The sequence below is a fragment of the Nocardioides humilatus genome (genome assembly GCF_008373755.1).
GTDB lineage: Bacteria > Actinomycetota > Actinomycetes > Propionibacteriales > Nocardioidaceae > Nocardioides > Nocardioides humilatus.
Genome location: NZ_VUJV01000004.1, coordinates 1 through 57,671, shown reverse-complemented (window position 1 = coordinate 57,671; position 57,671 = coordinate 1). Strand labels below are relative to the sequence as shown.

Genomic DNA, 57,671 nt, shown 5'->3' with positions numbered 1-57,671 from the left:
CCGACATCAAGGGCTTCTACGACTACGACCAGACGACGAGCCAGGTGATGTCCTACGTCGGCATGGTCTTCGTCGCCCTGGTCGTCTTCTTCGGCGCTGCCGTCCGCCACGCGCTCCGGCAGAGCCGAGCCACCTGGCTCGCCGACGTCTCCTTCTTCGGCTTCGGCGCCCTCGCGGCGACCTTCGCATCGTGGGTCGTCACGGACTCGGCGCTGTGGCGAGCCGTCGACTACGGCGACGAGTCCTCGATCCGGAGCCTCGCGGCGATCAGCGACGCCGGCTTCCTGCCGCTGATGGCGAGCATGATCGCGGTCTACGTCGGCACCGGCCTGGTCGGCCTGACCACCGGAGCGATCCCGAAGTGGCTGGCCGTCACCTCGGTAGGGATCGGGGTGGTCGCCCCGATGAGCATCCTCGGCTTCATCGGTGCCAGCCTCCTGCCGCTGTGGGTCCTCGCGCTCGCGATCACCGTGCGCCTGGAGCCGTCCGCCTGACGTCGGCGGCGACGGATCGAGGGGCGTGCGACCGTAGAATCGGCGCATGTCCCTCATCCGTCGCATCGACCTGCGCGACGTCGTCGACACTGGCGCCGAGCCGGTCGACTACCGCGCAGCCGTGCCCCGCGCCGACTTCGACATCGAAGCCGCGGTGCCGGCGGTGCATGCGATCTGCGAGGACGTCCGCACCCGTGGGATCGAGGCCATCCAGGAGCTGGGCGAACGTTTCGACGGCGTCCGGGTCGAGGACATCCGGGTCTCCCCGGAGGCGCTGAAGACCGCGCTCGACGAGCTCGACCCCGCGATCCGCGCGGGTCTGGAGGAGTCGATCCGTCGCCTGCGGGCGACGTGCGCCAACGAGCTCGAGGCCGACGCGGTCACCGACCTGGGCCCGGGCGCACGGGTCACGCACCGCAAGGTCCCGGTCGGCCGGGTCGGGCTCTACGTGCCCGGCGGTCTGGCGCCGCTGGTGTCGAGCGTGCTGATGAACGTCGTGCCCGCACAGATCGCGGGGGTCACCTCGATCGCGCTGGCCAGCCCGCCGCAGAAGGAGTTCGGCGGTGCGGTGCACCCCACGATCCTCGCGGCGTGCGCCCTGCTCGGTGTCGAGGAGGTCTACGCGGTCGGCGGTGCCCAGGCGATCGCGATGTTCGCCTACGGCGTCGGCCCCTGCCGGAAGGTCGATCTGGTCACCGGTCCGGGCAACATCTACGTCGTCACCGCGAAGCGGCTCCTCAAGGGTCAGATCGGCATCGACTCCGAGGCGGGCCCGACGGAGATCGCGATCCTCGCCGACGAGACCGCCGACGCGGCCTACGTCGCCGCCGACCTGATCAGCCAGGCCGAGCACGACCCGCTCGCGGCCGCTGTCCTCGTGACGACGTCCGAGGCGCTCGCCGACGACGTCGACGCCGAGCTCGACAAGCAGGTCTCCGCGACCAAGCACGTGGAGCGGATCCGCACGTCGTTGAGCGGGCAGCAGTCGGGCATCGTCTTCGTGCGCGACGTCGAGCAGGGCCTCGCGGTCGTCGACGCCTACGCGGCCGAGCACCTCGAGATCCACACGGCCGACGCGTCGGCCGTCGCCGCGCGGGTGCGCAACGCCGGCGCGATCTTCGTCGGCCCCTACGCGCCGGTCAGCCTGGGCGACTACTGCGCGGGGTCCAACCACGTGCTGCCCACGGCGGGCTGCGCGTGCCACTCCTCGGGCCTCTCGGTGCGCGCCTTCACGAAGTCGATCCACGTCGTCGACTACTCGCGCGACGGGCTCGAGGCGGTGGCCGACCACGTCGTCACGCTCGCTCACGCCGAGGACCTGCCCGGTCACGGCGCTGCGGTGTCGGTGCGGTTCTCCGCGGACGAGTCGGCGCCGTGAGCTTCCCGCCGATCCGTCCCGAGCTCGCCGGGATCGAGCCCTACGGCGCGCCCCAGCTCCCCATCGACCGGGTCCCGGTCCAGCTCAACGTCAACGAGAACCCCTACGGACCGTCCGAGGAGTGCATCGCCGACATCGCGGCCGCCGCTGCTGATGCCGCCCGCACGCTCAACCGCTACCCCGACCGGGAGTTCGTGGCGCTGCGCACCGCGCTGGCGTCGTACCTGTCCCGCGACGTCGCGGGGGAGATCACGCCCGACCAGGTGTGGGCGGCGAACGGCTCCAACGAGGTCATGCTCCAGCTGCTGCAGGCCTTCGGCGGGCCGGGCCGTACGGCGCTCAGCTTCGCGCCGACCTACTCGATGTATCCGGAGTACGCCCGCGACACCCACACCCGTTGGGTCGCCGGTCGACGTGAGGACGACTTCTCGCTCGACCTCGACGTCGCGCGCGACCTGGTCAAGACCGAGCAGCCGGGCGTGATCCTGCTGCCCAGCCCCAACAACCCGACCGGCACCGCGCTCCCGCCCGACGCGATCGGCGTGCTGTGCGAGGCGGCCGGTGACGGGCTCGTGGTGGTTGACGAGGCCTACGGCGAGTTCCGCCGCGCGGGCGTGCCGAGCGCGCTCGAGCTGCTGCCGACCTACCGCAACCTGGTCGTCACGCGCACGATGAGCAAGGCGTTCGCAGGCGCTGGGCTGCGGCTCGGCTACCTCGCCGCCGATCCGGCGATCTGCGACGCCATCCGCGTCGTCCGGCTGCCCTACCACCTCTCGGCCGTGACCCAGGCGGTCGCTCTGGCGGCCCTCGGCCACGCCCCGGAGCTGCTCTCCAAGGTCGACGAGCTGCGGGCCGAACGCGACGCGTTGGTGGACTGGCTGCGGTCCGAGTCCTACGACATCGCCGACTCCGACGCGAATTTCGTGTTGTTCGGGAGATTCGCCGACCGTCATGCTGTCTGGCAGGGTCTCCTCGACAGGGGAGTCCTCATCCGGGAGACCGGGCCGGACGGTTGGCTCCGGGTCTCGGTCGGCACCCCCGACGAGATGGCGGCCTTCCGAGCAGCACTGATCGAAGTGACACAGTCCGATGTGAACGGAGAACGAGCATGAGCCGCACGGCCCGCATCGAGCGACAGACCAGCGAGTCGAAGGTCGTCGTCGAGGTCAACCTCGACGGCAGCGGCCGGCACGACATCTCCACCGGCGTCGGCTTCTACGACCACATGCTCACCGCCTTCGCTCGGCACGCGCTCGTCGACCTCACCGTCCAGACCTCCGGCGACACCCACATCGACGCCCACCACACGGTGGAGGACACCGCGATCGTGCTCGGCCAGGCGCTGCGGGAGGCCCTCGGCGACAAGGTCGGCATCCGTCGCTTCGGCGATGCGACAGTCCCGCTCGACGAGGCGCTGGTGCAGGCCGTGGTCGACGTGTCCGGGCGCCCCTACTGCGTGCAGACCGGCGAGCCTGAGGGCCAGCAATACGTCGCGCTCGGCGGCTCGGGCGTTTCCTACCTCGGTTCGCTGACCCGCCACGTCTTCGAGACGATCGCGTTCCACGGCCACTTCGCCCTGCACGTGCGGGTGCTCGCCGGCCGCGAGCCGCACCACATCGTCGAGACGCAGTTCAAGGCGTTCGCCCGGGCGTTCCGCGACGCGATCGCGATCGACCCCCGCGAGACGGGCATCCCCTCGACCAAGGGCGCCCTCTAGTGGCCCCACCCTCGGTGGTTGTCCTCGACTACGGGTCGGGCAACCTCCGCTCCGCAGTGCGCGCGGTGGAGCGGGCGGGTGCTGACGTGACGCTCACGAGCGACCTCGACGCGGCGATGGATGCCGACGGCCTGCTCGTCCCCGGCGTCGGCGCCTACGCCGCGTGCATGCAGGGGTTGCGCGCCATCCGGGGCGAGCGGGTGATCGCGCGACGCCTGTCCGGCGGTCGCCCGGTCCTCGGCATCTGCGTGGGCATGCAGATCCTCTTCGAGCGCGGCATCGAGCACGGGGTCGAGACCGACGGCTGCGGTGAATGGCCCGGCGTCGTCGAACGGCTGCAGGCACCGATCGTCCCGCACATGGGGTGGAACACCGTCGAGGTCCCCGAGGGGTCGCGGCTCTTCGCCGGCGTCGAGGACGAGCGGTTCTACTTCGTGCACTCCTACGGGGTGCGTGACTGGAAGCTGGTCACCAACGACCGCACGCCCGCATCGCACCAGCCGCGGGTGATCTGGGCCGAGCACGGTGGCGACCGGTTCGTCGCCGCGGTGGAGAACGGTCCGCTCTGGGCCACGCAGTTCCACCCCGAGAAGTCCGGCGACGCCGGCGCACAACTGTTGAAGAATTGGGTGACCTCACTTGTCTGACTACCTCGAGCTCCTTCCCGCCGTCGACATCAAGGGCGGTCAGGCCGTCCAGCTGGTGCAGGGAGTCGACGGGTCCGAGAAGGTCTTCGGCGACCCGATCGAGGCCGCGCTGCGCTGGCAGGAGGCCGGCGCCGAGTGGCTCCACCTGGTCGACCTCGACGCGGCGTTCGGCGTCGGTCAGAATCGCGCCCTCCAGGCCGAGATCGTCGGCAAGCTCGACATCAAGGTCGAGATGAGTGGTGGCATCCGTGACGACGAGTCGCTCGAGGCCGCCATGGCGACCGGCTGCCGCCGCGTCAACATCGGCACCGCCGCGCTCGAGCAACCCGAGTGGTGCGCGAAGGCGATCGCCTCCTACGGCGACCGGGTCGCTGTCGGTCTCGACGTTCGCGGCCGCACGCTGGCGGCTCGCGGGTGGACCCAGGAGGGCGGCGACCTCTACGAGACGCTCGCCCGCCTCGACGCCGAGGGCTGCGCGCGCTACGTCGTCACCGACGTCAACAAGGACGGCATGCTCCAGGGTCCCAACCTGCAGCTCCTCCGCGACGTCTGCGAGGCGACCGACCGCCCGATCGTGGCCTCCGGTGGCGTCACCACGCTCGACGACATCCGTGCCCTCATGGAGCTGGTCCCGATCGGCGTCGAGGGCGCGATCGCCGGCACTGCCCTCTACACCGGGCAGTTCACCCTCGAGGACGCGCTGGCACTCACCCTGCCGGCCCGCGCATGAAGACGGCGCGATGAGCCTCGCCGTCCGGGTGATCCCGTGCCTCGACGTCGACGCGGGCCGGGTCGTCAAGGGCATCAACTTCAAGGAGCTCCGCGACGCCGGTGACCCCGTGGAGTTGGCGCGGACCTATGACGCCGAGGGCGCCGACGAGCTGACCTTCCTCGACATCTCCGCCTCCCACGAGGGCCGCGCGACGACGCTCGAGATGGTGTCGGCCACCGCCGAGCAGGTCTTCATCCCGCTGACCGTCGGCGGCGGGATCCGCACCGTCGACGACGTCGACACGATGCTGCGCGCAGGCGCCGACAAGATCGCCGTCAACACCGCCGCCATCCACCGTCCTGAGCTGGTCGCCGAGATCGCCGACCGGTTCGGCAACCAGGTGCTGGTGCTCTCGGTCGACGCACGCCGCGCCGCCGGCACCGACTCCGGCTTCGAGGTCACCACCCACGGCGGCCGCAAGTCGGCCGGGTTGGACGCGATCGCGTGGGCGGTGCAGGCCGCCGAGCTCGGCGCGGGGGAGATCCTCCTCAACGCGATGGACGCCGACGGCACCACCTCGGGTTTCGACCTCGAGCTGATCCGGGCCGTCCGCCGCGAGGTGTCGATCCCCGTCATCGCCTCCGGTGGCGCAGGCGCCGTCGAGCACTTCCCGCCCGCCGTCGAGGCGGGCGCGGACGCCGTACTCGCTGCGACGGTCTTCCACTTCGGCACCTTGCGGATCGGCGACGTGAAGCAGGGGTTGGGCGACGCGGGCTATCCCGTGCGCTGAAATCGGTTGACGCTCCGTCGCCGACCACGAGACCTTCGGGCATGAGTTGGCGGATCGAGATAGGCCCCGACGTTGGCCGCGAGGACGAGACGACCGAGCGCCTCGTGGAGCACAACCAGGCAGCATCGGAGGCGATCCGCCGACGGTTCGAGCCGGACAACCTCCCGTCGAAACCGGTCGCGGCCTACGCGGTCGACGACGGCGGCGGTCTGCTCGGCGGCTGTGTCGGCAACACCGTCGACGTGTGGCAGTGGTTGACGATCGACATGATGTGGGTGGACCCGAGCCGCCGCGGTGAGGGACTCGGCCGCGCGCTTCTCACCGCCGTCGAGGCCGAGGCCCGGACGCGCGGAGCCCGCTGGTCCAAGCTCAACACTTGGGACTTCCAGGCGCCCGACTTCTACGCGCGGTGCGGCTACGTCACCTACGGCCTCGAGGTGGACTTCCCGCCGGGCCACACCAACCACCTGATGCGCAAAGACCTGTAGCCCCGGGTGAGTCGGTGTCGTGGAAGACCGGTGGTGGAGGTCGATCCCGCGTAGCCTCAGGGCCTGCTCCCCCAGGAGGTTGTGATGGCTCGCCTGCGGTTCCTTCTTGTGGCACTGGTCCCGATGGTCGGCGTGCAGGCTCTCGCCGCGACGCCGGGGGAGTCGGCTGCACCGCCGAGGCCGGCCGTCGCGGAGACGGCGGCGGCCGCACTACGGCTGCCCGACGGCTTCACCGACTCGGAGGTCGCCGCTGTGCCGCAACCGACGGCGCTGACCTGGACGCCCGACGGGCGGATGCTGGTGACCAGCAAGCCTGGTCGCCTGTTCGTCGTGGACGACACGGGCATGCGAACGACTGCCCTCGACCTGTCGGAGCAGGTCTGCGACGACAAGGAACGGGGACTGGTCGGCGTCGCGGTCGACCCCCACTTCGAGGACAGCGGATATGTCTACCTCTACTGGACCCGGGAGGTCCGCGGCTCCTGCGGCGGGGCCACCGGTCCGAACCCCGCCAACCGGGTGAGCCGGTTCGTCCTCGGTGAGGACGGCACGATCGCGCTCAGCAGCGAGAAGGTCCTCGTGGACCACATCATCTCGCCCGAGGGCCACCACATCGCGGGTGACCTCGAGTTCGGGGAGGACGGACTGCTCTACATCACGGTTGGCGACGGCGTGTGCTCGATCGCGGAGCGTCCGCAGTGCGGTCCGGTCAACGACAACTCCCAGCGGTTGCGACTGCCCCACGGCAAGATCCTGCGCATCACCCGCTCCGGACAGCCGGCGGCGGCCAACCCCTACGTCGACGTCAGGGGCGCGCGTCACTGCACCCGGCCCGGACCCGTACCGCCGGGGCCGGGGCCCTGCAAGGAGATCTTCGCCTCCGGCTTCCGCAACCCCTTCAGGTTCGCCCGGAAGCCCGGGACGAACACCTTCTACGTCAACGACGTCGGCCTCAACACCTGGGAGGAGGTCGACCTGCTCCGCAAGGGGCGCAACTACGGGTGGAACGTCCGTGAGGGCCACTGCCGGCGGGAATCCACGACCGATTGTGGGACCGTCCGCGGCTTTACCAACCCGATCCACGACTACCGGCACACCACCTGTCGCTCGATCACGGGGGGAGCGTTCGTCCCCGACGGCGTGTGGCCGCGGTGGCGGGGCTCCTACCTCTACTCCGACTTCAGTTGCGGCACGATTTTCCGGCTAGCGCCGACCTCTACCGGGGGCTTCCGGCGCAGCACTTTCGCCTCCGGCCTCGGGGGTCCGGTCCACCTGCGCTTCGGTCCGCACGGTGAGGAGACCGCCCTTTACTACCTGAGCTTCTTCACCGACTCGGTTCGTCGGATCGCCCGAGTCGGCTCCAACACCCCGCCGGTCGCTGACTTCGCGTCGCGTCCCGATGGTCTGACCGTGTCGTTCACGGGGGCGACCAGCCACGACGACGACGCGGGTGACACGGTGGTCAGCTGGGCATGGGACTTCGGCGACGGCGACACAACGGTGACGTCGCAACCGACGACCGCTCACACCTACGCGACAGCGGGCCCGGTCGTGGCCACGTTGACCGTGACCGACTCGCACGGCGCGACGGGTACGACGACCCGGACCGTGCTGCCCGGCGAGCACCCGCCTGCACTGGAGATCACCCGGCCGGGCGCGGCGAAGCGGTTCGCGGTGGGTGACCCCGTGGCCCTGGTGGCTCAAGCCTCCGACCCCGAGGACGGCCCCCTTCCCGGCTCGGCGATCAGCTGGACCGTTCGGCTGCGCCACGCCAACCACTTCCACCCCTACCTCGGGCCGGTCACCGGCGCGTCGGTCGGGACCACCTACCCGGCGCCGGAGGACATCGTCGCCGCCGGCACCAGCAACCTGGTCGCCATCGTGACCGCCACCGACTCCGCCGGTCTGACGACGACGGTGCGGCGTTCACTGCTCCCGCGGGTCGTCGACCTGGTCTTCCGCACCTCGCCCGCGGGTGGTCGTCTGGTGATCCAGGGAGAGCCTCGAGCGACGCCGTTCAAGGTGCGGTCCTGGGTCGGCTACGTGTTCGGGGTCCGAGCGCCCGACCAGCCGCTCGACGGCCGGCGCTACGTCTTCACTCAGTGGTCCGACGGGGAAGCCCGGCAGCACGAGGTGACGACCCCGGCCGAGGCGACCACCTATGTCGCGCGCTACCGCCTGCGCTGAGCGGGTTCGACGGGCCGGTCGCCCTCAGATCCCGAGCTTCGCGTCGCGCAGCTTCTCCACGCGGTCCTCGGGGCCGTCGTAGGTGATGCCTTGGGTCTGACGCCGGCCGTAGATGAAGAGGACGAGCTCCGCCGGCAGCCCGCTCACCACGACGGGGTCGCTGCCGGGGCGGAGGACGGTCTTGGCGCCGGTGTCGGTACGGCGCGCGACGACCGGGACGCCCGCGGGACGCACCAGGCCCTTGCCGGAGACCCGGACGATGCGCCACAGCGCGTCCTGCTCGGACTCGCTGAGGACCCGCGGCTTCCAGCCGGGCGCGGCACGGCGTACGTCCTCGTGGTGGACGAAGAACTCGGCGGTGTTGAGCGCCGAGTCGACACCGGGCAGCGCCATCGGGCTGATCGGCTTCCGGACGCGGCCGACGAGGTCGGCGAAGGAGCGCTTCTCCGCCTTCCGCGCGGTCGCACGGTCGGTCACGCCGGCGAGCGGTGGCACGACGATGCCGGCCGACAGGGGGCTGTGCTCCCGGATGACGAGGTGAGCCATCAGGTCGCGTACGGTCCACTCGCCGCACAGGGTGGGGGCGTCGGGGCCGGTCTCGAGCGCGAGATCGCACAGGCGGGACCGTTCGGCCTTGGCGAAGGACGTCATGACGGCAGGATGGCATGGCGGGGAATACGCCCCGCCGCCACCCGGTTGGCTGGGGGACGAAGAGGAGCAGGACCGAAGTGACGGACGAGCGGGTGAGCGGCGCCGGGAGCACCGGGGCCGGGTTCGCCGTCCTCTGGGTCGCCATCAAGCGCGAGCCGGCGGTCTTCACCATCTCGACGATCGGCAGCCTCCTCTTCGGTGCGCTGACCGTCGCCGACGCCTGGGTCCTCGGCTGGTCCACGGACCACGTGGTGCTGCCGGCGTTCCGCGACGGCGAGATCGGCGGCGGCCTGTTGTGGGCCGTGCTCGGCCTCTTCCTCGGCGTCGCGATCCTGCGCGCGGTCGGCATCGTCGCGCGCCGCTTGGGCGCGGGCGTCATGCAATACCGCATGCAGGCCCGCAGCCGCCGCGCCGTGACACGGCAGTACCTCTCCCTCCCGATGGAGTGGCACCAGAAGCACCCCACCGGTGAGCTGTTGTCCAACGCCAACTCCGACGTCGAGGCCGCCTGGGGGCCGATCGCTCCGCTGCCCATGGCCGTCGGCACGGTGGCGATGATGGTCATCGCGGTCGTCCAGATGCTCTTCGCCGACCTCGTGCTCGCCGTCGTCGGGCTGCTCGTCTTCCCGCTCGTCATCGCGACCAACGTCATCTACCAGCGCCTCGCCCAGGGCTGGGCCACCCGGGCGCAGCAGCTGCGCGGCGAACTCAGCGAGATCGCCCACGAGTCTTTCGACGGCGCGATGGTCGTCAAGACGCTCGGTCGTGAGCCGGAGGAGACAGCGCGGTTCCGCGCCAAGGCCGAGGAGCTGCGCGAGACCAACATCAGGGTCGGCCGCATCCGCGCCGCCTTCGACCCGACCCTGGCCGCGCTGCCCAACATCGCCGTCCTCATCGTGCTCGTCCTCGGCGTGCACCGCGTCCTCTCGGGCGCCACCGTCGCAGGTGACGTCGTGACGGTCACCTACCTGCTGACGGTCGTCTCCTTCCCGATCCGGTCGATCGGCTGGCTCCTCGGGGAGTTCCCCCGCAGCGTCGTCGGCTACCGACGCGTCGACGCGGTCCTGCGCGCCTCCGGCGCGATGCCGTACGGCGAAGCGACGGCCCCGGTGTCCGGCGACGGTGCGCGCCTCGACGTGTCCGGTCTGGCCTACGGCTACCACGCGGACCGGCCGCTGCTCCGCGACCTCAGCTTCACGGTCGAGCCCGGCCGCACGGTGGCCCTGGTCGGGGCGACCGCGTCGGGCAAGAGCACCCTGACCAACCTCCTCACCCGCCTGGTCGACGTCGACGCGGGCGCGATCCGGGTCGACGGGCTCGATGTCCGCGAGCTCGCGCGCGGTGAGCTGGCGCGCGTGCTGTCGGTCGTGCCGCAGACGGCGTTCCTCTTCGACGACACGGTGCGCGGCAACATCACCCTCGGTGCCGATGTGCCCGACGAGGAGGTCTGGGAGGCGCTGCGCACGGCGCAGGCCGACGGCTTCGTGGCGGCGCTGTCCGACGGGCTCGACACCCGCCTGGGCGAGCGGGGCACCTCGCTGTCGGGTGGCCAACGCCAGCGGATCTCGCTGGCCCGCGCGCTTGTCCGCCGGCCCCGTCTGCTGGTGCTCGACGACGCCACGTCGGCGGTCGATCCCGAGGTCGAGGCCCGGATCCTCGCGGGTCTGCGGAGCGAGGACCGCGATGCGACCCTGGTCGTCGTCGCCTACCGCAAGGCGACGATCGGCCTGGCCGACGAGGTGCTGTTCCTCTCCGACGGCGCGATCGTCGACCGCGGACCCCACGACGAGCTCGTGGGCCGCAACGACGACTACGCGCGCCTGGTCAACGCCTACGAGGCGGAACACGAGGGGGTGACGTCATGACGATGATGGACACCGGCGAGGACATCGGGGGATGGGAGACCATCCGCCGGGGCATCAGCCACTCGCCCGAGCTCAAAGAGGGCATCCGCACGACGCTCGCGCTGGCGGTGCTCGCCTCGGCGGGCCAGGTCGTCGTACCGATCGCCGTCCAGCAGACCGTCGACCGCGGTCTGCGCGGTTCGGGCGGTCCCGATGCGACGTTCACGACGTGGCTCGCCCTCGCGGCAGCGGCCGCGATCGTCCTGACGAGCTGGGCGTCCTATGCCATGACCGCGCGGCTCTTCTCCACCTCCGAGCGCGGCCTGGCAACGCTGCGGGTGAAGGCCTTCCGCCACGTCCACGACCTGCCGTTGCTCACCCAGAACACCGAGCGGCGGGGCGCGCTGGTCGCCCGGGTGACCAGCGACGTCGATCAGGTCAGCCAGTTCCTCGTCTTCGGCGGCCTGCTGTTCGTCGTCAGTATCGGCCAGATCCTGGTCGCGACGGTGCTGATGATCGTCTACAGCTGGCAGCTCGCCCTGGTCGTCTGGATCTGTTTCGCGCCGCTCTTCTTGAGCCTGCGCTACTTCCAGCGCAAGCTGTCCATCGCCTACGCGACCGTACGACGCCAGGTCGGCATCCTCCTGTCCGCGATCTCCGAGCCCGTGGTCGGCGCGGCGGTCGTGCGGTCCTACGCGGTCGAGGCGCGAACCCAGGAGCGCATCGACGCGGCCGTCCTCGCCCACCAGGCGGCGTCGACGCGCGCGCAGGGCTTCACCGCCTTCTCCTTCTCCCTCGGCGGCATCTCGGCCGGCCTGGCCAACGCCGGCGTGCTGATCGTCGGGATCTGGCTCGGTCAGGGCCGGCTGTGGTCCGACGACATCAGCGCCGGTGAGGTCCTCGCCTTCGCGTTCATCGTGACCCTCTTCGTCGGTCCGGTGCAGTTCGGCACCCAGGTCCTCACCGACGCCCAGAACGCCATCGCGGGCTGGCGTCGGGTCATCGGGATCCTCGACACGCCGGCGGACCTGGTCGACCCGGGTCCATCCGGCCAGACGCTGCCCGCGGGTGCGCTCGACGTGGCGTTCGAGGGCGTCGGCTTCGCCTACCCCGGCGGTCCGCCGGTCCTGCGTGACATCGACCTGACCATCCCCGCCGGACGTCGGGTAGCGGTCGTCGGCGAGACGGGATCGGGCAAGTCGACGCTCGCCAAGCTGCTGACCCGCCTGATGGACCCGACCGACGGTCGGGTGCTCCTCGACGGCGTCGACCTGCGCGAGGTCGCGGAGACGTCGCTGCGCTCCAGCGTCGTCCTGGTGCCGCAGGAGGGCTTCCTCTTCGACGACACCTTGGCCGCCAACGCACGTTACGGCCGGCTCGGTGCCACCGACGACGAGATCCTCGCCGCCGCTGCCGACCTCGGCCTCGGCGACTGGCTCGCCGGACTTCCCGACGGGCTGGCCACCCGGGTCGGCCAGCGCGGCGAGTCGCTGTCGGCGGGGGAGCGGCAGCTGGTCGCTCTCCTCCGCGCCCAGCTCGCCGACCCTGATCTGCTCGTGCTCGACGAGGCGACCAGCGCGGTCGACCCCGAGCTCGAGACCCGCATCGGCCGGGCTCTCGAACGATTGATGAGCGGGCGCACCTCGGTGACCATCGCCCACCGGCTCTCGACCGCCGAGGCGGCCGACGAGGTCGTCGTCGTCGACCATGGGCGGATCGTGCAGCGCGGACCGCACGCCGCGCTGGTCCAGGAGGACGGCTCCGTCTACGCGGGCCTCCATGCGTCATGGGTGGCCCAGCGCGGCTGAGGTCCTCCGCTCAGCGGTAGAACCCCTGCAGGTCCAAGATCACGTCGGTCGGCGTCGTGCAGGTCACGGCGACCTTGAGGTCCGCCGACACGGCGGTCGTGCGGTTGTTGCTCTGGTTGCCGCCCGCACGGAAGTTGAGCGATGGCAGCGAGGTCGCCAGGCCGTCGCGGAAGACCCGGACGATGCCGCCCACTGCGGGCGCGACCGCCGTCACGTTGAGAAGAACCGCGTTGGTGCCGGGCGGGACGAACGCGCTCAGATCGACCGAGACCGCGGTGGTGTCGACCGGTCCGGGGCTGGTGAAGACGCGCACGTCCTTCGCGTGGAAGGCCCCGGCGGAAGCCGGGCCGGCCAGCATCCGCCATTGACCGGGGGAGCCCTCCTCGACGCAGACCCACGACTCGCCGCCGCGGGTGATCAGGTCGCCCGCCTTGAAATCGCCGGACGTCGGCGGTGCGGCGGTCGCGAACGCCCTGCGCCGGATCAGGCCCGAGCCGTTGGCGTGGAGATCGACGGTCGTGCCCCGCGCCTCGACCGCGACACTGCCCGGCGACCCCGTCGCCAGCGCGAAGAGGGCGCGGCCGACCCCCAGGTTGGCGACCGCGGTGACCGCCGTGGTCGGCGCCCCGATCGTCCCGAAGTCGGTCGTCTCCGCCTCGACGACGCCGGACGGTGCCGAGACCCGAATGCCGCCGCCGGTGCCGGTGTTCGTCACGACGACCGCGTTGGTCGTGCTGTGGGCGTTCGCGATGATCGCCCGGCCGCTCCCGGCGAAGACCTCCGCGCGCAGTGCCACTCCGACCTCGGAGGATGCCCGGACGCCGTCACCGCCGTCGGACTTGGCGTCGACCCCGATGCCGTTGGTGCTGCGCGCGCGGAGGCCGATGCTGTCGAGGCCTGTTCCTCCGCGAGCATCGACGCCGATCGCTGGCGACGCGACGGTCCCCGCTTTGTCGGAGAACGCGACCAACCCGGTGCCGTTGACACTCTGGGCGATCAGTCCTTCCCCGGAGCCCTTGTTGCGGGCGAAGAGGCTCGCGCCGTTGTTGGTCGTCGAGGTGCGGTCGACAAGCAGCGCGGCGTTGGTGGAGTTGAAGGTGTGGGTGATCCGAGTCGTCACCGACGCCGTGTTCGTATTGCCGCTGTTGTTGCCGAGCAGCACCGGGTCGCCGTTGCCGGCAGCCGCCGGTGCGGCGCCCGCAGACAGCGTCGCCCCCGTGCCCGCCGCACCTGCTGCGAGGTAGCGGAGGAGATGGCGGCGAGGAGTGGAGGAAGGTTCGTCCGTCATGCCCGACAGCCTCTCTCCGCAGCCCGCTCGTGCGCTCGGGTTCGCGACAGATTTTTCTCAGGCGAGGTGGGTCGCGCGGTGCTGACAATCTGGCGGCGGGACCACCCGGGATAATGGGCGGGTGAGCTCCCTCGACCCCGCCATCGCCGACCGACTCTCGCGCAACGAGGTCGGCCTGGTGCCCGCGATCGTCCAGCAGCACGACACCGGCGAGGTGTTGATGCTGGCCTGGATGGACGACGAGGCGTTGCACCGCAGCCTCACGACCGGGCGTGCGACCTACTGGAGCCGCTCGCGGCAGGAGTACTGGGTCAAGGGCGAGACCTCGGGCAACGCCCAGTACGTGAAGGAGATCCGCCTCGACTGCGACGGCGACACGCTGCTGATGAAGGTCGACCAGGAGGGCCCGGCATGCCACACCGGCACCCGCACCTGCTTCGACGCGGGGCTGCTGCGATGAGCGAGGAGTCGGGCCGCCGTACGTTCGCCCCGGTGGTGCTCGTCGGTCTGGCCGCGACCGCGGCCGCCGCCGTCGCCGGGCACAAGCCCATGCTCGAGGTGTCCGATGCGGAGCTGGGCAAGCTCGGCCTCCAGTCGGCCGTCGGGCAGGGCGTCGCGCGCGCGGAGTTCCCACTCGCGGGGGCGCTGGCCCTGGTCGCGATCGCGTGCTGGGGGGTGCTCCTGGTGATGCGCGGCCGCGCACGTCAGGTGCTGGCCGCGTTGGCCGCACTCAGCGCGGGCGGGGTCTTCGCCGTGCTCCTCATCGGCGGCTTCGTCCAGAAGTCCGACGCCCGCACCGACATCGCCGACAACCTCGGTCTGTCGGTGATCGCCGACCAGCTGCCGTTGACCTGGACCCCGTGGTTCTGGGTGGCGTTCGCCGCCTCGGTCGTCTCGGTCGCAGCGGCCGTGAGCGCGGTGCTCTACGCGCCCCAGTGGCCAGAGATGGGCAGCAAGTACGACGCCCCGACCTCTCACGACGCCCCGACCTCTCACGACGCCAAGGGCGCTGAGACCCCGGCCGAGGAGCGCACCAGCCTGGATCTGTGGAAGTCCATGGACGAGGGTGACGACCCGACCGAGGACCCGTCCCACTAGGATCTGCCCCATGTCTGACAACCACGGCAACACCCCTGCGGCCTGGACCGCTGTCATCGTGGCCCTCCTCGGGTTCGTCGTCGGTGGCGTCGGCCTCATGCTCGACCCTGTCAACATGGCGATCTTCTGGGTCGGCGTCGTGATCACGCTCGCCGCCGGCGTCGTGTTCGTCGCGATGGACAAGGCCGGTCTGCACCAGTCCGGTCACTGATCGGCACCCGTGACATGACCGCATCCGCGACCCGATCGGTGCGGATGCTCCCGCCCGCGCTGGTCGCGGGCGGCCTCGCCGCGGCCACGATCGCGCTGCACCTGCGCGACCCGCACGACCAGGGTTCGTGGGGCGTCTGCCCGACCAAGACCCTCTTCGGCGTCAACTGCCCCGGGTGCGGCGGGCTGCGCGCCGTCAACGACCTGACCAACCTGCAGGTCATCGACGCTGCATCGAGCAACCTGCTCTTCGTGGTGAGCCTGCCGCTGATCGCCTACGCATTCTTTCGGTGGAGCCAGGGGCGGTGGACGGGCCGGTCCTGGGATCCCTCCGAGCGCGCGACGAGTGTGTCGGCCTTCACCGTGATCGCGGCGATGGCCGTCTTCGCGGTGGTCCGCAACCTCGCCTTCGGCTCCTGGCTCGCGCCGTAGGTCCCAACCCTGGATCCAAAAAGGCCGACGCGCCGCCGCGGGTGACCCACGGCGACGCGTCGTCGATCCTCAGCTGTTGGCAGCCAGGACCACGAAGAACAAGAGATAGAACACGGCGCCGACGATCATGAGGATCGTGCCGATCATGCCGAGGATCCGGCCGATCTTCACGCCGCTGGTCGGGGCGTACTGACCCGCGTCGATCTCCTTCTGCGCCTTGTTGCCCATCACCCAGGCCACGATCGCGGCGATGCCGCAGCAGACGATGCCGGCAATGCCCAGGATGAGGATCATGGTGCCCTGGGGGTGCTCGGCCTGGCCGCCACCACCGTAGGCGGGCTGGGGGGCGCCGTAGGCGCCTCCGGGCGGCGGGGGAGGCTGGTTGTAGCTCACGACAACACCCTTCATCAGGCCCGGTCGGATCCCGGGCGGTGTCGTGACCATATCCATCCCGTGGGACACTGGAAACCCGTCGAGCGGATGGATTCGCCGCGGGGTCACACGAGTTCACGGAGGGGAAATGTCGGTCCTGGACGACATCGTGGCCGGCGTCCGCGAGGATCTCGCCGCCCGTCAGTCCGAGGTGTCGGTGGCCGACCTGCGCGCCCAGCTCGCTGACGCGCCCGCGCCACGCGACCCGATGCCGCACTTCCGGCGTCCCGGCTCCAGCGTGATCGCCGAGGTCAAGCGGCGCAGCCCGAGCAAGGGCGACCTGGCTGACATCCCCGATCCCGCAGCCCTCGCTACGGAATACGCCGCCGGCGGTGCCGCGGCGATCAGCGTGCTCACCGAGCAGCGCCGCTTCGGCGGCAGCCTCAACGACCTGCGTGCCGTGCGCGCCGCCGTCGACACCCCGATCCTGCGCAAGGACTTCATCGTCGGCGACTACCAGCTGCTCGAGGCACGAGCCGCCGGAGCCGATCTGGTCCTGCTGATGGCCTCCGTCCTCGGCGACGACGACCTGCGCCGCCTCTTCGACGTGGCGACCGAGCTCGGGCTGACCTCGCTCGTCGAGGTGCACGACGAGGCCGAGACCGAGCGGGCCGTCGCCCTGGGCGCCGAGCTCATCGGCGTCAACGCCCGCAACCTCAAGACGCTCGCGGTCGACAACGACACGTTCGGGCGGCTCGCGCCGCTCGTGCCCTCCGATCGCGTCCTCGTAGCCGAGTCCGGGATCAGCGGGCCGACGGACGTGAAGCGCTTCGTGGCCGAGGGGGCACGCGTCGTACTCGTGGGCGAGGCACTCGTGAAGGACGGTGCTCCGCGCGAGGCGGTCGCTGCGATGACAGGAGTCGAGGCATGACGCAAGGGTTCGAGGCCGACGTCCACGGTTGGTACGGCGGCGCCGGCAGCTTCGGCGGCCGGTTCATGCCCGAGGCGTTGATCGCTGCGCTCGACGAGCTCGAGGTCGCCTGGCAGAAGTCCATGGTCGACCCGACCTTCGTGCACGAGTTCGAGGGACTGCTGCAGAACTACGCGGGCGTCCCGAGCATGCTCTACGAGGCGCACCGCCTCTCCGACCACTCCGGCGCGCGGATCCTGCTCAAGCGCGAGGACCTCAACCACACGGGTGCCCACAAGATCCGCAACGTGCTCGGACAGGCGCTGCTGACCAAGCGGATGGGTAAGACCCGCGTGATCGCGGAGACCGGCGCCGGCCAGCACGGCGTCGCCTCGGCCACCGCTGCGGCCTACCTCGGTCTCGACTGCACCGTCTACATGGGCGAGGTCGACACGGAGCGTCAGGCGCTCAACGTCGCGCGCATGCAGCTGCTCGGCGCCGAGGTCGTCTCAGTGAAGAGCGGTTCGCGCACCCTGAAGGACGCGATCAACGAGGCGCTGCGTGACTGGGTTGCGAGCGTCGACCACACGGCCTACCTGTTCGGCACGGCCGCGGGTCCGCACCCGTTCCCGAGCCTGGTGATGAGCTTTGTGCGCGGCATCGGTGACGAAGCGCGGCGCCAGTGCCTCGAGCTCACCGGCGGTCTGCCCGACGCGATCGCTGCCTGCGTCGGTGGTGGCTCCAACGCGATCGGGCTCTTCGCGGGCTTCCTGGAGGACCCGGAGGTCGCGATCTACGGCTTCGAGGCGGGCGGCGACGGCGTCGACACCGGTCGCCACGCCGCGACGATCTTCGCCGGCAGTGTCGGCGTGCTCCACGGGTCGCGCACCTACGTGCTCCAGGACGACGACGGCCAGACCGTCGAGTCCCACTCGATCTCGGCGGGCCTGGACTACCCGGGCGTCGGTCCCCAGCACGCGGCGCTCGCCGCGAGCGGCCGGGCCACCTACCTCCCGGTCACCGACACCGCCGCGATGGACGCCATGGCGCTGCTCGCCCGCACCGAGGGGATCATCCCGGCGATCGAGTCCGCCCACGCCATCGCCGGCGCGCTCGAGGTCGCCAAGGAGCGCCAGGGCGAGACCATCCTCATCAACCTGTCCGGTCGCGGTGACAAGGACATGGGCACGGCGCTCGATTACTTCGGGCTCGGCACGGCCGGGGCGACCACGAGGGAGACCAAGTGAGCACCAGCGTCAGCGTCGCCTACGACAAGGCGCGCGCCGACGGCCGCGCCGCTCTGGTCGGCTACCTCCCGGCCGGCTTCCCGACCGTCGAGGGCGGCATCGACGCGCTCACGACGATGGTCGATGCGGGCTGCGACATCATCGAGATCGGCCTGCCCTACAGCGACCCGGTCATGGACGGGCCGACGATCCAGGCGGCCGCGCAGCAGGCGCTCGACGGCGGCATCCGCACCACCGACGTGCTCCGCACCGTCGAGGCCGTCGCGGCCACGGGCGTGCCGACCCTGATCATGACCTACTGGAACCCGGTCGAGCGCTACGGCGTCGACCGGTTCGCCCAGGACCTCTACGACGCGGGCGGCGCGGGCCTCATCACCCCCGACCTGACGCCCGACTTCGCGCCCGAGTGGATCACCGCGGCCGACGCGCGCGACCTCGACAAGGTCTTCCTCGTCGCGCCGTCGTCGACCGACGAGCGGATCGCGATGACGACCGCGGCCTGCCGGGGCTTCGTCTACGCGACGGCCGTCATGGGAGTCACCGGCGCTCGTGATGCCACCAGCGACCTCGCCGGCCCCCTCGTGGCACGGACCAAGGCCGCCATCGAGGTTTCCGCGCCCGGCCTTCCCGTGGGCGTGGGCCTGGGGGTGAGCAACGGTGCACAGGCTGCCGAGGTGGCGTCGTACGCCGACGGAGTGATCGTCGGTTCGGCGTTCGTCCGCGCACTGCTCGACCACCCGGGCGACGCCGACGCCGGCCGGCGGGCGCTCACCGCGCTCACCGAGGACCTGGCCCGGGGAGTGCGTGCGTAGATGAGGCGCGGCCTCGCCGTCGGTGTCACCGCCGTGGCCTTCCTGCTCGCTGCCTGCGGTGGCGAGCCGGAGGAGTTCAGCGGCATCGAGCTCGACCAGCCCTACGCGGCGCCGACGGTGGAGCTCACCGACACCGACGGGTTGCCGTACTCCATCGCGGCTGACAACGACAAGCCGCTCACGCTCGTCTTCTTCGGCTACACCCACTGCCCGGACGTGTGTCCGCTGGTCATGAACAACATCGCCGCCGGCCTCAACCGCCTCGACGAGAGCGACCGTGACGACGTCGCGATGGTGTTCGTGACGACCGATCCCGAGCGTGACGACGAGCAGGTGCTGCGGGCCTACCTCGACGGCTACGGCAAGGACTTCATCGGTCTCACCGGCGACCTCGCCGACATCATCGCGGCCGGCGACCCGCTGCACCTCTACGTCAACGACGGGAAGAAGCTGCCGACCGGTGGCTACGATCTCGGCGGGCACTCCACCTACGTGCTCGGCATCGACGACCACGACGAGGCGACGGTCATCTGGAACCAGGAGACCTCCGCCACCGAGTTCGCGTCCGACATCCACACCCTGCTGTCTGAGGACTGACCTTGCTCCCAGCACTTCTCCCGCACCTGGCTGCCACGATCCCGAGCCCGTCCAACGGCGTGTGGCACCTCGGGTCGGTCCCGATCCGGGGCTACGCGCTCTGCATCATCCTGGGCATCATCGCCGCGATCTGGATCGGCGAGCGCCGGTGGGTCGCGCGCGGTGGCCGGCCGGGCGACGTCCAGGACATCGCGATCTGGGCGGTTCCCTTCGGCATCGTCGGTGCGCGTCTCTACCACGTGGCCACCGACTGGCAGCGCTACTTCGGTGACGGGCAGAACCCGGTCACCGCGCTCTACGTCTGGCGCGGCGGCCTCGGCATCTGGGGCGGCGTGGCCCTCGGTGCGGTCGGTGCCTACGTCGGGTGCCGGGCCAAGGGCATCAAGTTCTTGCCGATGGCCGACACCTTGGCTCCCGGTGTGCTCATCGCCCAGGCGCTCGGGCGGTGGGGCAACTGGTTCAACCAGGAGCTCTACGGACGCCCGACCGACCTGCCATGGGGCCTGGAGATCGACCGCGACCACTGGCCGACGGAGTGCGACTACCCGAAGGGCTCGGGCACCTGCACGTTCGAGGTGGGCACGACCTTCCACCCGACGTTCCTCTACGAGTGCCTCTGGAACATCGGTGCCTTCGCGCTCGTGATCTACCTCGAGCGGCGCTTCAAGCTCGGTTTCGGCCGCGTCATGGCCGTCTACGTGATGGCCTACACGCTCGGCCGCGGGTGGATCGAGTACCTCAGGATCGACGACGTCCAGCTCGAGAACGTCCTGGGCCTGCGCTTCAACGTCTGGACCTCGATCATCTTGTTCACCGCAGCGGCGATCTACTTCGTCGTGTCGTCCAAGCGCCACCCCGGGCGCGAGGAGTCGGTCTTCCGCGACGGCGCGGTCGCAGTGCCTGCGGACGGGGCTGTGGCGGACGCCACCGACGAGCCTGACGCCGATGGGACCAGCGACGTGACCAGCGAGACTGCTGAGGTTCCTGAGGCGTCCGGAGACCTGTCCACCGAGGATTGACGAGTGACGGCAATCTGTCACGCGGTGGTAACCTGAGGCTTCCGCCGCGTGGGCCAGTGACGTCCCTTGCGCCCCACCTTCTGTGGACCCTGACTCAGACATTGCCTGGGGCAGGACACCCGCAGACGTAGCCGACGGGAGAACTCTGGTGCCCTACTCGCACGCGTTCCCGCCGCCCCAGGGTCTCTACGACCCGCGCAACGAGCACGACGCCTGCGGCGTCGCCTTCGTCGCGACGATGACGGGGGAGGCCAGCCACGACATCGTGGTGAAGGCCCTCACTGCCCTGCGCAACCTGGACCACCGCGGCGCTGCCGGCGCCGAGGTCAACTCGGGTGACGGCGCGGGCATCTTGATGCAGGTCCCCGACACGTTCTTGCGCGCGGTCGCCCTCGAGGCCGGCTTCGAGCTCCCCAGCAAGTCCTGCTACGCGGTCGGCACCGCGTTCCTCCCCGGTGACGACGACCAGGTCGCCAAGACCCGTCAGCGCATCGAGGAGCTCGCGGCCGAAGAGGGTCTCGACGTCGTCGGCTGGCGTGACGTGCCCGTCAACCCCGACATCCTCGGCACCATGGCGGAGAGCGTCATGCCGACGTTCACACAGGTCTTCGTCAAGGGCGCCGGCCAGCAGCTGACCGGCATGGCCCTGGAGCGCCGCGCCTTCTGCCTGCGCAAGCGCGCTGAGCGGGAGACCGACGTCTACTTCCCGTCGCTGTCATCGCGCACCCTGATCTACAAGGGCATGCTGACGACCGACCAGCTCGACAAGTTCTTCCCCGACCTGGTCGACGAGCGGATCGCCTCGGCGCTCGCTGTCGTCCACTCGCGGTTCTCGACCAACACGTTCCCGAGCTGGCCGCTGTCCCACCCGTTCCGCTTCATCGCGCACAACGGTGAGATCAACACGGTCATGGGCAACCGCAACTGGATGCGGGCCCGTGAGGCCCTGCTGGCCAGCGACGTGCTCACCGGCGACCTCGAGCGCCTCTACCCGATCTGCACCCCCGGTGCGTCGGACTCGGCGTCGTTTGACGAGGTCCTCGAGCTGCTCCACATGGGTGGTCGCAGCCTGCCCCACTCGGTGCTGATGATGATCCCCGAGGCGTGGGAGAACCACACCGAGATGGATGAGAAGCGGCGCGACTTCTACCGCTTCCACTCCGCCCTCATGGAGCCGTGGGACGGCCCGGCGTGCGTCGTCTTCACCGACGGCTCGCAGATCGGTGCCGTCCTCGACCGCAACGGCCTGCGCCCCTCGCGTTTCTGGGTCACCGACGACGGTCTGGTCGTCCTCGCCTCCGAGGTCGGTGTCCTCGACATCGACCCGGCCACGGTCGTCCGCAAGGGCCGCCTCCAGCCCGGCAAGATGTTCCTCGTCGACACCGACGAGCACCGGATCATCGAGGACGAGGAGATCAAGACCGAGCTCGCGGCCGAGCACCCCTACGGGGAGTGGCTGCACGCCGGCGGGATCCACCTCGACGACATCCCCGACCGCGAGCACATCGTGCACACGCACGCCTCGGTCACCCGTCGCCAGCAGGTCTTCGGCTACACCGAGGAGGAGCTGCGCATCCTCCTGACCCCGATGGCCAACACCGGTGGCGAGGCGCTCGGCTCGATGGGCACCGACACGCCCATCGCGGCGCTGAGCGACAAGCCGCGGCTGCTGTTCGACTACTTCAGCCAGCTCTTCGCCCAGGTCACCAACCCGCCGCTCGACGCCATCCGCGAAGAGCTCGTGACCTCGCTCAACGGCACCATCGGCCCGGAGTCCAACCTGCTCGAGCCGACGCCTGCGTCGTGCCGTCAGGTCGTGCTGCCCTTCCCGGTCATCTCCAACGACGACCTGGCCAAGATCCGCCACATCAACCGTGACGGCGACATGCCGGGCTTCATCACCCACGTGTCGCGCGGCCTCTACCCCGTCGAGGGCGGGGGAGCGGCGATGGCCCAGCGGCTCGACGAGATCTGCCAGGAGGTCAGCGACGCGATCGCGGGCGGTGCCCGGATCATTGTGCTGTCCGACCGGCACTCGACCGCCGACCTGGCGCCGATCCCGTCGCTCCTGCTGACCGGTGCGATCCACCACCACCTGGTCCGTGAGAAGACCCGCACCCAGGTCGGTCTGCTGGTCGAGGCCGGCGACGTCCGCGAGGTCCACCACGTCGCGCTGCTCGTCGGCTACGGCGCGGCGGCGGTCAACCCCTACCTCGCCATGGAGTCGGTGGAGGACCTCGCTCGCGAGGGCTACTACGTCAAGGTCGAGGCCGAGAAGGCCGTCGCCAACCTCATCAAGGCGCTCGGCAAGGGCGTCTTGAAGGTCATGAGCAAGATCGGTGTCTCGACCGTCGCCTCCTACACGGGTGCGCAGATCTTCGAGGCCGTCGGCCTCTCGCAGGTCGTGGTCGACAAGTACTTCACCGGCACCACCTCCAAGCTCGGCGGCATCGAGCTCGACACCATCGCCGAGGAGGTCGCGCGCCGTCACGCCACGGCCTACCCGCGCGGTGGCATCGCGCCCGCGCACCGCGAGCTCGAGATCGGTGGCGAATACCAGTGGCGCCGCGAGGGCGAGCCGCACCTCTTCAACCCGGAGACGGTGTTCCGCCTGCAGCACGCCACCCGCACGGGTCGCTACGACATCTTCAAGCAGTACACGAAGGCCGTCGACGACCAGTCCGAGAAGCTGATGACCCTGCGCGGGCTCTTCAAGTTCAAGGACGCTGCCGACTTCGGCCGCGCGCCGATCTCGATCGACGAGGTCGAGCCGGTCTCGGAGATCGTCAAGCGGTTCTCGACCGGTGCGATGTCCTACGGCTCCATCTCCAAGGAGGCGCACGAGACCCTCGCGATCGCCATGAACCGGCTGGGCGCCAAGTCCAACACCGGTGAGGGCGGCGAGGACCCCGACCGTCTCTACGACCCCGAGCGCCGCAGCTCGATCAAGCAGGTCGCCTCGGGTCGTTTCGGTGTCACCTCGGAATACCTGACCAACTCCGACGACATCCAGATCAAGATGGCGCAGGGCGCCAAGCCCGGCGAGGGCGGGCAGCTGCCCGGCAACAAGGTCTACCCGTGGGTGGCCAAGACTCGGCACAGCACGCCCGGCGTGGGCCTCATCAGCCCGCCGCCGCACCACGACATCTACTCGATCGAGGACCTGGCTCAGCTGATCCACGACCTCAAGAACGCCAACCCGTCGGCCCGCGTCCACGTGAAGCTGGTCTCCGAGGTCGGCGTCGGCACGGTCGCGGCGGGTGTCTCCAAGGCGCACGCCGACGTGGTGCTGATCTCGGGTCACGACGGTGGCACGGGTGCGTCCCCGCTGACGTCGCTCAAGCACGCCGGTGGTCCCTGGGAGCTCGGCCTGGCCGAGACCCAGCAGACGCTGCTGCTCAACGGCCTGCGTGACCGGATCGTCGTGCAGACCGACGGGCAGCTCAAGACCGGTCGTGACGTCGTCATCGCCGCGCTGCTCGGCGCGGAGGAGTACGGCTTCGCCACGGCTCCGCTCGTCGTCTCGGGCTGCATCCTGATGCGCGTGTGTCACCTCGACACCTGCCCGGTCGGCGTCGCGACCCAGAACCCGGTGCTGCGCGAGCGCTACTCCGGCAAGGCCGAATACGTCGTCAACTTCTTCGAGTTCATCGCCGAGGAGGTCCGCGAGCTCCTCGCCTCGCTCGGCTTCCGGTCGCTCGAGGAGGCCGTCGGCCAGGTGCAGGCACTCGACACCGTCGGTGCCCAACAGCACTGGAAGGCCTCGGGTCTCGACCTCGCGCCGATCCTGCACCGCGTGGAGGTCGCCGACACGCACTTCCCCGACCAGGACGTGCGCAACACCGGCGGCCAGGACCACGGGCTGGAGAAGTCGCTCGACGTCACCGAGCTGGTCCCCGCGGCTGCCGCGGCGATCGAGTCCGGTGAGCCGGTCCGCGGCCAGTTCGCCATCCGCAACGTCCACCGCACGGTCGGCACGATCCTCGGTCACGAGGTCACCAAGAAGTACGGCGGCGCCGGCCTGCCCGACGGCACGATCGACCTGACCCTCGTGGGCTCGGCCGGTCAGTCGTTCGGCGCGTTCGTGCCCAAGGGCATCACGCTGCGCCTCGAGGGCGACGCCAACGACTACGTCGGCAAGGGCCTCTCCGGCGGCCGGATCGTGATCCGTCCCGACCGCTCGGCCCCGTTCAAGGCCAACGAGCACATCATCGCCGGCAACACGATCGCCTACGGCGCGACCTCGGGTGAGATCTTCATCCGCGGTGGTGTCGGCGAGCGCTGCTGCGTCCGCAACTCGGGCGCGACCGTCGTCAACGAGGGTGTCGGCGACCACGGCTGCGAATACATGACCGGTGGGCGCGTCGTCGTACTCGGCAAGACCGGGCGCAACTTCGCCGCCGGCATGTCGGGCGGCATCGCCTGGGTCCTCGACCTCAAGGACATCCGCGTCAACCCCGAGCTCGTCGAGCTCGGCCCGGTGGCGGCTGGCCGTGAGGAAGAGCTGCGCAGCATCGTGCAGCGTCACTTCGAGGAGACCGGCTCCGAGGTCGCCGAGGAGCTGCTGGCCGACTGGTCGGCGGGCCTGGCCCGGTTCACCGAGGTCATGCCGCGCGACTACCGCTTGGTGCTCGAGGCTCGGGCGAAGGCAGAGGCCGAGGGCCTCGACGAGGACGCGATCGCGAACCGCATCATGGAGGTGCTTCATGGCTGACCCGAAGGGCTTCATGAAGTCCACCCGTGAGGTCGCGGAGCGTCGTCCCGTCGACGAGCGGGTCCAGGACTGGCAGGAGGTCTACCCCGGAGGGGCGGGCCGCGCCCTGCTGCCGATCATCGTCGAGCAGGCCGGACGCTGCATGGACTGCGGCATCCCGTTCTGCCACCAGGGCTGCCCGCTGGGCAACATCATCCCGGAGTGGAACGACCTGGTCTGGCGCGACGACTGGCAGGCGGCGATCGAGCGGCTCCACGCGACCAACAACTTCCCGGAGTTCACCGGTCGCCTGTGCCCGGCGCCCTGCGAGACCGCCTGCGTGCTGGGCATCAACCAGCCCGCGGTGACGATCAAGAACGTCGAGGTCTCGATCATCGACAAAGCGTGGGACTCGGGCTTCGTGTCCCCGCAGCCGCCGGAGTGGCTCTCGGGCAAGACCGTCGCGGTCGTCGGCTCGGGCCCTGCGGGTCTGGCCGCTGCCCAGCAGCTGACCCGCGCCGGCCACACCGTCGCCGTCTACGAGCGCGAGGACAAGCCCGGCGGTCTGCTCCGCTACGGCATCCCCGAGTTCAAGATGGAGAAGCAGCACGTCGACCGTCGCATCGAGCAGATGAAGCGCGAGGGCACGGTCTTCCGTTCCGGCGTCGAGGTCGGCTCGGGTGACCTGACCGGCGACGCGCTCAAGGACCGCTACGACGCCGTGGTGCTCGCCATCGGCGCCACCGTTGCGCGTGACCTGCCGGTTCCGGGCCGTGAGCTCGCGGGCATCCACCAGGCGATGGAGTTCCTCCCGCAGGCCAACCGCGTCGCGCTGGGGGAGAGCGTCGAGGGCCAGATCCGAGCGGACGGCAAGCACGTCGTCATCATCGGTGGCGGTGACACCGGCGCCGACTGCCTCGGCACGTCGACCCGTCAGGGTGCCGCCTCGATCACGCAGCTCGAGATCATGCCCGAGCCGCCGGAGGGCCGTCCCGACGGACAGCCCTGGCCGACCTACCCGATGATCTTCCGCGTCTCGTCCGCGCACGAGGAGGCTGGCGACCGGGTCTACTCGGTCTCGACCAAGCAGTTCCTCGGCGACGCCGACGGCAACGTCCGCGCGCTGCAGCTCGTCGACGTGAAGTTCGAGGGCGGCCAGCTGGTCGAGATCGAGGGCACCGAGCGCGAGATCCCGGCCGACCTGGTGCTGTTCGCCATGGGCTTCTTGGGTCCGCAGGGCCCGGGTCTCGTCGAGCAGCTCGGTGTCGACCTCGACCCGCGCAGCAACGTGGTCCGCGACAACGGCTACATGTCGTCGGTCGACGGCGTCTTCGTCGCTGGTGACGCGGGTCGGGGCCAGTCGCTGATCGTGTGGGCGATCGCTGAGGGTCGCGCGGCCGCCGCTGCGGTCGACAAGTACCTCACCGGCTCGACCACGCTTCCGGCGCCGATCCCGCCCACTGCACGTCCGCTCGTGGTCTGACGGTCTGAACGTTCCAATTGCCCGATAGGGTTCTCCCGTGCGGAGAGCCAAGATCGTGTGCACGCTGGGACCGGCGACCAGTTCGGAGCGTCGGATCCGCGAGCTCGTCTATGCGGGCATGGACGTCGCCCGGATGAACATGAGCCACGGCGCTCATGCTGACCATGCCGAGGTCTACCGCCTGGTGCGGGAGGCGTCGGACGCGAGCGGGCACGGGGTGGCGATCCTCGCCGACCTCCAGGGGCCCAAGATCCGGCTCGAGCGGTTCACCGACGGCCCGGTGACCCTCAAGCGGAGCCAGCGGTGGACGATCACCACGCGCGACGTCATGGGCGACGACAAGATCTGCGGGACGACGTACAAGGGGCTGCCCGGCGACGTCGCCCCCGGTGACCCGCTGCTGATCGACGACGGCAAGGTCCGGCTCCGCGTGGTGTCGGTGACCGACACCGACGTCGAGACCGAGGTGCTCGTCGGCGGCCCGGTCAGCAACAACAAGGGCATCAACCTGCCGGGCGTGGCGGTCTCCGTGCCGGCGCTGTCCACCAAGGACACCGACGACCTGCGCTTCGCGTTGCGGCTGGGCGTCGACTACATCGCGTTGAGCTTCGTGCGCAACGCGAGCGACGCCGAAGACGTCCGCAAGATCATGCGCGAAGAGGGAGTGATGCTCCCGATCATCGCGAAGATCGAGAAGCCCCAGGCGATCGAGAACCTCGACGAGGTCGTCGAGGCGTTCGACGGTTTCATGGTGGCTCGTGGCGACCTCGGCGTCGAGTGCCCGCTGGAGGAGGTGCCGTTCCTCCAGAAGAAGGTCATCGTGGCTGCGCGGCGCGCGGCCAAGCCGGTCATCGTCGCGACCCAGATGCTCGAGTCGATGGTCGCCAACCCTGCGCCCACCCGCGCCGAGGCCAGCGACGTCGCCAACGCGGTGCTCGACGGAGCCGATGCGGTGATGCTCTCCGGTGAGACCAGCGTGGGCGAGCACCCGATCCACACCGTCGAGACGATGGCGCGGATCATCACGGCAACCGAGGAGCACGCGCTCTCCGACGAGACCTTCAGCCGCTTCGGCCGCATCGAGTGGGACCCCCACACCCGCGCCGGCATCATCACCAAGGCGGCTGAGGAGGTCGCCCACCGGACCGAGGCCAAGTACGTCGTCGCCTTCACCCAGTCCGGTGACTCCGCCCGCCGCCTCGCCCGGCTGCGCAGCCCGATCCCGGTGCTCGCTTTCACGCCCGAGGCCCGCAGCCGCTCCCAGCTGTCGATGACCTGGGGGGTCGAGGCCTTCCAGACCAAGACCGTCGAGCACACCGACGAGATGGTGCGTCAGGTCGACGAAGAACTGTTGCGCATCGGCCGGGTGCGCGAAGGTGACCTCGTCGTCATCGTCGCCGGCAGCCCGCCGGGGATCCCCGGGTCGACCAACGCGCTGCGGATCCACCGGATGGGCGACGCGATCAATGAGGTCGCGCCCGCCTATCGACGGCGCTGAGGGTCACTCGACCGGTCGGTTGCCGCGCTTGCTGAAGATCGATTCGGGCCGGACCTGCGGTACGCCGTCGACGGTGATGTCAACGAGCTCGTTGTAGAACGCGATCCGATCGGCGATCAGGCCGACGGCCGGCACCGGGTCGGCGTAGGACCACGCCACGTTGTCGGCGTCGCGCACCCCGGGCACGCTCCAGTAGTCCTCCGCGTGGCCCTTGTAGGGACAGTCGCTGCGGTTGCCGCTCGGGGACAGCAGATCGAGCCGGACGTCCTCGCGGGCGAAGTAGTAGCGCGTCGGGAGGTGGGTCTCGAAGAGCAGCACGGGGGAGCGGCTCTCGGCGACGACGGTCCCACCGATCGCGACCTGGACGTGGCGCGAGCTCGGCATCGCGTCGACCCGCTTGTAGGGGTCGCGCGGGTGGGCGAACACCTCCTCGTCCTCCTCAAGCCACCGGTCGAAGGCGCCCGGCTGCCAGGTGAGCACGAGCCGGTCGTCGATCGCCGGGTCGTCGCGGACCCACGCGGCAGCTTCGATCGTGCGGTCGCCGACCATGACGTCGTACACAGTGCTGGTGGGTCCCTTCGGTCCGAAGAACGAGCGCTCGACCCGCTCCTTCGCCGATGGCCGGAGGAGGTCGGTGCGTACGTCGTCTCGCGGGAAGGCGTAGCCCGGCACCGGGAACGCCGGCTCCCAGAAGAGCAGCGCGTCGCGGCTGTCGACGACCGCCGTGTCGCCCACGAAGCCCCTGACCCACCTGTCGGACCGTTCGGTGCGCATGGTCACTCCGGCAGCCTAGGCAGCGGCCCGCGCATGCGTCACGACTTCAGGCCGATGAGTTCGTCGAGCGCGGCGACGGCCTCGCGCCTGGAGACGCTGATGACGCGGACATCGGACTGTCGCCACGCGATGTCGACGAGGTCGAGCGCCCAGCAGCACAGTTCCCTGATGTCGTCGGACGCGTTACAGAACTGCCACCGCGGATAGAGATAGAGCTTCGTCTCGCCGGCGACGAGGCGGCGGGTTGAGTTGATGGTGCGGCAACCGTCGGAGTGGAAGAGCCCCCGCAGGAACGGCCCAGGGTGGGCCTCGACGATCCGACGCTGCCAGTCTTCCAGCGCGATCGGGCGCTCGTGCTTGCGGCCCGGGCCGTGCTGAGGGAAGAGGCATGGCCAGTGTTTCCACGACGTCGTCGTGATGACGCAACCGGGCGCCATCCGAGTGTGGGGGCGGCCGCCGGGTTTGACGGTCGCCATCAGAGTTTGGAGGTGATCGTTGTTGGCGGCGTACTTGGCATCATTGAATACGTGCAGGTTGAACACCCCGCGTCGCCCGGCGCTGATGTGCCCGTCGCCGAGGTACCAACCCAGGAGTTCGGCGTACGCCGACTCGTCCAGGTGTCCGTCGTCGCAGATGGGGCAGGCAACAGAGGTGTGCTGCTGTCCGCGGGAAAGGCCGCGCCTTTGGTAGAGCCGGCGCCAACGACGGATCGTCTTGATGGCGACGCCGTGGAGGGCGGCGTTGTCGGCATCGCGCATGCCTGCGTCGGAGGAACGCAGCGCGGACTCGACCGTCTCAGCAGGTCGCACGTGTGGCATGACTCGAATGTTGCGAGACAGGCCCGACGGAACGGGCTCACTATTGGTGCCGGGTGTGGGATTCGAACCCACACGCCCTCTCGGACAATGGTGTTTGAGACCATCGCGTCTGCCATTCCGCCAACCCGGCTCAGCCGGAAACCCTAGCCGAGGGCACCCCTGCGGGTGACATCCGGTCGTAACGTTGCGACAGATACCCTTTGCCCGTGACCGAGACGCCCGCTCCCCGCACCGTCGTCATCGCTGAGGACGAGACCCTGATCCGGATGGATCTCGCCGAGATGCTGGCGGAGGAGGGTTACGACGTCGTCGGGCAGGCGGGTGACGGCGCGAAGGCGATCGAGCTGGCTGAGGAGCTGCGGCCCGACCTGGTCATCCTCGACGTGAAGATGCCGGTGCTCGACGGGATCGCGGCGGCGGAGGCGATCGCGGGCAAGCGGATCGCTCCGGTCGTGATGCTGACGGCGTTCTCGCAGCGCGACCTGGTCGAGCGGGCACGCGACGCGGGGGCCATGTCCTACCTGGTGAAGCCGTTCACGCAGTCCGACCTGGTGCCGGCGATCGAGATGGCGGTGAGCCGGTTCGCCGAGATCGCCCTGCTCGAGGCGGAGGTCACCGACCTCAAGGAGGCCCTCGACACCCGCAAGGCGGTCGACCGGGCGAAGGGAATCTTGCAGGAGCAGCTCTCCCTCACCGAGCCCGAGGCGTTCCGCTGGATCCAGAAGACGGCGATGGACCTGCGCATGTCGATGCGCCAGGTCGCCGAGGGCGTCGTGACCCACGGGGTGCCGGGCGGAGCCTCCTGACGCTGCCCAGATCCAGGAGCGGACGATTTCGCGCCGTGACCCCCAGCGTCACGATTGTGTGTCAACGGCCCTGGGGCAATGACCGCAGATCCTTCTGGTGCATATAGTGCTGCCTGCTCCGCGAGGTGTCGGCACCTCGCGACCAGATCTAGGGGGAGCCGCGAGTGGGACTGCGCTGGTTGGCGCTGCTGATTGCCGGATTCATCCTGGCGATCCCGACGGCAGCATTCGCTGACGACGATCCGACGCCGTCGGAGAGTCCGAGTGAGTCGAGCAGCGCGACCGTGGATTCCACGGCCACGCCGACCGACGTGACGACCGAGGAGCCGGTGAAGCCGTCCGGGCCCGGCATCGCCGTGACGCTCGTGAACTCCTCGGACAAGAGCAAGGAGTTCCCGAAGGGACGTCCCCTGGAGGGCGTCACCCTGACGGTCATCGACAGCTCGGGAGCCGAGGTCGGCAGTGCCGTCACCGATGCGACGGGACTGGCGTTCATCCCCGTCGAGGCGCTCGACACCTACACCGTCGAGCTCGACGAGGACACGCTCCCCGACGGCATCAACCTCAACGGCAGCAACCAGTCCGACCCGGTCAAGATGCGGCTGATGGCGCCGACCTACGTCGACTTCCCGATCGGTGCGACCAAGGGCGAGAAAGCGTCGTTCGGCGACAAGCTCGCCCAGAGCCTCGCCTCGGGCATCAAGTTCGGCCTGATCGTCGCTCTGGCGGCCCTCGGCCTGTCGCTGATCTTCGGTACGACGGGCCTCACCAACTTCGCTCACGGCGAGCTGATCACGCTCGGTGGCGTCCTGACCTACACGTTCAACCGCAGCGTGGGTCTCCCGGTGATCCTCGCGGGACTGGTGGCGGTGCTGCTTTCCGCGGGATTCGGGTGGGCCCAGGACAAGGGTCTGTGGGCGCCCTTGCGACGGCGCGGCACCGGTCTGATCGCGATGATGATCGTGTCCATCGGTTTCGGGCTCTTCCTGCGCAGCATCTTCCAGTACATCTACTCCAGCTCCACCAAGACGCTGTCGCAGTACACGACTCAGGGCGCTCACGACTTCGGCATCATCAAGCTGGCCGACAAGGAGATCGCGATCATCCTGATCGCGACGGTGGCCATCGCCGGTGTGTGCGTCGCGATGATGAAGACCCGCATGGGCAAGGCGATGCGCGCGGTCTCCGACAACCCTGCCCTGGCGGCGTCGTCGGGCATGAGGGTCGACAGCGTGATCAGTACGGCGTGGGTGCTGGGCACGGCAATGAGCGGGCTCGCCGGGGTCCTGCTCGCCGTCAACAGCCAGGTCAACTTCCTGATGGGCTTCAAACTGCTGCTGCTCGTCTTCGCTGCGGTCACGCTCGGTGGTCTCGGCACCATCTGGGGCGCGCTCATCGGCTCGATGATCATCGGGATCATCGTGGAGGTCGGGCCGCTCTTCGGGGTGCCGTCGTCGATCAAGGAGGTCGGCGCGCTCGTCGTCCTCGTGCTCATCTTGCTGGTGAGACCGCAAGGCATCCTCGGCCGCCGCGAGCGGATCGGGTGAGGGAGGAGATCTCATGGACCTCATGGACGTGCTCCGTGCCGCACTGACCCAGGCTCTCGGCCCCAACGCGATCGTGTTCGCGCTCGCAGCCATCGGCCTCAACATCCACTTCGGCTACACCGGGCTGCTCAACTTCGGTCAGGCAGGCTTCATGTCCGTCGCGGCCTACGGGCTGGCGGTCACGACGGTGATGGCCGATCTACCGTTCTGGCTCGGCATCGTCATGTCGTTCCTGGCGCCGATCCTGTTGGCGATCGTGCTCGGCGTGCCGACCCTGCGACTACGTGCCGACTACCTCGCGATCGTCACGATCGCGACAGCCGAGATCCTCCGGCTGATCTTCGGGTCGGTCGAGTTCAAGGAGCAGTTCGGTGGCTCCAACGGGATCACCGGCTACGCCAAGACCTATAAGGACATGAACCCCTACAGCGGTGAGCTGGACCTGGGCATCCTTCGGTTCAGCAAGGACGACCTGTGGTCGGTCACGGTGGGCTGGACACTGGTCGCACTGGGCTGCCTGCTGGTCTGGCTCCTGATGCGCAGCCCGTGGGGTCGCGTGCTCCGCTCGATCCGTGAGGACGAGGACGCAGTGCGCTCGCTCGGTAAGAACGTCTTCGCCTACAAGATGCAGGCGCTGGTCCTGGGCGGCATGTTCGGTGGACTCGCGGGTCTCTTCCTGGCCCTCAAGCAGGCCTCGGTCGTGCCGAGCGACTACTCGACCAACATCACCTTCTTCGCCTACACCGCGCTGCTCATCGGCGGCGCGGCCCGGGTGCTCGGGCCGGTCGTCGGCTCGATCATCTTCTGGTTCCTGATCGCGGGCCTCGGCTCGATCTTCAACCAGCTGACCGACGGCGCCGACCCGATCCTGCCGACGTGGCTGATGACCGACACGCAGGCCAGCCTGGTCCGGTTCATCGTGACCGGTCTCGGCCTGATGCTGCTGATGATCTACCGACCACAAGGCATCTTCGGTGACCGCAGGGAGATCGCGATCGATGGACGGTGAGCAGATGACTGACGCAACCCTCCCGAAGCTGGGCGCGCTCGTCGACGTACCCAACGAGCCGGGCGCCAAGAAGCCCGACCCGATCGTCGTCGGCGACGACATCAGTCGCCAGTTCGGCGGTCTGCGGGCCGTCGACGTCGGGCACATCGAGATTCAGCGCGGAGTCATCACCGCGCTGATCGGGCCCAACGGTGCAGGCAAGACGACGCTCTTCAATCTGCTGACGGGCTTCGACCAGCCCGACTCGGGCAGCTGGACCTTCAACGGCCAGCCGATCCACAAGGTGCCGGCCTTCAAGGTGGCGCGCCGCGGGATGGTCCGGACGTTCCAGCTGACCAAGGTGCTCTCGAAGCTCTCGGTCATGGAGAACATGCGGCTCGGCGCCACGGGGCAGATGGGCGAGCGCTGGTGGATGGCGCCCTTCCGCTTCCTCTGGGAGGGGCAGGAGCGCGAGATCACCGAGCGCGCCGACGAGCTGCTCGTGCGCTTCAAGCTCGACGCCAAGAAAGAGGACTTCGCGGGCTCCTTGTCAGGCGGCCAGCGCAAGCTCCTCGAGATGGCGCGGGCGCTCATGGTCGACCCCGAGCTGATCATGCTCGACGAGCCGATGGCCGGTGTTAACCCGGCGCTGAAGCAGTCGCTGCTCGGTCACGTGAAGTCGCTGCGTGACGAGGGCCGCACGGTGCTCTTCGTGGAGCACGACATGGACATGGTCCGCGACATCTCCGACTGGGTGATCGTCATGGCCCAGGGCCGCATCGTCGCCGAGGGCACGCCGGCCGCCGTGATGGCCGACCAACGCGTGATCGACGCCTACCTGGGTGCCCACCACGACACCGACCTGAGCGACCTCGACGAGGCCGCGATCGCCGAACAGGTGATGACAGAGATCCAGGAGGGCGAATGAGCGACACCGACTCGATCCGCGCGGCACACCAGACCGCGGCCGAAGGGGCAGTGCTGCGGGCGGACAACGTGATCGCTGGCTACCTCCCCGGCGTCAACATCCTCAACGGCGCCGACCTCTACTGCTTGCGCGGCGAGCTCGTCGGCATCATCGGACCCAACGGTGCTGGCAAGTCGACGCTGCTCAAGGCGATGTTCGGACTGGTCAAGGTCCACGAGGGCTCGGTGACGCTCGACGGCGTCGACGTCACCAACCAGCGCGCCGACCAGCTCGTGAGCCAGGGCATCGGCTTCGTGCCGCAGTCCAACAACGTCTTCCCGAGCCTCACCATCGAGGAGAACCTCGAGATGGGCTGCTACCAGGACCCCAAGCGCTTCACCGAGCGGTTCGACTTCGTGACCGACCTCTTCCCGACCTTGGGGGAGCGGCGCAAGCAGCGGGCGGGCTCGTTGTCCGGTGGTGAGCGCCAGATGGTCGCGATGGGCCGCGCGCTGATGATGAATCCTTCGGTGCTGCTCCTCGACGAGCCGTCGGCCGGTCTGTCACCCGTCATGCAGGATGAGGTGTTCGTCCAGACGCGGAAGATCAACAAGGCCGGCGTCTCGGTCGTCATGGTCGAGCAGAACGCCCGGCGTTGCCTGCAGATCTGCGACCGCGGCTACGTGCTCGACCAGGGCCGTAGCGCCTACACGGGCAGCGGCCGCGACCTGGCTGGCGACCCGAAGGTCATCGAGCTCTACCTGGGCACCCTCGGCGCGACCGGCTGACGGCAGACTCCAGCACGCGGAAGCCCGAGCAAGCGAAACGCCCCGGAACCTTGCGGTTCCGGGGCGTTCGCCTTGTTCAGCTGGACTCAGATCTGACCGGCGATGTAGTCGACCGGGGTGATGTTGTTGTCCTTGTCGTACTCGTAGATACCGATCGACGCGGCGGTCGGGCTACCGGTGTCGCCGAGCTCGATCGGGCCGGAGACACCGTCGTAGTCGATGTCCTCGCCGTCGGCCAGCAGCGCCGAGCAGTCGGCGAACGACGTGCACTTGGTGCCGCCGCCCGTGACGTCGACGATGTGCTGGGCGATCGCGTCACCCGAGTCGTCGCCGGCCTCGACCGCAGCCAGAGCGGAGACGATCACAGCGTCGTAGGACTCAGCCGAGTAGGCGTAGTCCTTCAGGTCCGGGTCGACCTCGAGCAGGCGAGCCTTGAAGTCGTCGGCCGTCTCAGCACCGGGGATGGTGCCCTTGGTGCCCTCGAGGGTGCCCGGGGGGAGCGGAGCCGAGGCGTCCTGGGCGTAGCTCGCGGTGTTGCCGTCCACGAAGTACGTCGGGATGTCCTGCGGGCCCACGCCAGCCTGGATCAGCTGCGGGATGATCGAGGTGGTCTCCTCGAACGCGATCAGGACGACCGCGTCAGCACCAGCGCCGGCGACCTCGGCGACCTGCGAGTCGAACGACTGCGCCTTCTCGCCGTAGTAGACGGTCACGGCAACCTCGGAGCCCTGGGCCTCGAGGTTGGCCTTCACCTGCTCGGCGAGGGTCTCGCCGTAAGCGTCCTGGCGAGCCATGATCGCGACGTTCTTGCGACCGTCCTGAACCAGCAGGTTGGCCAGCACGGCGCCCTGCAGGATGTCGGACGGAGCGGTGCGGAAGTAGTTGTCCGGGTCGGCGTAGTCGCCCTCGTCGAACGCGGTCGACGTGTTGGCGGGGGAGAACATCACCGAGCCCGAGGACATGATCTTGTCGATCACGGTCAGCGAGACACCGGACGAAGCGGCGCCGATGATGACGTCGGATCCGGCGTCGAGGAGCTGGTCGGTCTCGGCCGGAGCGATACCGGAGTCGGTGTCGCCCGAGTCGCCCTTGACATTGGTGACGTCCTCGCCGAGCACGCCGCCGGCCTCGTTGATGTCCTTGACAGCGAGGTCAACGCCGGCGAACTCCGGCGGGCCGAGGAAGGCCAGGCTTCCGGTGGCCGGCAGCAGGGAGCCGAAGACCAGCTTGCCGTCGCCCGTCGGCGCGGGAGCGCTGCTGGACGTGTCGGAACCGGCCTTGTCGTCGTCCTTCTTCTTGTCGCCGTCGTCGCTGCCACAAGCAGAGAGCACGAGCGCGCTTGCGGTCGCAACAGCGGCCAGACGCATCGTGTTGGTCATGCGCTTCAATTTGTCCTCCGAATCTTTCGGTTGCCCGGCCCGCGGGCATTGGGGGCACGATAGACCCGAACCGGCCCCCGTGGGGGCGGTCGCGACCGACGTAAAGCGGATGTGCCCGAACCGTAATCTTTCGTCCATGGCCCCTGTCGCGCCTCCTCGGGGCACGCGTAGGGTGACCGGACGACCACGAGGGGGTAAGCGATGAGCAGGACCAGCCTGATACCGCGCATCGCTCGCCGCGAGGACGCTCCGGTTCTCGTCGACCTCTGGTCCGACGTACTCCGACGTGTCGACCGGTCCGAGCAGGTCGCCGATCTCGAGCTGGTGATCAAGGGTGCGGCGGCCTCGCCGGAGCAGCGGTTCATCGTGGTCGAGCACGACGGTCAGGTCGCAGGGAGCGTTTTCCTCCGCCTGACGACGGTCTCCCCGATCAACCTCGAACCGTGCGTCCAGTCGATCCAGCCGCGCGTCTTCGACGAGTTCCGTCGCCGTGGCGTCGGCCGGATGCTGACCGAGGTGGCGGTCGCGTTCGCCGAGGAGAACGGCGTCCTGCTGATGACGACCGCCGTCCCGGCGACGTCCCGGGAGGCCAACCGGTTCATGGCGCGTCTCGCGCTGGCGCCGGTCGCCACCGTGCGCATGGCGCCGACGTCGGCCGTGCGCAGCCGGATCACGCCGGCCGTTGTGGCGGGCGCCCCGCGCACCGCTCCGCGCGCCCTGGTGGCACGACGCCGCAACCAGCGTCGCGTCCGAGGCGCGACGCACGTGCCGCTGCCGTAGGGCTCGAGAAACGCCTTAGCGGGGCTCGACCAGCGCGCAGGTGATGCGCGAGGTGCAGACCCGGCGTCCGCTCTCGTCGGTGATCACGACCTCGTAGGCCGCGCTGGTGCGGCCCAGGTGGATCGCGGTGGCCGTGCCGGTCACGATGCCGCTCGTTGCGGAGCGGTGGTGGGTGGCGTTGATGTCGACGCCGACCGAGACCTTGCCGTACTGGCCGGCGTGGAGTCCCGATCCGACCGAGCCGAGGGTCTCGGCGAGGGCGACGGAGGCGCCGCCGTGCAGGAGACGGAACGGCTGGGTGTTGCCCTCCACCGGCATGGTGCCGACGACGCGCTCGGGGGAGATCTCGATGAGCTCGATGCCCAGCTTGTCGTTGAGCCGACCCATTCCGTCGGGCAGCACGGTGAGGAACTCGTCGATGGAGATGTCCCGGTCTGTCATGGGGTCATTCTGCTGTCGGCGCCGGTGGATAGAGTCGGCGGGTGCCTGAGACTCGCCCTCGCCTGCTGTTGCTCGACGGTCACTCCTTGGCCTACCGCGCGTTCTTCGCGCTCCCGGTCGACAACTTCTCGACCGCGACCGGACAGAACACCAACGCGGTCTACGGGTTCACCTCGATGCTGGTCAACGTGCTGCGCGACGAGCAGCCCACCCACGTCGCGGTGGCGTTCGACGTCTCGCGCCAGACCTTCCGCCTGGCCGAATACTCCGAGTACAAGGCCAAGCGCAACAAGACGCCCACGGAGTTCAGCAGCCAGCTGCCGCTGATCGAGCGGGTGCTCACCGCGTTCTCGATCCCGTTCCTCAAGGCCGAGGGCTACGAGGCCGACGACATCATCGCGACGCTGGTGACCCAGGCGCTCGCCGACCAGACCGCCGACATGGAGGTCTTGATCCTCACCGGCGACCGCGACTCGCTGCAGCTGGTCACCGAGCGATCGACCGTGCTCTACCCGATGCGCGGCGTGTCCGACCTGGCGCGGATGACCCCGACCGCGGTCGAGGAGAAGTACGGCGTACCGCCCCACCGCTACCCCGAGCTGGCAGCGATCGTCGGGGAGACCTCCGACAACCTGCCCGGTGTGCCGGGCGTCGGCCCGGGCTTCGCGGCGAAGTGGATCTCCACCTACGACGGTCTCGACAACGTGATCGCCCACGCCGACGAGATCACCGGCAAGAAGGGCGAGGCGCTGCGCGAGCACCTCGGCGACGTGATCCGCAACCGCCGGCTCAACGCGCTGGTGACCGATCTCGATCTCGCGATGCGCCCCTCCGAGATGGCGCTACAGCCCTGGAACCGCGAGGCGGCCCTCGAGCTGTTCGACGAGCTGGAGTTCCGCGGCGAGCTGAAGACCCGCACGATCGAGACCCTCGCTGGCGAGGAGCCGATGGAGGAGGGTGGCTTCGAGCTCGAGGGCCGCATCCTCGGCGGCGGTGAGATCACCGCTTTCCTCGAGGGACTCGGCGACCAGGTCGCGGGACTGCACGTGCGCGGGAGCTGGGCCGCCGGCAGCGGCGCGGTCGACGGGGTCGGCCTCGCTACGGCCGACGGTCAGGCCGGCTACGTCGATCTCGCCGGCCTCACGCCCGACGACGAGTCGGCGCTGGCCGCGTGGCTGGCCGACACCACGCGCCCGAAGATCCTCCACGACGCCAAGGGCCCCGAGCTCGCCCTCGCTGCCCACGGCTGGCGACTCGCGGGCGTGGTGAGCGACACCGCGCTGACGGCGTACCTCGCTCAGCCCGACCAGCGCTCCTACGACCTGGCCGACCTCACGCTGCGCTACCTGCGCCGCGAGCTCAAGGGCGAGGGTGACACCGACCAGGGCGCGCTCTTTGACGACGGCGCCGACGTCGCGTCCACGGCGATGCTCTACGCCCGCGCGGTCGTCGACCTCTCGACGGCGCTCGAAGGCGAGCTCGATCGTGCCGGCGGCTCCCAGCTGCTGACCGAGGTCGAGCTGCCGCTCGTGCACCTGCTGGCATCGATGGAGGAGACCGGCATCGCGGTCGACCTCGACCACCTCACCTCGCTCGAGCAGCACTTCGGCGACGAGGTGCGCAACGCCGCTGAAGAAGCCTTCGCGGTGATCGGCAAGGAGATCAACCTCGGCTCGCCCAAGCAGCTGCAGGTCGTGCTCTTCGACGAGCTCGGCATGCCGAAGACCAAGCGCACCAAGACCGGCTACACGACCGACGCCGATGCCCTGCAGGGCCTCTACGTGAAGACCGAGCACCCGTTCCTGCTCCACCTGCTGCGCCACCGCGACGTCAGCCGGTTGCGGCAGACGATCGAAGGTCTGCTCAAGACCGTCCAGCCCGACGGTCGGATCCACACGACGTTCAACCAGATGATCGCGGCGACCGGCCGGTTGTCGAGCACCGAGCCCAACCTGCAGAACATCCCGGTGCGCACCGAGGAGGGCCGCCGGATCCGTGAGGCCTTCGTCGTCGGGAAGAGTGTCGACGGTATCGGCTTCGAGTGTCTGATGACGGCCGACTACAGCCAGATCGAGATGCGGATCATGGCGCACCTGTCGGAGGACAAGCTCCTCATCGAGGCGTTCAAGTCAGGTCAGGACTTCCACTCGATCACCGCGTCCCGCGTGTTCGACGTCGCGCCTGACGACGTGACGACCGAGATGCGGGCCAAGATCAAGGCGATGAACTACGGCCTGGCCTACGGTCTGTCCGCCTTCGGCCTGTCCCAACAGCTCGGCATCGAGCCCGGCGAGGCGCGTGGCCTCATGGATGAATACTTCGAGACGTTCGGTGGCATCCGCGACTACCTCGGCGGCGTGGTCGAGGAGGCCCGTCGCACCGGCTTCACCGAGACGATCATGGGCCGGCGTCGCTACTTGCCCGATCTCACCAGCGACAACCGGATGCGTCGGGAGATGGCCGAGCGGATGGCGCTCAACGCCCCCATCCAGGGCTCCGCGGCCGACCTGATCAAGGTCGCGATGCTGCACACCCAACGCGCGATCGAGGAGCAGGGTCTCCGGTCACGGATGCTGCTCCAGGTCCACGACGAGCTCGTGTTCGAGGTGGCGCAAGGGGAGCGCGAGGCGCTCGAGGCAGTCGTTCGCGAGCGGATGGGAGGCGCTGCTGACCTGGCTGTGCCGCTCGACGTCTCGGTCGGCACCGGTGCGAGCTGGCACGAGGCCGCGCACTAGGCCCGTTCCACCGACAACACCTCGTGGTGCGGGACCGGGCTGTCCCGCTGTGCCCGGCAGGTCAGGCGGGCGGCGCTCGCCGGATCAACGACGGTCCGCACGCGCACGACGTAGGTCGCACCACCCGCCGTCATCGTGGCCTCGGTGACGGATCCGTCGGTCGTCGATCGCTGGACGCTGACGTCGCGGATGCGAGTGGCACCCAGTTGCAGCCGGAGGTGGTGCTCGGCGACCTGGGTGGCCATGGAGCCGGACGAGCGGCCGCGGAGGTGGTCGAGGTCGAGCTCCCCGGCGAGGTGGTCGCTGGCCATCGCGAGGGCAGCTCGAGGATCCAGGCGCCCGTAGTAGAGCCCCTCGGGCAGCACCAGGACGTTGCCCGCGAAGCGATCGCCGCCGATGTGGGAGACCTCCCAGGTCTCGTCCGGGTAGGACTGGCTCAGCGCTGACGCGATCGGCCGGCCGAGCTCGGCGCAGCAGGCGTCGTGACGTCCGTTGGTGCAGACGCAGAACAAGGGCCCGTCGTGCGGCGACAGGCCGGACGAGCCGCCGGAGCGGAAGGTGGTCAGGTCGAGGTCCAGCACTTCGCGCAGGTCGCCGACCGTCCCGTGCTCGAGGCGAGGGCGGTGGGGGTCGGCGTCGCCGACGAAGACGTTGAGCCGCGGTGGGTCGCGGCGGGCGCCGCTGCACCGGACCAGCACGACCTTGGCGCGGTAGGCCTTCGCCTGCTGTTTGAGGGCGGCGCCGAGACCGTCCGGCAGACGCGCGTCGAGCAGCGCGTCCTGGCCCCAGGACCCAGAGTGCTCGAGCAGCAGCCAGGTCCGCACGTGCGTGGCGGTACCGACGAGTGGCTCGTCGCGCTCCGCGCTAGCGGGTGCGCAAGAGAATCGTGGGACCGATGGGGACGTCACGGCACCGTCTCGAGCAGACCCTCGCGGACGAGGCGCCTGCAGAGCACCTGGCGGCTCGGGGGATCGAGATGGTCGGCGAGGTCGCCGACCTTGAAGTCAGGTCGTGCTCGGATCTCCTCGAGCGCCGGACGTATCCAGCGGGGGACCGTCATCGCCCGATCACCGAGCAGCAACTCGAGGTGCTCGCCATCGTCGCTCAGGACGCAGGGATGTCCAGGACGACGGCGCAGCCGCGTGCTGTCATCGAGCTCGCCGCGTAGGGCGAGCCCGTCGACGAGGCCGCCGGCGAGCCGCGGGGGGAGCGAGGTGAGGAACCGGCGGATGTCGGCTGTGACGGCGGCGCCGGCGTCGAGTTGGCGGATCTCCTCGGCGAGGGACGCCAAGCGCTCGGCCAGCGCTGACGTCAGCAGGCTCGGGTCGTCGAGGTAGCCGGCGGGTAGGTGGCTGTCCGGGACGCGCGCCAGCGCAGGGGCGATGCTGCGCTCGAGAAGACCGCGCCACGTGAGCTGGTTGATCCCGATCGTGACGTGGAGCGACACGGTCTCCTGGGCGCGGGCGGCATGCGGCGTTCCCGTGGGGAAGTAGAGGGAGAGTCCCGGCTCGAGCAGCAGGTCCTCGGGACCGTCCTGACCGTGGACCTCCCACTGCTTCACGCCGGCCGTCTGGAACACGAAGACGTCGTGGGAGTCGGAGTGCAGGGCGAATCCCTGAGAGCCCGGAGGCGTCAGGTAGGCGTTGGCCTGGCAAGGATGGCCCAGCTCGAGCTCGAGCTCGGCCACCAGGTTCATGAGCGGTGGCCAGTAGCGGTGCAGGCCTTGGAAGACGACGGTCGCACCACCCTCGAATAGCGCCAGGGCCTTGCGGGCGTCGACCAGGCCGGTCAGCGGCTTGCCGGCCATGGTGGCGCGGCGTGTATAGGCAGACTCGGACAGCACCGCGCCGTCCTGAGCCAGCCGGATCGAGGGCGTCCGGAGGGCGGTCGAGGTCAGCAGGTGGTCCGCGTCGCGCAGCGACAACAGCGCGGCGAACTCGTCGGGCTCACCGCGGTGGAGATGGACCCGCGACGCCCAGACCTTCGACAGGAAGGTCTGGGCGTCACCGGTCAGCAGTCCTAGTGCGGACACTCAGGGCGTGATGCCGTCGTCGGGGGCGTCCGACCCGTCCCCGTCGAGGATGTCGGTCTCGTCGCTGTCAGTGCCGTCGCTGTCGGTGCCGTCGCTGTCGCTCGCGTCGCCATCGGTCGTGTCCGCGGCGTCACCGTCGGTGCCGTCTGCGTCGGCTGGCTGGGGGCTCGACCCCGTCACGGCCTCGGTGGTCATGTCGTCGTCGCTGAGGGTCTCGTCAGGCGTGTCGGTCATCTCTGCTCCTCGGTGTTCTTGGTGGGCCTCGAACGGCTCGCTGACAGGACGCGCAGGGGCCGGACCCATGCCGTTCAGTGCCCCAAACCCGGCGAGACACACGTGCGCGATGAACGCCCGTGCGAGGCGCGGCCTCAGCCGGCGGCGGCGAGGGTCTCGGTGCCCTTCTTGCCGCGGAAGACCTGGAGGGCCACGAGGAGGACGACGACGACCACGTCGATCACGGCGACGGTGACGGCGAGCCGGGTGAGGGAGTCGGCCAGCGATCCGAGCCCGACCAGGGCGAGCACGCCCAGCGTGACGAGGTACTTGGTCCAGCGACCTCGCTTCGCCAGGCCGGCGTAGACGAGGAGCTGGAGCACCGACAGCAGGCCGCCCAACACGGCGAAGAGCCAGAGCCGGGACTGCACGTCCTCGTAGTCGTTGCCGCCGATGAAGACCAGGGCGAGGCCGCTCAGGAGGTAGGTGCCGGCGACGCACGCGGCGCCGAGCCCGCTGAGGAAGGCGAGCCCGCGCATCACGGCACTACGGCTCTCGCCGGCGGTCGACATCGACGGGAAGAGGATGACGACCGCGAACTGGGGCAGGAAGAGAACCGCCTTGGTCACGATGAGGCCACCGGCGTAGAGCCCTGCCTGGTGGTCGTCGAGCACGTTGCGGGCGACGACGACGTCGAGGTTCGAGAGAGCGACGAACGCGAGCAGGGCCAGCGAGCTGCTGTAGGTCTCGCGGCGCACGTCGCGACGGACGTCGCGGTCGTGCTCGGTGACGATGGCGCGGTGGGTGCGCCGTCGCAGCGTCCAGCTCCCGATGGCGACCGGGATCCATGAGGCGACCAGCACGCCGGCCATCGCGCTCGCCTCGGTCGCCGAGACGAGGAGCGCGCCACCGCCGATGAGCACCCGCGGCAGGCCCACCGAGAGGTAGACCAGGCTCAGTGGCAGCCACCGCCGCTCGCCCTGCAGCACGCCGGCCTGGCCGCCCATCACGGTGACCGGGACGACGCACAACCCCAGAAGTACTGCGGACAGCAACCCGTCGAGCCGCAGTAGCCACCACACGAGCGGCGAAGCGAGGAGGGCGACGGCGCCCAGGACGAGGGCGGCCCGCCATGTCGTCGTGAGGATCGTCTGCTCGATCGCAGCCACATCCTCGGGCGTGGCCGCGATGCGGCGGGCGGCCGTGGCCTGCAGGCCGAGCTGGACGACGGAGAGGACCATCAGCAGCGCCATCATGCCGGCGACGGCGCCGTACTCACTCGGGCCGAGGAGTCGTGCTGCGACCATCTGGAAGGCGTAGGTGCCGACGTTCATGACGGCCATGGCGATAGCGATGCCGGCGCTGGTGCGCAGCAAACGGAGCACGGCGGAGCCGCCGGGTCCCGAGGAATCCGTGTCCTCGGGCTGTGGGCGGTCGACGGTGCTCGTCACCCTCCGAGCGTAGACGGCGCCGCGGCATAAGGTTGCCCCGGCCAGGAGGAGCAACATGCGGCAGACGGACAGGACAGGGGCGGCGATCGCGTCGTGCCTGTATGCCCTCGTGACCGTGCTGATGCTCCTCCAGCAGCCTGGCGCGACGACCTACGACACCCGAGCTGAGCTCACCGAGCGGCCGGGCAGCTTCTTGTCGGGCGCCTTCACGTTGTGGCATCCGGGATCCAACTTCGGAGAGTTCCAGAACCAGGCCTACGGCTACCTCTTCCCGCAGGGCACGTGGTTCGTCGTGACCGACGCGCTCACCATGCCGGGATGGGTGAGCCAGCGCCTCTGGTCGGCGCTGATCCTCATCGTGGCCTGCGAGGGGGCGCGTCGGGTGGCGCGCGCGATCGGTTTGAGCGATCTCCCGGCGCTGCTCGCGGGCGTCGTGTTCGCCTTCTCCCCGCGGCTCCTCGGCACGGTGTCGGTGCAGACGGGGGAGTCGTTACCGGGTGCGGTGATGCCGTGGCTCGTGCTGGTGGTGGTCCTGCACCTCCGTGGGCGTGTCCCTGCGCTGCGTGCGGCCGTCCTCAGCGGGGCGGCCGTCGTCTGCATGGGGGGTGTCAACGCCGTCGAGACCGCGGCCTGCCTGCCGCTGGCCATGATCGTGATGGTCTGGGGTGTGCGGCGGGGGCTCACCAGTGTGCGCGCGGCGGCCGCGTGGTTCGGCGCGATCGGGGTCGCCTGCCTGTGGTGGGCGCTGCCCCTGCTCCTGCTCGCGCAGTACGCGCCGCCCTTCTACGCCTACGTCGAGAGCTCGCGCGACACGACCGCTCTCGTCGGCTGGTCGGAGGCGTCGCGCGGGGACTCGTCGTGGATCGCCTACCTCGTCTCCGGTGACCAGCCGTGGTGGCCGGCGGCCTTCCACCTCGCGACCGACCCCGTGCTGGTCGTGGCGGCCGCCGTTGTCGCCGGCGTCGGCCTGGTCGGTCTGACGCTGCTGGACAGCTCGATCAAGCGACCGCTCATGCTGGCCGCGGCGCTCGGGCTGACTTGCCTGACCGTCGCCCATGGTGGCGTCGCGGGCACCCCTGTCGCGGGGCTGGTCCGGGACCTCCTCGACGGCCCGCTCCAGATCTTCCGCAACGTGCACAAGATCGACCCTGTCGTGCGACTGCCCTTGGCGATCGGCTTCGGCTGCGCCGTCGCAGCCGCAACGGAGGTGCTGCTCGATCGGATGCCGCGGCTCCGGCAGGCCGAGCGCCTGCTCCTCCTGGCGCCGCTGCTCGTGGTGCTCGTCCTCGGTCGGCCCTATCTGGAGGGCGAGGCGCGCACGCCGGGCTGGGACGCGATCCCGTCCGACTGGCAGCAGGCCAGGGCCTACCTCGCCGAGCACGCGCCGGGCGGGATCGAGGGCGGCCGCACCCTCGTGGTGCCGGGGTCCCGCTTCGCCCAGCAGGACTGGGGATGGACCCTCGACGAGCCACTCACGATCCTCGGCCAGGCGCCGATCGTCAGTCGCAGCCAGGTCCCGCTGATCCCCGGTGAGTCGATCCGCTTCCTGGCCGCGCTCGACCAGGAGATCGCGACCGGTCGCGCCACCGAGGCGCTCGGCGGCGAGCTGGCGCGCGCGGGGATCACCCATGTCGTCATCCGTCGCGACCTGCTGCGCGACCTGACCGACTCGCCGCATCCGGGCGCGTCGGCCGTCTCGCTCGCGCGTGCGGGCCTGGAGCGGGTCGCCGGCTTCGGGCGTACGCCCGATGGTGCGGCGATCGAGGTGTTCGAGGTGCCCGAGGCGTTCACGTCGCTGCGCGCGACCGACGTCGACGACGTGGTGACGGTCCGTGGAGCCTCCGAGAGCGTGCTCGCGCTCCAGGACGGCGGGCTGCTGGCTCCGGGCCGCCCGACGGTGCTCGAGGGGGAGGGCGGCTGGGACGACGACGCCGACGTCGTCACCGACTCCGACCAGAGGCGGGAGCGGGCCTTCGGCAACAACGACGAGTCGTTGTCGGCGATCATGACCGCCGAGGAGCCATGGCGGGTCGAGCGCTCGGTCCACAACTATCCCGGCGGACCGGGGGGACCTACTGCGCAGGTCATCGCCGACTACGACGGACTGACGTCGGTCACCGCGTCGTCCGCGCAGGGTTATGCGGACAACTACGGTCCGGTCCTCGTCCAGGCCGGCCCGGCCGCCGCGATCGACGGCGACCTCGACACTCAGTGGGTCAGCTCGCTCGCCGGCGAGCCCGACGACCAGTGGTTGCGCTTGACCTTCGACGGGCCGCGGGCCGTGCACCGGGTGACGATCACGCCCCTGGCAGGGGATCTCGCCGTGGCGCCCATCCGGACCCTCGAGGTGGTGGCGGGCGACCAACACGAGCGAGTCGAGGTCAACACGTCGGGCGCACCGGCCGTCGTCCAGCTCGACGGGAGCGCCGTCGACTCGGTGGAGATCCGGGTGGTCGCCGCCGCCTCGGCGGCGCGCGGTGCCCGGGTCGGGCTCCGCGAGGTCGCCATCGACGGGCTGACCCCCGACCGGACGCTCGTGCTGCCGGGCGCCGTCCCGCAGGGGGCGGCGCTGACCTTCGCGACGACCCCCGGCCGTCGGGCGTGCTCTGTGGTGCTTGGGACCCCCGACTGCGACGTGGCGCGGATCCGTGACGCCGAGGAGAAGTCGGGCCTGGACCGCACCTTCACGCTCGCGGAGGGCGCGCGGCTCAAGCTCGGCGGGCACGTGGTTGCGCGGAGCACGCCGGAGGCCGCCAGGCTCCTCGACCGCGTCGAACGGCGCCCACCGGTGCTGGCGTCGTCCACCTTCGGCGCTGACCCACGGGTCGCGGCCCGGTTCGCCTACGACAACCAGCCCACCACGTCGTGGGTCTCCGACAACGGCGACCTCTATCCGACCCTCACGTTCCGCTGGAAGCGGCTGCGCACCATCACCGGCATCAAGGTGGCCTCGGGAGAGGACGCACCCGTGGGGGTGGTCGTGACCGCGCACGGGCGCGTTCAGGCGGTCGGGCTGACCGGCGACACCACGGTCGCCCTCGACCGGGTGCGCACCCGCGAGCTGGTCGTCCGCTTCGAGAAGGCGCCCGGAGCCGGACACGTCGCCGTCTCGGAGATCTCGCTCACCGGGGTCGACGTGGCCAACCCGCTGCCGCTCGACACCCCGACGGGGGCGGTGTGTGGTCTTGGGCCGACGGTCTACGTCGACGGCGTGGCCTACTCGACCCGGGTGACCGGCACCATGGCCGATGTCGTCAACGGGAGTCCGCTCGCCCTCGAGGCGTGCGACAAGGACACCGGTAGGGGGATCGTCGTTCGCCTCGACCCGGGGCAACACCGCGTCCATGCCGTGCCCACCGCGGAGTTCTTCGTCACCGACCTGGTCTCGCGCCCGAAGGACTCGGCGTCACCCTCCCCGGGACGGAGGGTCACCCTCGAGCGGTGGGACGACTCCGAGCGCACGGCCGTGGTCTCCGGCGGGTCGGAGACCCTGCTCTCGGTCCCGGAGAACTACAACGACGGCTGGGTCGCCGAGGTCGACGGCAAGGAGCTCACGCCGATCCGCGTCGACGGCTGGCAGCAGGGCTGGATCCTGCCGGAGAGCGGTGAGGTCACCGTCGAGCTCAGCTTCCGTCCGCAGCGCACCTACGACGTCGTACTGCCACTGGGGATCGCGGCCAGCGGGTCACTGCTGCTGGCCGCGCTGGTGGTCGCCCTGCTCTCGGTCGTACGACGGCGCCGCGGTCTCGCTGCCGAGCCGGTGCCCTTCACCGACTGGCCACCGGACGCTCCACCGTCGGGTGTCGTGTGCTGGGTCGCCGGGGGAGCGGCGTTGCTGTTCCTCGGTCCCATCGCCACCGTCGGGTTGGTGATCGGCATGCTCGCCTCGCCTCGGGCCCGATGGGTCCACGTGGCCGCCACTGGCGGCGCGTTCGTCGCCCTGTCGGGGATCCTCGATGCACTCGGCCGCCCGGAGACCCTTGACGGGGCAGCCGACGTCATCGCGGCCGTCGGGGTGGGCCTCGTCATCGGTGTCGTGCTGGGCGTGCCGGACCAGCCCGCTGCGCTGAGCGAGGTCGAGCCGTGAGCGCGCCCGTGCGGCCCTGGAGGGGCGTGCAGGGAGCGGCGGCACTCGGAGTGCTCGTGGTGCTCGCCGTCGTCCGCGGCCGGCTGCTCGCCGACTCCTACTTCAACCAGGACGACTTCTACATGACCGGTCGTGCCTACCGGGCCGACCTGACGTGGGACTACCTGTTCGCCGACTTCGCCGGACACGTCAACCCGTTGCAACAGCTGACGCTCTGGCTGGTGGCCCATCACGCGCCCTTCGACTGGGCCGTGGTCGTGACGGTGATCCTGGCTGCCAACCTCGCTGCGACAGCCCTGGTCTGGCTCATCCTGTCGCGGCTCCTCGGCGCGGGGTGGACGAGGGTGGTGCTCCTGGCGGTCTTCGCCTGGGCCCCGATCACGCTCGCGCCGACGCTGTGGTGGAGCGCGTCGATGTTCCTGTGGCCGCAGGTCCTCTGCTCGCTGACCGCGATCTGGCTGCTCATCCGGTGGCGCCAGGGCGATGGCCGCACCTGGGTCAACACGCTGGGGATCATCGCGGCGGTGGCCGTCGGGCTGCTGTGGCACGAGCGGGCCGTCCTCATCGTGCCGCTCCTGCTCGGGGTGGCGGTCGCGATCGCGGACGAGGCGACCGGGTGGCGACGGCTGGTCGCCGCGCTGCGGCGCTACTGGTGGTTGTGGCTCGCGCTCGTGGCCCTGCTGGGAGGCTTCCTCGCGGGGCACGCTGCCCTCACCGACGTCGTGGGCGGCGGCGGCACGGCGCGCCAGCAGCTCGACGTGTCGTGGTCGTTCGTGGGTCAGAACGTCGTCCCCGGATTGGTCGGAGGCCCCTGGGCCGGTCACGTCCAGGGTGGTGCTGTCGTCCCGGCCACCTGGGTCACCGTCGCCAGCGGGGTGCTGGTCGTCGCGGTCATCGGCCTCCTGTTGTGGCTCGGGGGTCCGGCCCGTCGCTGGGGCGTGGCGGTCCTCGTGGGCTACGTCGCCGCCGACCTGGCCCTGCTCCTCTCCGGTCGATCGGCCTTCGGCGACATCATCGGCCTGGATCCGCGCTACTCCTCCGACACGTTGCACGCTGTGGTGGTCTGCATCGCGCTGTGCCTGCGCGGCGCCGCGCCAGTGCCCGCGCTGGCGTCGGGGAAGCGGCGCGCTCTCGTGGTCGGCACGTCCCTGGCGGCGTACGGCGTCGTGGCGGCCCTCGGCACCGCGCTCCTCGTGCCCGCCTTCCAGAACACGGCCGACCGGGCGTTCGTCACCCACTTCCGCGATGCCCTGGCCGACGACCCCGACCAGGTGGTCTTCGACGGCGCAGCGCCCGCAGAGCTGGTCCTGCCCCTCGTCGACGGGGACAACCGCTACTCGGTCATCTTCGGTCCGCTCCCGGAGCGGCCAGCGTTCGACGGTCCGTCCGCGCGGATGCGCGTCGTCGCGAGCGACGGCAGCCTGCGGCCGGCCGAGCTCGTCGGGCCCGTCACGAGCAGGCCGGGCCCGTCGCGCAGCTGTGGCTATCCGGTGTCGGCGGACCCGGCGACGGTGATGCTGCGCGCGCCCGTGTCGGGCCGGCTGCTGCTGCGGATCGACTACTACTCCGGCAGCGAGTCGACCGTGACGGTGACCAGCGGTGGCTGGCACGAGGAGTTCTTGGCCCGGCGCGGGCCCAACGAGGTCTGGCTCGTGCTTCCCGACCTCGACGATGACGTGCAGGTCCTCGACCTGGTTGGCGACGGACGCGCCACCGTGTGCGTCACGGGCGTCGCGGCCGGTCTCCCGGTGACGCCGTGACCCGGCCCGACCGCGCCACCAGTGCCGACCTGGCCTGGACGTCCGCGCTCGCCCTGGCTGTCTTCGGGCCGTTGCTGGTCGGCTCGGGCTACTGGCTCTTCGGCGACATGGTCTTCGTGCCCGAGCAGCCGTGGAAGTCGGCGTGGCTCGGCCTCGACGGATCGCTCCCGCGGGCGGTCCCGATGGACGCGCTGGTCTCGCTCGCCACCCACGTCGTGCCGGGGAGCTGGGTGCAGCGGTTGCTGCTGGTCGGCGGGTTCATCCTCGGCGGCCTCGGCATGGGCAGGGCCGTCCGCGAGCACGCCTGGTATGCCCGCGCCGCCGCCATCACCCTCCTGCTCTGGAACCCGTGGGTCTACGAGCGACTCCTCATCGGTCAGTGGGCGATCCTTCTCGGCTACCTCGCCCTCCCGTGGGTGGTCGTGGCCGCGCGCCACCTGCGGGCCGAGCCTCGCCGTGGCTGGGCCGAGGCGGCGGTCGCCGTCGCGCTGGCGGCGATCTGCAGCCCGTCGAGCGGGGTGATGGCTGCTGTCGTTCTGGCCGCGCTCGGACTCACCCGGGACCGGCGCACGTGGTGGGCCACCGGCGCGATCGCACTCGCGGCCAACCTGACGTGGCTGGTGCCCGCCCTCACCGCGGAGTCGGCGCGCGTGTCGGCGGACGGCGTCTTCAGCGCCTTCGCCGCACGCGCGGAGTCCGGCGCCGGGGCCTTGGCGAGCCTGCTCTCCCTCGGCGGCATCTGGAAAACGTCGATCCTTCCCGGTGCTCGCACAAGTACGGCGTTGGTGCTGCTGTCGTGCCTGCTCACGATCGCAGCCGTGGCCGGTGTCCGGCGCGCCGTGCGAGACCACCCGGGGGAGTGGCGCCGGTTGCTCGCCCTGGGGGCCGGGGCACTGGCCCTCGCCGCCGCGCCGACGGTCCCGGGGGGTGCCGGCACCCTCGAGGACCTCGCGGCCCATCTGCCGGGGGTCGCCCTGTTCCGCGACTCGCACCGCTTCCTCGCCCCGCTGGCCGTGGTTCTCCCGATCGGGGCCGCTGGGGCCGCCGCCGCAGTACGCGAGCACGTCGGGCGCGGCCGCGAGGCGCTCTGGGCTGTCGTCGGACTCGTCGTGGTCGCGCCGGTGCTGCTGCTCCCCGCGCTGGCCTGGGGTGCGGGCGGCGAGCTGGAGCGCTCGTCCTACCCCGACGAGTGGGCCGAGGTGAGCGATCTGCTGGGCGATGATCCCGGCCGCGTGGTGGTGCTTCCGTGGGAGGGCGCTTACCGGGGATTCGACTGGAACCATCGGCGCGCCGTGCTCGACCCGGCGCCGCGCTACTTCCCCGGTGAGGTGCTCGTCGACGACGAGGTCCTGCTCGAGGAACGCACGGTGCCCGCCGAGGATCCCCGCGTCGAACAGGTCGGTACGGCGCTCACTGCCGACGACCCGGCGGGCGCGCTGCGCGGCATCGGCGTGCGCTGGGTGCTGGTCGAGAAGGGGATGGGCACGGTCGCGGCGCCGCAGGGAGACATCGTGCACGATGGGGAGGAACTTGTTCTCATCGACCTCTCGGCCGGAGATCCTCCCGTCGCTGAAACCGATGACGGGGAAAGCCAAATCAGGTCAAATGTCCTGATTTGGCTCGGACACGCCGCCGCGGGGGTTTGCCTTTTGGTCGGTTGTGTCGTCAGAATCCACTACGGGAGAGATCTTCGTCACGCATACTGACGAGATCAGACGGATCGGGTCACCGGTCCGACCAAGGTCTTTGGGAGGGGACCTTTCTATGAACATGCTCATTTCGGCGGTCGTCGGAGCGTTGGCCGCAAGCGCCGTGCTCGTCGGCGGCGTCAACGCCGCACAGGACGGGCAGAAGCCCGTCGCCAACAAGGATCTCTACACCTACTCCAGCGAGTAGGAGCGACGGCCACCCGCAGCTGGGGAGCGCGCGGGCGGCCGGATAGTTCACGACATCGTCCCTCGGGAGCGGGACGGTGTCCTTGGCAGACGGCTTGGGAGGGTCCGATGCTGCACATCGTCATTCCTGCGTACAACGAGGAGCTCAGGCTTCCTCGTACGCTCCGCACGCTGCGGCGGTTCATCGCGCAGCGCCACCACCACCTCGGTCCGATCGAGGTGCTCGTCGTCGACAACGGCAGCACCGACCGCACCGCCGAGGTGGCCAGCGCTGCCGCGACCGCGGCCATGCCGGTGCGGGTGGTGCGGTGCCCCGTGCGCGGCAAGGGCGCCGCCGTACGTGCTGGCCTGCTGGCCAGCGACGCCGACGTCGTCGCCTTCATGGACGCCGACGGCGCGACCGACCTGTCGGCGCTCGACGAGGCGATCCGCCGGATCCGGCTCGGGGCCGACGTCGTGATCGGGTCGCGCGGTCTGGTCGACTCGCTCGCCGACGTGCGCAGCTGCCGCACCCGCACGGCCGGTGCCGCGCTCTACCGGCGTCTGGCCGGCCGCCTGGTCTCCGGCATCGCCGACACCCAGTGCGGCTTCAAGGTGATGCGCGGCGACCTCGCGCGCTCCGTCGCGCAGGACCTGCAGGCTCGCGGCTTCTCCTTCGACGTCGAGCTCCTCGTGCGCCTGCGGGCCGAGGATGCCCGCATCGTCGAGATCCCCGTGCGGTGGACCGACGTGCCCGGGTCCACCTTCCAGCCGGCCCGCCACGGCGCTGGCGCCTTCACCGAGCTCGCCGCGATCGCCTGGCGCACGCGGCGCCTCGGTGCCCCGATCGCCGGCGGGGCGACGTCAGGTGCAGGCTCGCGGTCCCCCATGCCGCTGCCTGCTCCCGTCGCCCTGCCGGTAGCCATCGCCGTCGCCTCGGCCGCCTCGCTGCTCGGAGACCGCTGACATGGCATCCGTCTCGGCCCTGCTCCCGCTCGCCGGCCAGCGCGTGGTCGTCGTCAACTGGCGCGACCTCGACCACTCGCTCGCCGGCGGGTCGGAGATCTACGCGTGGGAGCTCGCCTGCGGGCTCCGCGACGGTGGGGCCGAGGTCGAGTTCCTGACGGCGCGAGAGCCCGGGCAGGAGGCGACCACGGTGCGTGACGGCATCGTCGTACGCCGACGGGGCAACGCCCTTTCCTTCTACCCGCACACGGCCCTGCGCCTGCTCGCCCGGCGCCGCCGGGTGGACGCGGTCATCGACCCGTCGTGCGGGCTGCCGTCCTTCGCGCCGCTCTTCGTGCGCCGGTCGACTCCCGTCCTGCTGGTGATGCACCACGTGCACCAGGAGCAGTTCTCCACCCACTTCCCGCGCCCGGTCGCAGCTCTGGGCAAGTGGCTCGAACGGGTCGCCATGCCGGCCGTCTACCGTCGGCGACCGGTCGTCGCGGTCTCGGAGTCGACGGTCGAGGAGATGCGCGGCCAGCTCGGCTGGACCGGGCCGGTCGGGCTGCTCCACAACGGCGCTGACCTGCCGCCGCTCGGGGCCGGCAACCCGCTGGCCAAGGACCCCGATCGGGTCGCCGTCCTCGGCCGGCTCGTCGCCCACAAGCGCGTCGACGCCGTGATCCGGGCGATCGCCGTCCTCTGCCCGACGCGACCGCTGCTCCACCTCGACGTGATCGGCAAGGGGCCGGAGCGCGACGACCTCGAGCGGCTCGCCGCCGAGCTCGGCATCGCCGACCGGGTGACCTTCCACGGGTTCGTCGACGACCCGACCAAGGCCACGCTGCTCGCCCGGGCCGCGGTGCACGTGTGCGCGTCCGACGCCGAGGGCTGGGGCCAGGTCGTGATCGAGGCTGCTGGCCACGGCGTACCGACGCTGGCCCGCGACGTCCCCGGCCTGCGCGACTCCATCCAGCCGCAGAGGACGGGCTGGCTGGTCGCCGATGACCGCGACCTCGATGTCGTCGGTGGCCGACTGACCGCGACCCTCGCCCAGGCGCTGGCCGAGGCCGACGACCCCGCGATGCGGGCACAACGCTTCGAGGCCTGCCAGCGGTGGGCCCATCACTTCGACTGGGAGCAGATGCGCCGTGAGGCGCGCGACCTGGTCGTCCACTCACTCACGACGGGCGCCGCGCCCGCCGTACAACTCCGCTCGCGCAAAGACCGAGTGGCCGTCATGGGAGGAACGTCATGCGTCGAATGATCGGACCAGTGCTCGTCGGACTGGGGGTGTTCCTCGTCGTTGCTGCGGCGCTCGTGCGTTTCTACGCCTACCCGGCGCTCGCACGGGTGCCCGCCGGCTACCACAGCGAGACCGCCCTCGAGGCCACCGGAGCTGTCATCTTCAACTCCGACCCCGAGGTGCTCGCGCCGGAGACCCACGACCTCGTCATCACCTCGAAGACGAGCGAAGACGCCGAGGCCGACGTGCCCGACGGTGACGTCGTCTGGGTCAACGCGACCCGGATCGACAAGGCCGAGGGCGGCAACTTCCAGTTCTCGACCGAGCGGGTCGCCTTCGACGCCGTCACCGGCGCCGGCGTCGACTGCGACGCGTGCGACACCTGGGAGGCGGTCTCCGACGGCGACGCCGTCGAGGAGGTGCCGACGGTCTTCGAGGGGCAGGTCTACAAGTTCCCGTTCAACACCGAGAAGAAGACCTACGACATGTGGGACGGCCCGACCGGTGAGGCGACCCCGGCGACGTTCGAGGGCGAGGAGTCGCTCCAGGGGCTCCACGTCTACAAGTTCGTCCAGGTGATCGAGCCGACCGTCGTCGAGCAGCGCGAGGTGCCGGGTTCGGTGTTCGGTTCGAAGGAGTCCGAGGTCGAGGCCGACATGGTCTATTCGATGACCCGCACGTTCTACGTCGAGCCCGTCACCGGCTCCCCGGTCCACCGCATCGAGGAGCGGGTCCAGGAGCTGGTCTACGACGGCCAGCACGTGCCGGCCTTCATCGGCAACGTCCACTACACCGACGCGCAGGTCGACAAGAACATCAACGACGTGGAGACGAAGGCGAGCCTGCTCGGCGGCATGCGCTTCCTCTTCCCGGTCGGACTGCTGCTCGTCGGCCTGACGATGCTCGCCGTCGGACTGCTCATCAACCGCCGGCAGAGCGCGATCGAGCCCGGTCACCACAAGGAGGAGCGCCCGCTGGTCACGGCGTGACACCTGCAACACCCCAGACTCCCTGGAGGGAGCGGGCGGGCTGATCTAGCTTTCCGACAGCCTGCCCCTGACGGCCTCGAGCACCTGCTCGAGGCCGTCGGCGTCCCAGTCGGCCGCACGGGCGCGCAGGGTGACCACCGTGCGACCGCCGTGCCCCACCGCGCCCAGCGAGATGCCGGTGCCGCCGGCGGTCACCGGATGGAAGGCGAGCCGGTCGACGTGGGGCGCGGTCACTTCGCCGAGGTGGGAGACGAGCAGCGTCGAGCCGAGTCGTCGGGACAGCAGACGCATCGCGCCCGCTGCAGCCCGATCAAGGGGACCTGACCGGCTGACCGGTGGCCGCTCGGCCGGCGCCTCCCGGAGGGCGCGCTCGATGTCAGTGGGGTCCATCCGCTCGACGTCGCGCAGCCGGAGGAGGGCGCTGCGGTCGTCGACGCCCGCAGCCGGGTCGCGGGTGACGCCCACCGCGACGGCGACATGCCGATCAGCTCCGTGGGCCGCGAGCGCGTGGGCCGCGGCGTGCACGAGCACCGCGGTGCGGATCGATCCCGCCACCTCGATCTCGACCATGACGTCGCCGATGGCCGCTGGGACCGCACTTCGGGGGGTAAGCGATGCGGGCGGGTGGAACGCCGCCTCCGCGAGGCGGCGGGTGACGGTGCCGAGGTAGCCGTGCGCTGCGGGCCGGTCACCGACGCCGCGGGCCGACGACGTGGCCGGGCCGAAGCCGAGGCGCTCGAGGACGGCGAGCAGGCCGAGTCCGTCAGCGGCGCTGTGGTGGGCGGAGACGACGAGATCGGACCCGGCCACCCCGATCAGGATCGGGCGGCGGTCCGGCAGCGCCAGGTCGTGGCGGAGCTCGTCGGTGGTGGCGGCGGTCAGGTCGGCGTCGACGGGGGCGGGCTCGGGCAGGGTCGCCGTGAGCAGGATCCGCCAGCCGATCGTCGGATCGGCGACCCAGCGCGCCTGATCGGTCACGGCTTGCGCGCCGAGACCACCAGGCTGACGCCGGGGAGCCGGCGCAGCGGCAGCACGCGCTCGAGGGCGACGGCCGAGCGCAGTCCGGCGTTGAGCACCGGGTTGACGTGCTCCATCTCGCTCTCCGCTTCGCTCTTCTTGCGCCGCCGCGCGCGGACGACCGGCCGGAGGAGGACGTTCCACGACCAGAGGTCGACGACCTCGAGGCCGGCCCCGGTGACGAGCCGGTCGAGCTCGTCGCGCTCGTAGCGTCGGAAGTGCCCCAGCGCCACGTCGTGGCCGCTCCAGAGCTTCATGCTGCAGGGGACCGCGACCAGCAGGCGGCCGCCCGGGCGCAGCACACGTGCGGCCTCACTGGCGATCAGCCGGTCGTCCTCGATGTGCTCCCACACGTCGGTCGACATGACCAGGTCGAAGGTCGCGTCGGCGAAGGGCAGGCGGGTGGCGTCGCCCCGCACCACGTCGAGCCCGCGCGAGGCGGCGGCCTGGGCGCCGGCGGGGGAGTACTCCAAGCCCGTCACCGACCACCCGGCGTCGCGGAGCACGGCGGTGTTACCGCCGCCGCCGCAACCGACGTCGAGCGCGCGACCGGCGGGCCAGGTCGCGACCGTACGTCGGACCATGGCCCGCCGCTCGGCGTACCACCAGTGCCGCTCCTCGAGAGCAGCTGACTTGGCGATCTCCTCGTCGTCCACGGGCAGGACTCTAGGACGACGAGGAGATCGACTGCGGCGGCTGGGTCAGCCCAGGCCACCAAACATGCGCAGGCCGCGCGGGTTTTCCAGACCCGAGTGGACGTTGGCCGGGTCGGCCCCGCCCTCGACCTCACGGCCGTCGCTGATGCCACCGAAGTCGGTGTCGAAGTGCGTCGGGTCGGACTTGTGGTTGCCGTGGGCCCCGTTGGCGCTGCCCGTGACCTCGACCTTGTCGCGCAGGCCGTCACCGTCGGTGTCCTTGCGGACCGGGTTGGTCTTGCGGAGACCGATCACGTAGCTGCTGCCGTCCTTGGTGCGGACGATCACCTTCTGCTTGATCTTGGTGCCGCGGACCTCTCGGTCGTCGCGCAGGCCGTCGTTGTCGGTGTCGGCGTCACACGGGTCGGGCTTGACGACACCGATCGACCGGACCTTCTTGCGACTGAAGTGGACCTGCTGGTCGATCCGGATGCCGTTGACCTCGCGCCCGTCCTTCAGCGTGTCGCCGTCGGTGTCGGGGTCGAGCGGGTCGGTGCTCCCGGTGCTGCAACTGTCGGTCGCGTCATTGACCTCGTCGCCGTCGGTGAGCCCGTCATCGTCGGTGTCGGGGTCGAGCGGGTCGGTGCCGAGGTCGGTTTCCTCGTCGTTGGTGAGGCCGTCGCCGTCGGGGTCGTTGTCGACGATGTCGTCGGAGCCGTCGAGGGGGTCGGTGCCTTGGTCGTTGACCTCGGTGCCGTCGTCGATGCCGCCGTCGTCGGTGTCGGCGTCGTTGGGGTCGGTGCCGTGGGTGTTGATCTCGGCGCCGTCGGTGAGGCCGTCGTCGTCGCTGTCGGCGTCGAGCGGGTCGGTGGGCTCGTTGTTGTAGTCGTCGTTGGCGTCGCCGTGGACCTCGTCGCCGTCGGTGATGCCGTCGCCGTCGGTGTCGGGGTCGAGCGGGTCGGTGCCGAGGTCGGTTTCCTCGTCGTGGGTGAGGCCGTCGCCGTCGGGGCGGTGGTCGACGAGGTCGTGGTGGCGGTCGAGCGGGTCGGTGCCTTGGTCGGGGCCCTGGGTGCGGTGGTCGATG

50 protein-coding genes, 1 tRNA gene and 1 pseudogene (1 of these 52 running past the window's edge) are annotated in these 57,671 nt (G+C 70.2%); 37 read left to right on the top strand and 15 right to left on the bottom strand.

Annotated elements, in window-relative coordinates:
- The 9 genes from F0U44_RS23050 to F0U44_RS14695 all read left to right on the top strand — a co-directional run.
- A protein-coding gene (locus F0U44_RS23050; protein WP_188113500.1) for a hypothetical protein crosses the window boundary here: on the top strand, window positions 1-494 show its 3' portion. The gene continues 148 nt to the left of window position 1, outside the view; only the last 494 of its 642 coding nucleotides appear in the window; the start codon falls outside the window, past its left edge; the stop codon is at window positions 492-494.
- A 46-nt stretch (window positions 495-540) separates the two neighbouring features.
- Window positions 541-1,872 (top strand): histidinol dehydrogenase, encoded by a 1,332-nt coding sequence (gene hisD / locus F0U44_RS14730; RefSeq protein WP_149729117.1) that lies wholly within the window; start codon window positions 541-543, stop codon window positions 1,870-1,872.
- Window positions 1,869-2,984: a histidinol-phosphate transaminase gene (locus F0U44_RS14725; protein ID WP_149729116.1), complete on the top strand. Its 1,116-nt coding sequence runs from the start codon at window positions 1,869-1,871 to the stop codon at window positions 2,982-2,984. The genes hisD and F0U44_RS14725 overlap by 4 nt, the downstream gene beginning before the upstream one ends.
- A complete protein-coding gene (gene hisB / locus F0U44_RS14720) occupies window positions 2,981-3,589 on the top strand; it encodes an imidazoleglycerol-phosphate dehydratase HisB (RefSeq protein ID WP_149729115.1) in 609 nt (202 codons plus the stop codon). The genes F0U44_RS14725 and hisB overlap by 4 nt, the downstream gene beginning before the upstream one ends.
- Window positions 3,590-3,603: 14 nt before the next feature.
- Entirely contained in the window at window positions 3,604-4,236 is a 633-nt protein-coding gene (gene hisH / locus F0U44_RS14715; protein WP_438616492.1) for an imidazole glycerol phosphate synthase subunit HisH, read from the top strand.
- On the top strand, window positions 4,229-4,966 hold the full coding sequence (gene priA / locus F0U44_RS14710) for a bifunctional 1-(5-phosphoribosyl)-5-((5-phosphoribosylamino)methylideneamino)imidazole-4-carboxamide isomerase/phosphoribosylanthranilate isomerase PriA (RefSeq protein ID WP_149729113.1): 738 nt from the start codon (window positions 4,229-4,231) through the stop codon (window positions 4,964-4,966). Before hisH ends, priA begins: the two co-directional genes overlap by 8 nt.
- A gap of 10 nt (window positions 4,967-4,976) precedes the next feature.
- Window positions 4,977-5,738 carry an imidazole glycerol phosphate synthase subunit HisF gene (hisF, locus tag F0U44_RS14705; RefSeq protein WP_149729112.1) on the top strand — a complete coding sequence of 254 codons (762 nt, stop codon included), beginning with the start codon at window positions 4,977-4,979 and terminating at the stop codon, window positions 5,736-5,738.
- A 41-nt stretch (window positions 5,739-5,779) separates the two neighbouring features.
- Complete coding sequence (locus F0U44_RS14700) at window positions 5,780-6,226, top strand: GNAT family N-acetyltransferase (RefSeq protein ID WP_149729111.1); 447 nt, start codon at window positions 5,780-5,782, stop codon at window positions 6,224-6,226.
- A gap of 84 nt (window positions 6,227-6,310) precedes the next feature.
- The gene (locus tag F0U44_RS14695; RefSeq protein WP_149729110.1) at window positions 6,311-8,413 is read left to right on the top strand and encodes a PQQ-dependent sugar dehydrogenase; all 2,103 of its coding nucleotides are present in this window, start codon (window positions 6,311-6,313) and stop codon (window positions 8,411-8,413) included.
- Between the two features lie 24 nt (window positions 8,414-8,437).
- Here F0U44_RS14695 and F0U44_RS14690 read toward each other — a convergent pair whose 3' ends face one another.
- Window positions 8,438-9,064: a TIGR03085 family metal-binding protein gene (locus F0U44_RS14690; protein WP_149729109.1), complete on the bottom strand. Its 627-nt coding sequence runs from the start codon at window positions 9,062-9,064 to the stop codon at window positions 8,438-8,440.
- Window positions 9,065-9,141: 77 nt separating this feature from the next.
- Between F0U44_RS14690 and F0U44_RS14685 the strand changes: the two genes are divergently transcribed.
- Both F0U44_RS14685 and F0U44_RS14680 read left to right on the top strand, forming a co-directional pair.
- Window positions 9,142-10,929 (top strand): ABC transporter ATP-binding protein, encoded by a 1,788-nt coding sequence (locus F0U44_RS14685; protein WP_246160495.1) that lies wholly within the window; start codon window positions 9,142-9,144, stop codon window positions 10,927-10,929.
- Window positions 10,926-12,716, top strand: a complete 1,791-nt coding sequence (locus tag F0U44_RS14680) for an ABC transporter ATP-binding protein (RefSeq protein WP_149729107.1) — start codon at window positions 10,926-10,928, stop codon at window positions 12,714-12,716. The genes F0U44_RS14685 and F0U44_RS14680 overlap by 4 nt, the downstream gene beginning before the upstream one ends.
- A gap of 10 nt (window positions 12,717-12,726) precedes the next feature.
- Here the strand turns inward: F0U44_RS14680 and F0U44_RS14675 are convergent, their stop codons facing one another.
- Entirely contained in the window at window positions 12,727-14,004 is a 1,278-nt protein-coding gene (locus F0U44_RS14675; RefSeq protein ID WP_149729106.1) for a hypothetical protein, read from the bottom strand.
- Between the two features lie 121 nt (window positions 14,005-14,125).
- On the opposite strand from F0U44_RS14675, the gene hisI reads away from it, so the two are divergent.
- The 4 genes from hisI to F0U44_RS14655 are packed head-to-tail and all read left to right on the top strand — an operon-like array spanning window position 14,126 to window position 15,744.
- The gene (hisI, locus tag F0U44_RS14670; RefSeq protein ID WP_149729105.1) at window positions 14,126-14,464 is read left to right on the top strand and encodes a phosphoribosyl-AMP cyclohydrolase; all 339 of its coding nucleotides are present in this window, start codon (window positions 14,126-14,128) and stop codon (window positions 14,462-14,464) included.
- Entirely contained in the window at window positions 14,461-15,102 is a 642-nt protein-coding gene (locus F0U44_RS14665) for a Trp biosynthesis-associated membrane protein (protein ID WP_188113499.1), read from the top strand. Before hisI ends, F0U44_RS14665 begins: the two co-directional genes overlap by 4 nt.
- 10 nt (window positions 15,103-15,112) lie before the next feature.
- Complete coding sequence (locus F0U44_RS14660) at window positions 15,113-15,313, top strand: HGxxPAAW family protein (RefSeq protein ID WP_149729103.1); 201 nt, start codon at window positions 15,113-15,115, stop codon at window positions 15,311-15,313.
- Window positions 15,314-15,327: 14 nt separating this feature from the next.
- Window positions 15,328-15,744 (top strand): DUF2752 domain-containing protein, encoded by a 417-nt coding sequence (locus F0U44_RS14655; protein ID WP_149729102.1) that lies wholly within the window; start codon window positions 15,328-15,330, stop codon window positions 15,742-15,744.
- Between the two features lie 69 nt (window positions 15,745-15,813).
- On the opposite strand, the gene F0U44_RS14650 is transcribed toward F0U44_RS14655, so the two are convergent.
- A complete protein-coding gene (locus tag F0U44_RS14650) occupies window positions 15,814-16,137 on the bottom strand; it encodes a DUF4190 domain-containing protein (RefSeq protein WP_188113498.1) in 324 nt (107 codons plus the stop codon).
- Window positions 16,138-16,264: 127 nt separating this feature from the next.
- On the opposite strand from F0U44_RS14650, the gene trpC reads away from it, so the two are divergent.
- The 8 genes from trpC (at window position 16,265) to pyk (ending at window position 28,375) form a co-directional block, all read left to right on the top strand.
- Window positions 16,265-17,047, top strand: a complete 783-nt coding sequence (gene trpC / locus F0U44_RS14645; protein ID WP_149729101.1) for an indole-3-glycerol phosphate synthase TrpC — start codon at window positions 16,265-16,267, stop codon at window positions 17,045-17,047.
- Window positions 17,044-18,273: a tryptophan synthase subunit beta gene (gene trpB, locus F0U44_RS14640; RefSeq protein WP_149729100.1), complete on the top strand. Its 1,230-nt coding sequence runs from the start codon at window positions 17,044-17,046 to the stop codon at window positions 18,271-18,273. The genes trpC and trpB overlap by 4 nt, the downstream gene beginning before the upstream one ends.
- Complete coding sequence (gene trpA / locus F0U44_RS14635) at window positions 18,270-19,085, top strand: tryptophan synthase subunit alpha (RefSeq protein ID WP_149729099.1); 816 nt, start codon at window positions 18,270-18,272, stop codon at window positions 19,083-19,085. The genes trpB and trpA overlap by 4 nt, the downstream gene beginning before the upstream one ends.
- On the top strand, window positions 19,086-19,682 hold the full coding sequence (locus F0U44_RS14630) for an SCO family protein (RefSeq protein WP_149729098.1): 597 nt from the start codon (window positions 19,086-19,088) through the stop codon (window positions 19,680-19,682).
- A 2-nt stretch (window positions 19,683-19,684) separates the two neighbouring features.
- Entirely contained in the window at window positions 19,685-20,701 is a 1,017-nt protein-coding gene (lgt, locus tag F0U44_RS14625) for a prolipoprotein diacylglyceryl transferase (protein ID WP_223163704.1), read from the top strand.
- A gap of 148 nt (window positions 20,702-20,849) precedes the next feature.
- Complete coding sequence (gltB, locus tag F0U44_RS14620; RefSeq protein WP_149729097.1) at window positions 20,850-25,415, top strand: glutamate synthase large subunit; 4,566 nt, start codon at window positions 20,850-20,852, stop codon at window positions 25,413-25,415.
- Window positions 25,408-26,877, top strand: coding sequence for a glutamate synthase subunit beta (locus F0U44_RS14615; protein ID WP_149729096.1), 1,470 nt, complete (start codon window positions 25,408-25,410; stop codon window positions 26,875-26,877). Before gltB ends, F0U44_RS14615 begins: the two co-directional genes overlap by 8 nt.
- A 37-nt stretch (window positions 26,878-26,914) precedes the next feature.
- Entirely contained in the window at window positions 26,915-28,375 is a 1,461-nt protein-coding gene (gene pyk, locus F0U44_RS14610) for a pyruvate kinase (RefSeq protein WP_149729095.1), read from the top strand.
- A 3-nt stretch (window positions 28,376-28,378) separates the two neighbouring features.
- Here pyk and F0U44_RS14605 read toward each other — a convergent pair whose 3' ends face one another.
- The 3 genes from F0U44_RS14605 to F0U44_RS14595 all read right to left on the bottom strand — a co-directional run bounded on the left by F0U44_RS14605 (window position 28,379) and on the right by F0U44_RS14595 (window position 30,097).
- A complete protein-coding gene (locus tag F0U44_RS14605; RefSeq protein WP_149729222.1) occupies window positions 28,379-29,149 on the bottom strand; it encodes a DUF427 domain-containing protein in 771 nt (256 codons plus the stop codon).
- 38 nt (window positions 29,150-29,187) lie between these two features.
- A complete protein-coding gene (locus F0U44_RS14600) occupies window positions 29,188-29,967 on the bottom strand; it encodes a transcriptional regulator (protein WP_149729094.1) in 780 nt (259 codons plus the stop codon).
- Between the two features lie 44 nt (window positions 29,968-30,011).
- Window positions 30,012-30,097 (bottom strand) — tRNA-Leu (locus F0U44_RS14595).
- Window positions 30,098-30,173: 76 nt separating this feature from the next.
- Between F0U44_RS14595 and F0U44_RS14590 the strand changes: the two genes are divergently transcribed.
- From F0U44_RS14590 to F0U44_RS14570, 5 genes are all read left to right on the top strand, one after another.
- The gene (locus F0U44_RS14590) at window positions 30,174-30,773 is read left to right on the top strand and encodes an ANTAR domain-containing response regulator (RefSeq protein WP_149729093.1); all 600 of its coding nucleotides are present in this window, start codon (window positions 30,174-30,176) and stop codon (window positions 30,771-30,773) included.
- 164 nt (window positions 30,774-30,937) lie between these two features.
- Window positions 30,938-32,320: an ABC transporter permease subunit gene (locus F0U44_RS14585; protein WP_149729092.1), complete on the top strand. Its 1,383-nt coding sequence runs from the start codon at window positions 30,938-30,940 to the stop codon at window positions 32,318-32,320.
- A gap of 13 nt (window positions 32,321-32,333) precedes the next feature.
- Window positions 32,334-33,329 carry a branched-chain amino acid ABC transporter permease gene (locus F0U44_RS14580; protein ID WP_149729091.1) on the top strand — a complete coding sequence of 332 codons (996 nt, stop codon included), beginning with the start codon at window positions 32,334-32,336 and terminating at the stop codon, window positions 33,327-33,329.
- A 4-nt stretch (window positions 33,330-33,333) separates the two neighbouring features.
- Window positions 33,334-34,236, top strand: coding sequence for an ABC transporter ATP-binding protein (locus F0U44_RS14575; protein ID WP_223163702.1), 903 nt, complete (start codon window positions 33,334-33,336; stop codon window positions 34,234-34,236).
- Complete coding sequence (locus F0U44_RS14570; protein WP_149729090.1) at window positions 34,233-35,003, top strand: ABC transporter ATP-binding protein; 771 nt, start codon at window positions 34,233-34,235, stop codon at window positions 35,001-35,003. Before F0U44_RS14575 ends, F0U44_RS14570 begins: the two co-directional genes overlap by 4 nt.
- Window positions 35,004-35,089: 86 nt before the next feature.
- Here the strand turns inward: F0U44_RS14570 and F0U44_RS14565 are convergent, their stop codons facing one another.
- On the bottom strand, window positions 35,090-36,382 hold the full coding sequence (locus F0U44_RS14565; RefSeq protein ID WP_246160494.1) for an ABC transporter substrate-binding protein: 1,293 nt from the start codon (window positions 36,380-36,382) through the stop codon (window positions 35,090-35,092).
- Between the two features lie 201 nt (window positions 36,383-36,583).
- Here F0U44_RS14565 and F0U44_RS14560 point away from each other — a divergent pair, with 201 nt between their 5' ends.
- Window positions 36,584-37,162: a GNAT family N-acetyltransferase gene (locus F0U44_RS14560; protein WP_149729088.1), complete on the top strand. Its 579-nt coding sequence runs from the start codon at window positions 36,584-36,586 to the stop codon at window positions 37,160-37,162.
- Window positions 37,163-37,177: 15 nt separating this feature from the next.
- On the opposite strand, the gene F0U44_RS14555 is transcribed toward F0U44_RS14560, so the two are convergent.
- Complete coding sequence (locus tag F0U44_RS14555) at window positions 37,178-37,603, bottom strand: PaaI family thioesterase (protein ID WP_149729087.1); 426 nt, start codon at window positions 37,601-37,603, stop codon at window positions 37,178-37,180.
- A gap of 41 nt (window positions 37,604-37,644) precedes the next feature.
- Here F0U44_RS14555 and polA point away from each other — a divergent pair, with 41 nt between their 5' ends.
- Window positions 37,645-40,338, top strand: coding sequence for a DNA polymerase I (gene polA / locus F0U44_RS14550; RefSeq protein WP_149729086.1), 2,694 nt, complete (start codon window positions 37,645-37,647; stop codon window positions 40,336-40,338).
- Here polA and F0U44_RS14545 read toward each other — a convergent pair.
- From F0U44_RS14545 to F0U44_RS14530, 4 genes are all read right to left on the bottom strand, one after another.
- Window positions 40,335-41,246, bottom strand: a complete 912-nt coding sequence (locus F0U44_RS14545) for a ferredoxin family protein (protein ID WP_368732093.1) — start codon at window positions 41,244-41,246, stop codon at window positions 40,335-40,337. The two genes, polA and F0U44_RS14545, sit on opposite strands and share 4 nt — an antisense overlap.
- Window positions 41,243-42,370 (bottom strand): cupin domain-containing protein, encoded by a 1,128-nt coding sequence (locus F0U44_RS14540; protein WP_149729084.1) that lies wholly within the window; start codon window positions 42,368-42,370, stop codon window positions 41,243-41,245. Before F0U44_RS14540 ends, F0U44_RS14545 begins: the two co-directional genes overlap by 4 nt.
- On the bottom strand, window positions 42,371-42,604 hold the full coding sequence (locus F0U44_RS14535; protein WP_149729083.1) for a hypothetical protein: 234 nt from the start codon (window positions 42,602-42,604) through the stop codon (window positions 42,371-42,373).
- Between the two features lie 134 nt (window positions 42,605-42,738).
- Window positions 42,739-44,034 carry a lipopolysaccharide biosynthesis protein gene (locus F0U44_RS14530; protein ID WP_246160493.1) on the bottom strand — a complete coding sequence of 432 codons (1,296 nt, stop codon included), beginning with the start codon at window positions 44,032-44,034 and terminating at the stop codon, window positions 42,739-42,741.
- Between the two features lie 55 nt (window positions 44,035-44,089).
- Between F0U44_RS14530 and F0U44_RS14525 the strand changes: the two genes are divergently transcribed.
- The 7 genes from F0U44_RS14525 to pgfA all read left to right on the top strand — a co-directional run bounded on the left by F0U44_RS14525 (window position 44,090) and on the right by pgfA (window position 54,935).
- Window positions 44,090-48,121 carry an alpha-(1->3)-arabinofuranosyltransferase domain-containing protein gene (locus tag F0U44_RS14525; RefSeq protein WP_149729081.1) on the top strand — a complete coding sequence of 1,344 codons (4,032 nt, stop codon included), beginning with the start codon at window positions 44,090-44,092 and terminating at the stop codon, window positions 48,119-48,121.
- Window positions 48,118-49,881, top strand: coding sequence for a hypothetical protein (locus tag F0U44_RS14520; RefSeq protein WP_149729080.1), 1,764 nt, complete (start codon window positions 48,118-48,120; stop codon window positions 49,879-49,881). Before F0U44_RS14525 ends, F0U44_RS14520 begins: the two co-directional genes overlap by 4 nt.
- A complete protein-coding gene (locus F0U44_RS14515; RefSeq protein ID WP_149729079.1) occupies window positions 49,878-51,587 on the top strand; it encodes an MmpA family trehalose lipid delivery protein in 1,710 nt (569 codons plus the stop codon). The genes F0U44_RS14520 and F0U44_RS14515 overlap by 4 nt, the downstream gene beginning before the upstream one ends.
- A 58-nt stretch (window positions 51,588-51,645) precedes the next feature.
- Window positions 51,646-51,777, top strand: a complete 132-nt coding sequence (locus tag F0U44_RS23745) for a hypothetical protein (protein ID WP_281292639.1) — start codon at window positions 51,646-51,648, stop codon at window positions 51,775-51,777.
- Window positions 51,778-51,884: 107 nt separating this feature from the next.
- Window positions 51,885-52,721 carry a glycosyltransferase gene (locus F0U44_RS14510; RefSeq protein ID WP_149729078.1) on the top strand — a complete coding sequence of 279 codons (837 nt, stop codon included), beginning with the start codon at window positions 51,885-51,887 and terminating at the stop codon, window positions 52,719-52,721.
- A gap of 1 nt (window position 52,722) precedes the next feature.
- Complete coding sequence (locus tag F0U44_RS14505; protein ID WP_149729077.1) at window positions 52,723-53,967, top strand: glycosyltransferase family 4 protein; 1,245 nt, start codon at window positions 52,723-52,725, stop codon at window positions 53,965-53,967.
- Between the two features lie 8 nt (window positions 53,968-53,975).
- The gene (gene pgfA, locus F0U44_RS14500) at window positions 53,976-54,935 is read left to right on the top strand and encodes a cell envelope lipid trafficking protein PgfA (RefSeq protein WP_223163701.1); all 960 of its coding nucleotides are present in this window, start codon (window positions 53,976-53,978) and stop codon (window positions 54,933-54,935) included.
- A gap of 45 nt (window positions 54,936-54,980) precedes the next feature.
- On the opposite strand, the gene F0U44_RS14495 is transcribed toward pgfA, so the two are convergent.
- The 3 genes and pseudogenes from F0U44_RS14495 to F0U44_RS23045 form a co-directional block, all read right to left on the bottom strand.
- Window positions 54,981-55,913, bottom strand: coding sequence for a hypothetical protein (locus F0U44_RS14495; RefSeq protein ID WP_149729075.1), 933 nt, complete (start codon window positions 55,911-55,913; stop codon window positions 54,981-54,983).
- Complete coding sequence (locus F0U44_RS14490) at window positions 55,910-56,608, bottom strand: class I SAM-dependent methyltransferase (protein WP_149729073.1); 699 nt, start codon at window positions 56,606-56,608, stop codon at window positions 55,910-55,912. The genes F0U44_RS14495 and F0U44_RS14490 overlap by 4 nt, the downstream gene beginning before the upstream one ends.
- A gap of 45 nt (window positions 56,609-56,653) precedes the next feature.
- Window positions 56,654-57,671: pseudogene (locus F0U44_RS23045) on the bottom strand (hypothetical protein); the annotation flags it as partial.

Coding starts and splice junctions, on each gene's coding strand:
- F0U44_RS14665 (WP_188113499.1), top strand. CDS start 14,461: ATGAGCGAGGAGTCGGGCCGCCGTACGTTCGCCCCGGTGGTGCTCGTC.
- F0U44_RS14565 (WP_246160494.1), bottom strand. CDS start 36,382: ATGACCAACACGATGCGTCTGGCCGCTGTTGCGACCGCAAGCGCGCTC.
- F0U44_RS14600 (WP_149729094.1), bottom strand. CDS start 29,967: ATGCCACACGTGCGACCTGCTGAGACGGTCGAGTCCGCGCTGCGTTCC.
- trpC (WP_149729101.1), top strand. CDS start 16,265: ATGTCGGTCCTGGACGACATCGTGGCCGGCGTCCGCGAGGATCTCGCC.
- hisB (WP_149729115.1), top strand. CDS start 2,981: ATGAGCCGCACGGCCCGCATCGAGCGACAGACCAGCGAGTCGAAGGTC.
- F0U44_RS14510 (WP_149729078.1), top strand. CDS start 51,885: ATGCTGCACATCGTCATTCCTGCGTACAACGAGGAGCTCAGGCTTCCT.
- F0U44_RS14630 (WP_149729098.1), top strand. CDS start 19,086: ATGAGGCGCGGCCTCGCCGTCGGTGTCACCGCCGTGGCCTTCCTGCTC.
- F0U44_RS14660 (WP_149729103.1), top strand. CDS start 15,113: ATGTCTGACAACCACGGCAACACCCCTGCGGCCTGGACCGCTGTCATC.
- F0U44_RS14690 (WP_149729109.1), bottom strand. CDS start 9,064: ATGACGTCCTTCGCCAAGGCCGAACGGTCCCGCCTGTGCGATCTCGCG.
- F0U44_RS14695 (WP_149729110.1), top strand. CDS start 6,311: ATGGCTCGCCTGCGGTTCCTTCTTGTGGCACTGGTCCCGATGGTCGGC.
- F0U44_RS14655 (WP_149729102.1), top strand. CDS start 15,328: ATGACCGCATCCGCGACCCGATCGGTGCGGATGCTCCCGCCCGCGCTG.
- hisD (WP_149729117.1), top strand. CDS start 541: ATGTCCCTCATCCGTCGCATCGACCTGCGCGACGTCGTCGACACTGGC.
- F0U44_RS14560 (WP_149729088.1), top strand. CDS start 36,584: ATGAGCAGGACCAGCCTGATACCGCGCATCGCTCGCCGCGAGGACGCT.
- F0U44_RS14535 (WP_149729083.1), bottom strand. CDS start 42,604: ATGACCGACACGCCTGACGAGACCCTCAGCGACGACGACATGACCACC.
- F0U44_RS14675 (WP_149729106.1), bottom strand. CDS start 14,004: ATGACGGACGAACCTTCCTCCACTCCTCGCCGCCATCTCCTCCGCTAC.
- F0U44_RS14505 (WP_149729077.1), top strand. CDS start 52,723: ATGGCATCCGTCTCGGCCCTGCTCCCGCTCGCCGGCCAGCGCGTGGTC.
- F0U44_RS14575 (WP_223163702.1), top strand. CDS start 33,334: ATGACTGACGCAACCCTCCCGAAGCTGGGCGCGCTCGTCGACGTACCC.
- F0U44_RS14680 (WP_149729107.1), top strand. CDS start 10,926: ATGACGATGATGGACACCGGCGAGGACATCGGGGGATGGGAGACCATC.
- F0U44_RS14580 (WP_149729091.1), top strand. CDS start 32,334: ATGGACCTCATGGACGTGCTCCGTGCCGCACTGACCCAGGCTCTCGGC.
- F0U44_RS14555 (WP_149729087.1), bottom strand. CDS start 37,603: ATGACAGACCGGGACATCTCCATCGACGAGTTCCTCACCGTGCTGCCC.
- F0U44_RS14615 (WP_149729096.1), top strand. CDS start 25,408: ATGGCTGACCCGAAGGGCTTCATGAAGTCCACCCGTGAGGTCGCGGAG.
- F0U44_RS14570 (WP_149729090.1), top strand. CDS start 34,233: ATGAGCGACACCGACTCGATCCGCGCGGCACACCAGACCGCGGCCGAA.
- F0U44_RS23745 (WP_281292639.1), top strand. CDS start 51,646: ATGAACATGCTCATTTCGGCGGTCGTCGGAGCGTTGGCCGCAAGCGCC.
- F0U44_RS14605 (WP_149729222.1), bottom strand. CDS start 29,149: ATGCGCACCGAACGGTCCGACAGGTGGGTCAGGGGCTTCGTGGGCGAC.
- trpB (WP_149729100.1), top strand. CDS start 17,044: ATGACGCAAGGGTTCGAGGCCGACGTCCACGGTTGGTACGGCGGCGCC.
- F0U44_RS14525 (WP_149729081.1), top strand. CDS start 44,090: ATGCGGCAGACGGACAGGACAGGGGCGGCGATCGCGTCGTGCCTGTAT.
- F0U44_RS14700 (WP_149729111.1), top strand. CDS start 5,780: ATGAGTTGGCGGATCGAGATAGGCCCCGACGTTGGCCGCGAGGACGAG.
- hisF (WP_149729112.1), top strand. CDS start 4,977: ATGAGCCTCGCCGTCCGGGTGATCCCGTGCCTCGACGTCGACGCGGGC.